The organism is Verrucomicrobiia bacterium (assembly GCA_035946615.1).
Classification (GTDB): domain Bacteria; phylum Verrucomicrobiota; class Verrucomicrobiia; order Limisphaerales; family UBA8199; genus DASYZB01.
Window position 1 is genome coordinate 1 of sequence record DASYZB010000113.1, and the last position, 42,389, is coordinate 42,389.

36 protein-coding genes are annotated in these 42,389 nt (G+C 58.5%); 10 read left to right on the forward strand and 26 right to left on the reverse strand.

Going from position 1 to position 42,389, the window contains the following annotated elements; genetic code table 11:
- Window positions 1–97: 97 nt before the first annotated feature.
- From mutT to VG146_16140, 3 genes are all read right to left on the reverse strand, one after another.
- Window positions 98–493: an 8-oxo-dGTP diphosphatase MutT gene (gene mutT / locus VG146_16130; protein HEV2393881.1), complete on the reverse strand. Its 396-nt coding sequence runs from the start codon at window positions 491–493 to the stop codon at window positions 98–100.
- A gap of 126 nt (window positions 494–619) precedes the next feature.
- Window positions 620–1,909 carry a UDP-glucose/GDP-mannose dehydrogenase family protein gene (locus VG146_16135; GenBank protein HEV2393882.1) on the reverse strand — a complete coding sequence of 430 codons (1,290 nt, stop codon included), beginning with the start codon at window positions 1,907–1,909 and terminating at the stop codon, window positions 620–622.
- Window positions 1,910–1,912: 3 nt separating this feature from the next.
- Window positions 1,913–2,659 carry a tetratricopeptide repeat protein gene (locus VG146_16140; GenBank protein ID HEV2393883.1) on the reverse strand — a complete coding sequence of 249 codons (747 nt, stop codon included), beginning with the start codon at window positions 2,657–2,659 and terminating at the stop codon, window positions 1,913–1,915.
- Window positions 2,660–2,816: 157 nt separating this feature from the next.
- On the opposite strand from VG146_16140, the gene VG146_16145 reads away from it, so the two are divergent.
- Window positions 2,817–3,476 carry an NAD(P)-binding domain-containing protein gene (locus tag VG146_16145; GenBank protein ID HEV2393884.1) on the forward strand — a complete coding sequence of 220 codons (660 nt, stop codon included), beginning with the start codon at window positions 2,817–2,819 and terminating at the stop codon, window positions 3,474–3,476.
- A gap of 161 nt (window positions 3,477–3,637) precedes the next feature.
- Window positions 3,638–4,336, forward strand: a complete 699-nt coding sequence (locus VG146_16150) for a hypothetical protein (protein ID HEV2393885.1) — start codon at window positions 3,638–3,640, stop codon at window positions 4,334–4,336.
- A gap of 156 nt (window positions 4,337–4,492) precedes the next feature.
- On the opposite strand, the gene argJ is transcribed toward VG146_16150, so the two are convergent.
- The 3 genes from argJ to VG146_16165 are packed head-to-tail and all read right to left on the reverse strand — an operon-like array spanning window position 4,493 to window position 7,535.
- A complete protein-coding gene (gene argJ, locus VG146_16155) occupies window positions 4,493–5,836 on the reverse strand; it encodes a bifunctional glutamate N-acetyltransferase/amino-acid acetyltransferase ArgJ (protein ID HEV2393886.1) in 1,344 nt (447 codons plus the stop codon).
- Between the two features lie 19 nt (window positions 5,837–5,855).
- Window positions 5,856–6,962 (reverse strand): aminoglycoside phosphotransferase family protein, encoded by a 1,107-nt coding sequence (locus VG146_16160; GenBank protein HEV2393887.1) that lies wholly within the window; start codon window positions 6,960–6,962, stop codon window positions 5,856–5,858.
- 9 nt (window positions 6,963–6,971) lie between these two features.
- Window positions 6,972–7,535, reverse strand: a complete 564-nt coding sequence (locus tag VG146_16165; protein ID HEV2393888.1) for an SIS domain-containing protein — start codon at window positions 7,533–7,535, stop codon at window positions 6,972–6,974.
- Window positions 7,536–7,674: 139 nt separating this feature from the next.
- On the opposite strand from VG146_16165, the gene VG146_16170 reads away from it, so the two are divergent.
- The gene (locus tag VG146_16170; protein ID HEV2393889.1) at window positions 7,675–9,264 is read left to right on the forward strand and encodes an excinuclease ABC subunit UvrC; all 1,590 of its coding nucleotides are present in this window, start codon (window positions 7,675–7,677) and stop codon (window positions 9,262–9,264) included.
- Window positions 9,265–9,440: 176 nt separating this feature from the next.
- On the opposite strand, the gene VG146_16175 is transcribed toward VG146_16170, so the two are convergent.
- Both VG146_16175 and lepB read right to left on the reverse strand, forming a co-directional pair.
- Window positions 9,441–9,941 carry a hypothetical protein gene (locus VG146_16175; GenBank protein ID HEV2393890.1) on the reverse strand — a complete coding sequence of 167 codons (501 nt, stop codon included), beginning with the start codon at window positions 9,939–9,941 and terminating at the stop codon, window positions 9,441–9,443.
- The gene (gene lepB / locus VG146_16180) at window positions 9,938–10,459 is read right to left on the reverse strand and encodes a signal peptidase I (protein HEV2393891.1); all 522 of its coding nucleotides are present in this window, start codon (window positions 10,457–10,459) and stop codon (window positions 9,938–9,940) included. The genes VG146_16175 and lepB overlap by 4 nt, the downstream gene beginning before the upstream one ends.
- Before the next feature lie 251 nt (window positions 10,460–10,710).
- On the opposite strand from lepB, the gene VG146_16185 reads away from it, so the two are divergent.
- Window positions 10,711–11,613, forward strand: coding sequence for a DUF4190 domain-containing protein (locus VG146_16185; protein ID HEV2393892.1), 903 nt, complete (start codon window positions 10,711–10,713; stop codon window positions 11,611–11,613).
- Window positions 11,614–11,619: 6 nt separating this feature from the next.
- On the opposite strand, the gene VG146_16190 is transcribed toward VG146_16185, so the two are convergent.
- The 7 genes from VG146_16190 to VG146_16220 form a co-directional block, all read right to left on the reverse strand.
- The gene (locus VG146_16190; GenBank protein ID HEV2393893.1) at window positions 11,620–12,546 is read right to left on the reverse strand and encodes a hypothetical protein; all 927 of its coding nucleotides are present in this window, start codon (window positions 12,544–12,546) and stop codon (window positions 11,620–11,622) included.
- Window positions 12,547–12,637: 91 nt separating this feature from the next.
- Window positions 12,638–13,792 carry an iron-containing alcohol dehydrogenase gene (locus VG146_16195; protein HEV2393894.1) on the reverse strand — a complete coding sequence of 385 codons (1,155 nt, stop codon included), beginning with the start codon at window positions 13,790–13,792 and terminating at the stop codon, window positions 12,638–12,640.
- A 31-nt stretch (window positions 13,793–13,823) separates the two neighbouring features.
- Window positions 13,824–14,129, reverse strand: coding sequence for an antibiotic biosynthesis monooxygenase (locus VG146_16200; protein HEV2393895.1), 306 nt, complete (start codon window positions 14,127–14,129; stop codon window positions 13,824–13,826).
- 6 nt (window positions 14,130–14,135) lie between these two features.
- Window positions 14,136–14,765, reverse strand: a complete 630-nt coding sequence (msrB, locus tag VG146_16205) for a peptide-methionine (R)-S-oxide reductase MsrB (protein ID HEV2393896.1) — start codon at window positions 14,763–14,765, stop codon at window positions 14,136–14,138.
- A 133-nt stretch (window positions 14,766–14,898) separates the two neighbouring features.
- Window positions 14,899–15,279, reverse strand: a complete 381-nt coding sequence (acpS, locus tag VG146_16210) for a holo-ACP synthase (protein HEV2393897.1) — start codon at window positions 15,277–15,279, stop codon at window positions 14,899–14,901.
- Window positions 15,280–15,309: 30 nt separating this feature from the next.
- Window positions 15,310–16,050 carry a pyridoxine 5'-phosphate synthase gene (locus VG146_16215; protein ID HEV2393898.1) on the reverse strand — a complete coding sequence of 247 codons (741 nt, stop codon included), beginning with the start codon at window positions 16,048–16,050 and terminating at the stop codon, window positions 15,310–15,312.
- A 271-nt stretch (window positions 16,051–16,321) separates the two neighbouring features.
- Window positions 16,322–17,146: a ParA family protein gene (locus tag VG146_16220; GenBank protein ID HEV2393899.1), complete on the reverse strand. Its 825-nt coding sequence runs from the start codon at window positions 17,144–17,146 to the stop codon at window positions 16,322–16,324.
- 90 nt (window positions 17,147–17,236) lie between these two features.
- Here VG146_16220 and raiA point away from each other — a divergent pair, with 90 nt between their 5' ends.
- The 4 genes from raiA to VG146_16240 all read left to right on the forward strand — a co-directional run bounded on the left by raiA (window position 17,237) and on the right by VG146_16240 (window position 21,746).
- Window positions 17,237–17,590: a ribosome-associated translation inhibitor RaiA gene (gene raiA / locus VG146_16225; GenBank protein HEV2393900.1), complete on the forward strand. Its 354-nt coding sequence runs from the start codon at window positions 17,237–17,239 to the stop codon at window positions 17,588–17,590.
- Window positions 17,591–17,669: 79 nt separating this feature from the next.
- The gene (locus VG146_16230; GenBank protein ID HEV2393901.1) at window positions 17,670–18,977 is read left to right on the forward strand and encodes an amidohydrolase family protein; all 1,308 of its coding nucleotides are present in this window, start codon (window positions 17,670–17,672) and stop codon (window positions 18,975–18,977) included.
- Window positions 18,974–20,230, forward strand: a complete 1,257-nt coding sequence (locus tag VG146_16235; GenBank protein HEV2393902.1) for an 8-amino-7-oxononanoate synthase — start codon at window positions 18,974–18,976, stop codon at window positions 20,228–20,230. Before VG146_16230 ends, VG146_16235 begins: the two co-directional genes overlap by 4 nt.
- Complete coding sequence (locus VG146_16240) at window positions 20,214–21,746, forward strand: aminotransferase class III-fold pyridoxal phosphate-dependent enzyme (GenBank protein HEV2393903.1); 1,533 nt, start codon at window positions 20,214–20,216, stop codon at window positions 21,744–21,746. Before VG146_16235 ends, VG146_16240 begins: the two co-directional genes overlap by 17 nt.
- Here VG146_16240 and VG146_16245 read toward each other — a convergent pair.
- The gene (locus tag VG146_16245; protein ID HEV2393904.1) at window positions 21,730–22,404 is read right to left on the reverse strand and encodes an HAD family phosphatase; all 675 of its coding nucleotides are present in this window, start codon (window positions 22,402–22,404) and stop codon (window positions 21,730–21,732) included. The two genes, VG146_16240 and VG146_16245, sit on opposite strands and share 17 nt — an antisense overlap.
- A gap of 11 nt (window positions 22,405–22,415) precedes the next feature.
- Complete coding sequence (locus tag VG146_16250) at window positions 22,416–22,817, reverse strand: EVE domain-containing protein (GenBank protein HEV2393905.1); 402 nt, start codon at window positions 22,815–22,817, stop codon at window positions 22,416–22,418.
- A gap of 64 nt (window positions 22,818–22,881) precedes the next feature.
- Here VG146_16250 and VG146_16255 point away from each other — a divergent pair, with 64 nt between their 5' ends.
- Window positions 22,882–23,562: a YggS family pyridoxal phosphate-dependent enzyme gene (locus tag VG146_16255; GenBank protein ID HEV2393906.1), complete on the forward strand. Its 681-nt coding sequence runs from the start codon at window positions 22,882–22,884 to the stop codon at window positions 23,560–23,562.
- A 179-nt stretch (window positions 23,563–23,741) separates the two neighbouring features.
- On the opposite strand, the gene VG146_16260 is transcribed toward VG146_16255, so the two are convergent.
- From VG146_16260 to VG146_16275, 4 genes are all read right to left on the reverse strand, one after another.
- Window positions 23,742–24,461 carry an HNH endonuclease gene (locus VG146_16260; GenBank protein ID HEV2393907.1) on the reverse strand — a complete coding sequence of 240 codons (720 nt, stop codon included), beginning with the start codon at window positions 24,459–24,461 and terminating at the stop codon, window positions 23,742–23,744.
- Window positions 24,427–25,485, reverse strand: coding sequence for a Dam family site-specific DNA-(adenine-N6)-methyltransferase (locus VG146_16265; GenBank protein ID HEV2393908.1), 1,059 nt, complete (start codon window positions 25,483–25,485; stop codon window positions 24,427–24,429). The genes VG146_16260 and VG146_16265 overlap by 35 nt, the downstream gene beginning before the upstream one ends.
- Before the next feature lie 612 nt (window positions 25,486–26,097).
- Complete coding sequence (gene rpoN / locus VG146_16270; protein ID HEV2393909.1) at window positions 26,098–27,591, reverse strand: RNA polymerase factor sigma-54; 1,494 nt, start codon at window positions 27,589–27,591, stop codon at window positions 26,098–26,100.
- A gap of 123 nt (window positions 27,592–27,714) precedes the next feature.
- Window positions 27,715–29,643 (reverse strand): response regulator, encoded by a 1,929-nt coding sequence (locus VG146_16275; GenBank protein HEV2393910.1) that lies wholly within the window; start codon window positions 29,641–29,643, stop codon window positions 27,715–27,717.
- Window positions 29,644–30,243: 600 nt separating this feature from the next.
- Between VG146_16275 and VG146_16280 the strand changes: the two genes are divergently transcribed.
- Window positions 30,244–30,588 carry a hypothetical protein gene (locus tag VG146_16280; protein HEV2393911.1) on the forward strand — a complete coding sequence of 115 codons (345 nt, stop codon included), beginning with the start codon at window positions 30,244–30,246 and terminating at the stop codon, window positions 30,586–30,588.
- 209 nt (window positions 30,589–30,797) lie between these two features.
- Here VG146_16280 and rpsT read toward each other — a convergent pair whose 3' ends face one another.
- The 5 genes from rpsT to VG146_16305 form a co-directional block, all read right to left on the reverse strand.
- Window positions 30,798–31,061, reverse strand: a complete 264-nt coding sequence (rpsT, locus tag VG146_16285; GenBank protein ID HEV2393912.1) for a 30S ribosomal protein S20 — start codon at window positions 31,059–31,061, stop codon at window positions 30,798–30,800.
- 285 nt (window positions 31,062–31,346) lie between these two features.
- A complete protein-coding gene (locus VG146_16290) occupies window positions 31,347–37,388 on the reverse strand; it encodes a PA domain-containing protein (GenBank protein ID HEV2393913.1) in 6,042 nt (2,013 codons plus the stop codon).
- 105 nt (window positions 37,389–37,493) lie between these two features.
- Window positions 37,494–38,582, reverse strand: a complete 1,089-nt coding sequence (locus VG146_16295) for an autotransporter-associated beta strand repeat-containing protein (protein HEV2393914.1) — start codon at window positions 38,580–38,582, stop codon at window positions 37,494–37,496.
- A 441-nt stretch (window positions 38,583–39,023) separates the two neighbouring features.
- Window positions 39,024–39,593 carry a hypothetical protein gene (locus tag VG146_16300; protein HEV2393915.1) on the reverse strand — a complete coding sequence of 190 codons (570 nt, stop codon included), beginning with the start codon at window positions 39,591–39,593 and terminating at the stop codon, window positions 39,024–39,026.
- Between the two features lie 184 nt (window positions 39,594–39,777).
- A complete protein-coding gene (locus tag VG146_16305) occupies window positions 39,778–42,222 on the reverse strand; it encodes a hypothetical protein (protein ID HEV2393916.1) in 2,445 nt (814 codons plus the stop codon).
- Window positions 42,223–42,389 lie beyond the last annotated feature (167 nt).

Genomic DNA, 42,389 nt, shown 5'->3' on the forward strand with positions numbered 1-42,389 from the left:
GCAATGATGGCATTTTCCAAGAAAGGTCCGTTCAATTACCAAAGATTAGCGGTTGGCTTCTCACCGTCCCTTTCCCCCATGAACGCGGATGTCCTCGTCACTTCCAGAGCCCCATATCCTGCCTTAGCTTTTCCAGCAAACGGCCATCGGCTGCAGGAAATCTGTAGTCGGCGAATTCGGCTGCACGAATCCACTTCATCGCCTGGCAGCCAAGGGGCTGCGGCTCCTGCCCCCGCAACGCACAGCAATAAAAGCGCAGGCGCACCGTCTTTTCAGCATACGCATGCATAATGTCCTCGACCAATCTGCCCACTGCCACCTCGATGCCCAGCTCCTCACGCAGCTCGCGCACCAAACAATCCTCGAAACTTTCTCCCGGCTCTCGCTTGCCGCCCGGAAACTCCCACAGGTCCCCCAGGTGAGCCCCGGAAAAACGCTGGGTAATCAAAAGGCGGCTTTCGTGAAAGATTAAACCGGCTGCAACGTCAATCATGCAAATCACAGCGGATGCCGGCTCTTTTGGAGTGCGCCGGCAAAGGGCAGCATCGACGGTGCTTTTGCCGGCACGCGGCCAGTTCCAAAGCGGCGTCGCGCTTCGCTTGCCGCCGCACTCCAAAGTTCAGCGTCCGATGCTCTTATAGATAAACCCAAGGCGCTCCATTTCCGCAGGGTCGAACAGATTGCGACCATCGAACATAATGGGATGTGTGAGGGCCTTGCGGGCATGGTCCAGGTCCAGCTTTTTGAATTCCTCCCATTCGGTGGCCACCACCAGGGCATCACAGCCATCGGCCACCTCGTTCATGTCTTGGACAAAGGCCACGTCCTTAAGGAGCAGCCTGGCTTTGTCCATAGCCTTGGGATCATGGACGCGCAGGAGGGCGCCTTCCTTTTGGAGCCGTTGGCATAACTCAATGGCGGGCGACATCCGCACGTCGTCGGTGTTTTGCTTAAAAGCCAGGCCGAGCACGCCAATCCGCTTATCTTTCAGCACCCAAAGTGTATCGCTGATCTTTTTAATGAACCGGTTCATCTGCTCGGCGTTAATCGTCTGGACCTCTTTGAGCAGCCCGAAATTGTAGCCGACCTGCTCGGCGATTTTAACAAAGGCGCTCAGGTCCTTGGGAAAACAGCTCCCGCCGAACCCAAGGGACGCATTCAAGAACCGCCGCCCGATGCGGTCGTCCATGCCCATGCCATTGGCGACCTCCTGAACGTTGGCCCCCGTGGCTTCACAGAGGACTGAAATGGCGTTGATGTACGAAATCTTCAGGGCCAGGAACGAATTGGAGGCATGCTTGATGAGTTCGGCGGAGTTGATGTCCGTCACAATCACTGGCGCTTTAAAGGGCGCGTAAATCTCCCTCATTGCTGGGACAGGCCGCTGGGAGCGAACCCCAACGACGATCCGGTCCGGCTTCATCAGGTCCTCGACGGCAAAACCTTCCCGCAGAAACTCGGGGTTGCTGACCACATCGAAATCGACCTTGGCCTTGCAATAGCGCTTGATGGTTTCAGCCACCTTGTCGCCGGTTTGAACCGGCACCGTGCTTTTATCCACGACGATCTTATAGCCGGTCATCGAAGCGGCTATTTCGCGCGCCACTTTCTCAATGAAACTCAAATCGACAGACCCGTCCGCCTGGGGCGGTGTTGGGACTGCGATGAAGATGACGTCCGAGCTATCAACGCCATCGGACGTGCTGTTGGTAAAGGTCAAACGCCCGCAACCGGCATTGCGAGCCACTAATTCCTTAAGACCCGGCTCGTAGATGGGAATGCCCCCGGCCTGAAGGACCTGAACTTTGGCCGCATCGTTATCGACACAGATGACCCGATGACCCACCTCTGCAAAGCAGGCGCCGGTCACCAGACCGACGTAGCCAGTCCCGATGATGGTCAACTTCATCAATTATTTGGTCTCCGAGCGCGCGGGAACGTTTGAACCCGATATGGGCGGAATGCCAACCGCAGGCGACACGGGGGCAGTCAAGCTGGCCGCAGGTGAAGCGGCTTTGGGGAATTTCGCATTGATCTCCTCGATTCGCATGCCGGCTTCGGGGCCGTAAAAGGGGTCTGTCCGCTCGACTTCTTCCAGGAGGTCGCGGGCCTGGTCGGGTTTATTCTGCGCCATGTACAGGCGTGCCAGGGAGAACTTAGCCTGCGGAATAAAGGCCTCCCCCGTGTGCCGCGCGATAAGGTCCTTGTAGGCCGCGATGGCCGGGTCGGTTTTGCCTTCAGCGTCAAGGCAAGTCGCCACCCCTAATTGCGCCTCACCCAACAAAGGGTTGTCGTGATAATCCCGGATAAAACGCTCGAACTCTGCCTGCGCTTCAGAATAGTTGCCCGCGACGAAGAAGCTCCCGGCGGCCAACAGCGAGGCGCGCGCAGCAGCGGAAGAATTGGGATAAGTGGCCTCGACTTTCAAGTAGGCCTGGGCCATATCGGAACGCTGCGCCTGGCCAAGCTGCCCGGAGGCCACCCGCGATAGGGCCTCACTGGCGGCTAATTCCTTTTGTTCATGTTGCCAGTTAAAAAAACCAATCACCAGCCCAGCCAAAATGATCGCTGCCCCACCCCAAAGGGCTGCTTTCTTATTCGTTTCGAACCACCCCAATAACCTGTCCGAGAGTGGCAATTGTGCTGCTTTTGCTTGCATAAATAGGACGTGCAATGTCCGGGGCGTTGCGGCAAAAGGCAAGCCTGAAATGAGAGCAAATGGGCTCGGGGGGCTTGTGAAATGTGGTTGCCTAAACGAGCTTTTCCGAAGGTTGGTGGTTCATTTGTTGTGAAGGGTAACAGGTATGAATGAAAAAGTGAAAATTGGAATCATTGGAGCGGGGAACATTGGCAGGGCTCTCATCCGTCATTTCACCCGTTTGGGACACGATGTGGTAATGGCCAACTCGCGAGGCCCTGCAACCCTTGCCGATTTTGCAAAGGAGACCGGCGCTAAAGCTGTGACGGTCGATGAGGCGCCACGCGGGCGCGACTTGGTGGTCGTCACCATTCCGGAAGGCAGAATTCCGGACCTCCCGCGGGGACTGTTCAAAGACGCGCCTGCCAACCTGATTGTTATTGATACCGGCAATTACTACCCGCGACAACGGGATAGGAAAATCGAGGGCATTGAGAATGGATTAGTTGAAAGCCGCTGGGTGGAACAACAACTGGGCCGCCCGGTCATTAAGGTGTTCAATAATATTTACGCCGAACACCTGGCGAATCGAGGCAAACCTCCAGGAACTCCGGGTCGAATTGCCCTGCCTGTCGCTGGCGACGATGCCAAAGCCAAAGAAACAGTGATGAAGCTGGTCAACGACATCGGCTTTGACCCCGTGGACGCAGGTGGACTGGACGAATCCTGGCGTCAGCAACCGGGAACGCCCGTTTACGCGGCAGATTTTGATGCTGAGGGTGTCCGCCGGGCCTTGGCCCAGGCAAAGCCAGAACGCAAGCCCGAGTGGCGCGCCTAAAACCTCAGCTAAAGAACCCTTGAACCGGGGAATGCAGGCAGGGACCCCGTCCTACGGGCTTTTCCTCTTGCCAGGGGCCAGGGTTCATGGTTAGCCTTTATGCGTCTGTAACGGTTATCCGTTTAGCATACCTTCAATAAACGAAGACAAACCCCACCTTTATGAAAACATGCATACTTATCAGCTCATTGGCCTTGGTCGCCAGCTCTCTCATGGCCGCTGAACCCAAGGACGACGTCACCAACGCAGCTAAAAAGCTCGCAGACCAGGACAACTATAGCTGGAAACAAACGATGGAGAATGCCAATGGCGGCGGCTTCGGCCCTGCCTCAGCGGAGGGCAAAATTGAGAAGGGCGGCGCCGTCTGGATGTCCATGACGATGCGGGACAATACCATCGAGGCGGTTAAAACGGGGAACAAAGGCGCCATTAAAACCGAGGACGGCTGGGTGTCGATGGCCGACGCAGCGGGCGGAGACCGCGGCCCGGCAATGTTCATGGCGCGGCGTTTGCAAAATTTCAAAGGACCGGCCACCCAAGTCCAGGACCTGCTGGCCAACACCACCGACCTGAAACAGGACGGCGACGTTTATTCGGGAGACCTGAACGAAGAGGGCGCTAAATCACAATTGCGCTTCGGCGGACGCGGCGGAAATGGGCCCGAGATTAGCGGCGCCAAAGGGACAGCGAAATTCTGGGTCAAGGATGGTTTGCTCTCGAAGTACGCCGTGCATGTGAAGGGAACGGTCAGTTTCAATGGCAATGACCGCGACGTGGACCGCACGACTACAGTTGAAATTAAAAATGTCGGTTCCACAAAAGTCGAGGTGCCCGAGGAAGCAAAGAAGAAGATGGGATGAGGTTCGAAAGATGATTCCCCGGTGAAACCCCGGCCTGATTTCCAGGTCTGCACTGGATTGCACCAGCCACGGCAGCGTGTAAAGCTAACACCGTAGTTTAGAGCCTTTCTGTTTTAGGCGCAGTCTCCGCTGACTGCGCCTTGCTTTTTGTCCCCATCACCCGCCCAACGAGGCCGGGTCATTGACGTCGCCTTTATTGAATTCGACGTATTCCTCGGTCAGGTCGGCGGCGTACATGAGGGCGCCAGCCGGCCCGATATTGAGGTTTATGTGCAGGTCAAATTCCTTCCCAGCCACAGCGGCGCAAAGGGCTTCAAAGCTCGTCCGGGTGGGCTGGCCTTGTTTGAGGCTCCAAACAATCCGGGGCGCTCCCGGGGCGCTGTAGCCGATATCGACTTTCTCCTCGATGACTTTGGCGCGGCTATAGCCGAGGGCGTCGATGATGCGCCCCCAGTTCGGGTCGCCTCCATGCCAGCTTGTCTTTACCAGGGCGCTATTGGCCACCGCTCGCGCCGCCGCGTCCGCCTCGGCTGCGCTCCGGGCGCCACGGACGCGCACGGTGACGAACCGCGAAACGCCTTCGCCATCGCGCACGATCATCTTGGCCAATTCGAGACAAACCTGGTTGAGCGCAGCCTGAAACAGGGACCGCGCGGGCCCCGGCGCTTTGGCTCGCCCTTTTGCGTTGATTCTGACGGGCGGATTTCCTGCCAGGCCATTTGCAAGCACGAGCACCGTGTCATTGGTGCTCATGTCTCCATCGACTGTAATGCGATTGAAGCTCAATGCCACCGCCTCGCGCAATGTGGCTCGCAACGCGGCGGATTGGATGGCCGCATCGGTTGTTAAGAAGCAAAGCATGGTGGCATGCAGCGGGCGGGCCGCAGGCCGCGCCGCGTTGGCGCTCATCCCCGGCTGGATCATACCGGCCCCTTTGCAAATGCCCCCAAGGCGGACGGTCCGGCCCGACAATTTGAACTCGACTGCGATTTGTTTGGCCCGCGTATCGCTGGTCATGATGGCTTCGGCAGCCTGCGCCGCGTGAGCCGCAGAGGAGCCCAGTTCAACGGCGGCTTCGATAATCCCAGCCCGCACATTGTCCATCGGCAATGGCACACCAATTCGGCCCGTGGAACCGACCAATGCCGAACCGCGCGGCAAGTCCAGGGCTTGTTCAGCAAAGGCGGCCATATCGAGGGCGTCTTGCATTCCCTGCTTGCCGGTGCAGGCATTGGCATTGCCGGAGTTGACGACGATGGCGCGGGCGCGGCCTTGGCCGATGCGCGCCAGGCACAGCTTGACCGGGGCGGCGCAGACCTGGTTGGTGGTGAACATGCCGGCGAGGGCGGCGGGCGCCTCCGAAACAATGAGGGCGAGGTCCCGCTTGTGTCCTTTGTCTGAGCCTTTCCCGGTGCCCAGGCGCTTGATATCGCAAAATACGCCGGAGGCCATGAACCCTTTCGGAGTCGTTACCGAACCGGGAACGATTTTAATTTTCATTCAGGTGCCCCAATCGCGCTTAAAGCCGGTCCGCGTAATTTTGCATTGCCTCTTCGTGCCGTTCGATCGACTCAACCAGTTTGAATTGCGTCCGGCAGCGGTCGAGATTGTGGGCTGGCCGATGGATGCGGAAATAAGTGTCCCCGCTGAGGAAATCCGTCAGGAACCGCAAACCAATCTCGAAGGTGATCAGCTTGCCGGAAAACGCGATGTGCGATTTCTCGGCCTTGGTGAGGAATTGGCCGGCGGTTGAGAGATAGCCCTCAGCCAGCTTCTTGAACATCGGCATTTGCATTTTGACCTTCGACAGGTCCAGTTCGTCTTCGAGAGTTGGGCTGGTGGTCGTGCGGACCATGTCGCCAAAATCATACAAAGCGCATCCAGGCATGACGGTATCCAGGTCCACGATGCACATGGCCTCGCCGGTCAACACGTCGAGCATCACATTGTTGAACTTGGTGTCATTATGCGTAATCCGCTCCGGGATGCGCCCCTTGGCCATGGCGTTTAAAATCACATCGACCACCGGTTCGTGGTTCAGCGCAAACCGGATTTCTGCCTGGGCGTCTTTGGCGCGGTTGTAGTGGTCGTTTTGGATGGCTTGCTGGAGCGCGCCGAAGCGCTTGCGGGTATGGTGGAAATTGGGGATCGTCTCAAACAGCCGTTCCCCGGGCAAATCGACCAGCGAATGCTGAAACTCGCCGAAGGCCCGGCCCGCCTGGTAAGCCTGCTGAGGCGACTGCACCGCTTCGTATGTCTCAACCCCTTCCACAAAAACAAACGTCCGCCACACCTCGCTCCCGCCGTTCTGGAAAAAGGACTTCCCATCCCGGGTGGGGATAACCACCAACGAGCGCCGGGTGAGATCGCGCGCGTTGCGGCTTTCCAGCTTCTTGCGCAGATGCGTGGTGACCCGCATCACATTCTTCATCACCGATGCCGGGTTTTTGAACACACTCTTGTTAATCTTCTGATGAATGTAACGCACCCGCGTGCCGCCCTGATCGTATGTGGCGGTGTACGTCTCGTTAATGTGCCCAATCTTCAACGTTTCGGCGTGGAGGATTTCGCCGTAGATTTGGAACTTTTTCGAAATCTCCTGCAGTTGTTTTTCCTGGTAAGCCATAATGAAAGGTCACGAAGGCAGACTCTGCTCGACCCTCTCGCAGAGCACGTGGAAAAGGAGCTTGTGCGCTTCCTGAATCCGGGCGGTGGAAGCGCCGGGGGCCACGAGGTCGAGAGTGGCCATCCCTTTGGTGAACCCGCCGTCGCGCCCGAGAAAACAGATGCTTTCCAGCCCCATGCGCCGGGCCTCCTCAATCGCGCGCGCCACATTCCGTGATTTGCCGCTGGTTGAAAAGGCAACGAGCAGGTCGCCTTTCTGGCCCAGGCCCCAGACCTGCCGGGCGAAGATTTCGCTGGCATCATAATCATTGCACACGGCTGTCATGTACTCGCCATTGGCCGTCAGCGACACGGCGGGATAGGGGCGGCGGTCCTCGCGATAACGGCACAGGAACTCCGTGGCCAGATGTGTGGCGTCTGAAGCGCTCCCCCCGTTGCCGCAGACCAGCAGCTTGTGCCCCGTCGTCAGGCAGCGCGCCACCATGTCCGCCGCCCGCCCTAACGGTTCTTCCAGGACAGTCAGCGCTTTGAGAGTGCCCACCGCTTCATCAATCGCCTGCTCCAGTAAAGTCATGGGCGCAAAGGTACAGATATTTCACAAAATGAAAACCTGATTTCCTGGTTCCTGTTCGGTTCATTCCTTCATCCCTCATCCTTCCTCCTTCCCCGCCCCCTTGCCACCCACGCAGGTTGGCCTGTAGAATATAAATGGCATGTCAGTGGCCGACAACATCCGCAGCAAGGTGGGCACCCTCCCCCACAAACCGGGCATCTATCTCATGCGCGACCGGTTCGGCACCGTCATTTATGTCGGCAAGGCCAGGGACCTGCGCAAGCGCGTCAGCCAGTACTTTCATCCCTCGCGGCGGATGGGGTGGGACCTGAAATTCCAGGCGCTGGTGGAGGCCATTCAGGATTTTGATTTTCACGTGGTCCGCAGCGAACCCGAGGCGCTCCTGCTGGAAGGCAAGCTCATCAAGGAATTTCATCCACGCTACAACGTCAGTTTCCGCGATGATAAACGCTTTCTCCTGCTCAAAGTGAACCTCAACGACCCCATCCCTCGCTTCACCCTCACCCGGCTCAAGCAGGATGACGGCGCCCGCTACTTCGGTCCGTTCCCCAACTCCGGCGCGCTCCGCAGCACCCTCGCGCTGGTCCGCCGCCAATTCCATTTGCGCGGCTGCCGTCCCCTGACCCCCAACGAGCGGGACTACCGGCATTGCCTCTACGCGCATTTGAAGTACTGCACCGCTCCCTGCATTGGCAACGTCTCCCGCGATCAGTATCTCGAACAGGTGCGCGCGGCGTCCGATTTCCTCGAAGGCCAATGCCAGGAGATGCAACAACAACTCGAAGAGCAAATGAAAAAGGCCGCTGCGGCGCAGGATTACGAACGCGCCGCCGACCTGCGCGATCTCCTGCGCGATTTGCGCCGCACCACCGGCAAAGTCAACCGCTTCGCGCGCATCCCCTACAGCCTGCCCCTGGCCCTCGACGCGGATCGCGACCTGGCCCAACTCGCCCAGGCTCTCGGTTTGCCCTCGCCCCCGGTGCGCATCGAAGGCTTCGATATCTCCAATATCAGTGGTACCTTTAAAGTCGCCTCCTTGGTCAGCTTCCGGCTCGGCCGGCCAGACCGCGTCAATTACCGGCGGTTCCGGATCAAAACCGTCGAAGGCCAGGACGATTTCGCCTCCATCGCCGAGGTGGTCCGGCGCAGATACACCCGCATTTTAAAGGAGACATCCCCAAAACCAGAAGGCGCCCCCGACCAAACCGCATCGCAAGTCCTTGAGCCCTCGAAGCCGCCGGACACCTCAAAAACTGAAACCTCAAATGCCGCAACCAAACCGAAGCCCGCTTTGCCCGACCTCATCCTGATTGACGGCGGCAAAGGCCAGCTCAGCGCCGCGCTGGCCGAACTCGAAAGACTCGGTTTGACTCATATCCCCGTCATCGGGCTTGCCAAGGAATTCGAAGAAATCTATCGCCCAGGCCAGAAAGAGGCGCTTCGGCTTTCCCATGACAGCGGGGCGTTGAAACTGTTGCAGCGCGTGCGCGACGAATCCCATCGCTTCGCCAATACATACAACGCCGCGTTGCGCCTGAAAAAAATCTCCGAAAGTATCCTCGACGAGTTCCCCAATATCGGTCAACAACGCAAAGCCGCCCTCCTCAAGAAATTCGGTTCAGTTCAGCGCATTCGTTTGGCGACAGTCGAGCAGATTAGCCGAATCCCAGGTTTTGGCGGCAAAGCCGCAGCGGAACTCAAGGCCTTTTTGGATGCCCGGGCAGCGTAAATGTTGAACCTCAGGGCGCGTTGAAAATGATCGGTTCCCTCTTCTTCTCGTCCTCCCCTCGATTTTTCAGGACTTTCGAGGATGAGAACGAGGACGATGGGATGGCCGGCAATTCGATTTTGCTGACGAACCCCAAACATGAACTACTCCTTTAATCTGCCGCTTCCTGCGCGTTGTCAACGCAGTGTCCGCATGGTCTCGGCGCGGGTTACCAGCCAGTCACGGCCATTTTTCTTGAGTGCGATCTTGAGTTCCTGGATTTCGGGGGTGGTCTGTCCGGGGATGACGGCTTTGGCAGTAAGCTGCGCAATGGCCGATTGCTTATCGGGGGCGACCTCGACATTCACATCGAGAAATTCAACCGAAAGACTGGAGAGGGTGTTGCCCGCCGCCAAAGCCGCTGTGCGGACGTCGTCCAGACCGTCAAAAGTGCGCGGCGAGCTTCCGGGGATATCCACCTTGATTTGCACGTCTGGAGAAAAGAACCCGATCAGTTTCATGGCGTTGGCCGCCCGCGCGAAACGTGATTCATTGGGCGCGATGGAGGCCGTTTTTGCCAGCGCTGTCAACTGCCGGCGGATGGCATCTTGCGGCGTCGGGAAGAAGAAGTGGTAGCCCCAGACTCCCAGGAGAATCAGGAGGGCGAGCAGGCCGGCGCGCAGGAGCCAGCGCGTCATGGAACCACCTTGCCCACGATCTTGTGCCGGTCGGCCCGGCCCTGATCGTGTTGGAAGAAGTCCATGCTTCGATTATCGCCTACGACATAGTATTCGTCCGGCCCAATCAATTCGGACGGCTGTTCCCAGTTGCAGGGAAATTTCACATAGGGTTCGGAGAGCGGTTCCCCGTTGATCAGCACGCGGCCCTCGTGGAATGCGATGGTTTCGCCCGGCAAACCGATGATGCGCTTGCACAACATCACATGGCGCCCGGTAGTCTCAATGGCCACGATGTCGCCACGCTGCGGGGGATGGAACAGGTAAGCGCAACAGTTGATGAATTTAATCCCTTTGCTGGGGAAAGTCGGCAGCATGCTGATTCCCTGGACCCGAATGGGCACCAGAACGAATTTGGCGATAATGACCAGAACTACCACCCAGACAACCGCCCGGACCAGCGTATTTCGCGGGTTGCGTCCGACCAGCACCCGTTTTGCCAAGCTTGGCGGTGGCGGCTCTGAGGTTCCTGTTTCCATGCCTTTCTTACAAATAAACCTGCCGCAAGAGGTTAGTTTCAACTGGCCGGAAAAGCCAGTGAAACAGTTTTTTCAACAGGGTATGTGAATGTATTATATCCCCTTGATCGCTCCGCTCATTTTCGTGACTTCCTCCCATTTACCGACCTGATGGGTTTAATGGATTGGAGACGAGTCGCGTTAGACACTTTTGATTGACGGCTGGGGCGGGTTGGCGCTATTCTAATCCTCAAAAGCGGGAGAGGAGAACCATGTATAAAGTCATTGGAGCGGACGGGAAAGAATACGGGCCGATAGGGTTGGACCAATTGAAGGCCTGGGTGTCGCAAGGCCGGGTCAACGCCCAGAGCCGAGTCAGGGAAGAAGGCGGTGGAGAATGGATAACGGCCTGGGGGATTCCGGAACTTCAGACCATTTTTACTGCGAGTTCGGCGTCCGCGACGGTGGCTGGCGGGGCGCAAGCCCCTGCGGTTGGGCAAGCCTCGGGGCTTGCGATTACGAGCCTGATCCTTGGTATTCTTTCGCTGGTTTGTTTTGGTTTCGTCACAGGGATACCGGCCATTATCTGCGGCCATATCGCCTATTCTCGCGCGCGGCGTTCGCCCCAAACCTACGGGGGCTCCGGTTTGGCGGTCGCGGGATTCGTATTGGGCTACGTTGGGTTTTTTATGACGTTTATTCTGGTAGCTTTATTTCTGCCCGCCCTTTCACGAGCCAAAGAACGGGCGCAATCCATCCAGTGCGCCAACCAGATGAAACAAATCGGGCTGGCGTTCAAAACGTGGGCTTTGGACCATAACGGCCAGTATCCTTTCAATGTCAGTACGAATAGCGGGGGCACCTTGGAACTGTGCTCGCCTGGGCCGGATGGTTTCGACCGGAATGCCGCAGTGCATTTCTCGGTTCTTTCGAATGAATTAAGCAGCCCCTTTATATTGGTTTGCCCCGGGGATAGAACGAAGCAGCGGGCGTTTACCTGGCATAATTTGCAGTCGATCAACGTGAGTTACCAACTCAGGACTGGAAGCAATGTGAATGAAAGCCATCCGGACCAAGTCCTGGCTGTGTGCCCCATTCACGGCGGCGTCATTCATTGCGACGGCAGCGTGGAACAGAGGCCGCGCGCGCGCCGATCAGAGCCCGAGAACAGGTAGCGAGGATCAGGGCCTTGCGGAACTCGTCCCTCCGATAACGAGATGGGCCGGGTCGGCGGGGCTTACCGCCATCGACTCGCGCACTTCTTCCGTAGAGACCGCATCGGCGAAGCCGGCCTCGCAAAGCTTCCAATCGTTCTGCGGCTTGTAAAACATCAGTTTAAGGGGCAAACAACCCCACACATGCCTTTCCACATAAACGATATTCAGGAGGCTACGGCCAATGCGTTTGACGGACAGCCGCTCGAAGCTGCCCGGCAGTTGATTGCCAAGGTTCAACTCGGCCAGGGCGCGTTTACTGCGATAGGTTGAGGCAATTCGTTCAGCCGTTGAAGCTGCGTCCTGGGGTTTGGCCCAGTAGGTGAGCACGAGCGCGCTCCAGGCATTGCTTTCGTTGCCGCTGGTGAGTTCTTTCATAAAACTGTCTGCAATTTTCAGCGGCTGTTCGGCGTTCGTGGAGGCGTCCACGGCCATGGATAGGACGTCATCCTTGGCCAAGTCGCCTTCCTGAATGGCTGCGATCTTCCAGTCCTGACGCGCTTTGTAAAACGCGAAGGTCCACGGGATGATGTTGCGTTTGTATTTTTCGAGATAAACCAATTTGGCGGTGCTCAACCCGAGTCTTTTGGAACCCAGAAATTCGTAAGGAACAGCCAGGTGGTCGCCGTCGGTACGGTCCTGGGCCGTGGTGAGCTTCTGACGCTCGCTCTCGGTCTGGGTCGCGATGTCGTCGGCTTCCTCCGGTTTGTACCAACTGCCTTTGATTAATTGGGAAAGCAATCCGTTGGTGTAAGGACTGCACCAAAGGGAAATAAAGGTATCGGAAGCCTTTTTGGCCGTATCGAGGCCGTCCTCTTGGGCTTGAGCGGCGGCGGTGAACAGGCTGGCCAGGTGCAAGCCCAAGGCGATAGTCAGAATCGAAACAATTCTCATAAACTCAACGATCTCACCCGGTTTGGGGTCATGGATCAAGCCAATCCGATGGAAACTGCCGCGTCATCTCCCTACCTACAAAGAGGGGGATTCACAGTGCGTGTTCGAGCGCCTCGCTGAGTTCTTCCGGGGTGAGCACAAGGGGGTTGGCTTTCATGCTGCTGGCTTTGGCGGCTTTGGAGACCACCTCACTTGTGTGCGCCGGCGAGAGGCCATAGGCGCTCAGACCAGGTATTCGCAGGTCATTTACCAGTTCGCGCAGCCAATCGGAGCCTTGTTCGGCTTTGGCTGCGGGTTTTCCCGTCAAGAGCCGGGCGACGGTTTCGAATCGGTTGACTGCCTCGCAAGCGGGCTGTCGTTGACGCAATGCGCGGAGGTTCATTTCAAATACGTGAGGCAACAGCGCAGCGCAAACCGCCCCATGGGGCGCCGGGAACATGCCGCCGATTGGGCCCGCCAATCCATGAACAGCCCCCAGGCCGGCATTGGCGAGAGCTAAGCCGCCAAACAGGCTCGCAACCGCCATGTCATGGCGAGCGGCGGGATTGTGCCCGTCATTGAACGCGGGACGCAACGAACGCGCTACGCGGCCCATCCCCTCGACGCAGATGGGGTCCGTCAGCGGGTTGGCGCGACTTGAGACGTATGGCTCGATAAGTTGCGTGAGGGCATCCAGGCCGGTGCTGGCAGTCATTGCGGGTGGCAGACCGTGAGTGAGTTCGGGGTCCACTAACGCGAGACCGGGCAGCATCCATTGGCTGCGCATACTCACCTTGAGGCGATGTTCCGGCGCGCTGAGCACCGCGTTGCGGGTAACCTCCGAACCGGTCCCGGCTGTCGTTGGAATGGCCATGAACGGGGCCGAGGGGCGAGTCTGAGTTTGGCCTCGGCCAATCACTTCGAGATAATCGAGCAACTCGCCCTCATTGGTGAGCATCGCGGCCACGGCTTTGCCGGCATCAATCGCGCTGCCGCCGCCCATGCTGATGACCAGCTCGCATTCCGCCTCTTTGGCCTTGGATACTCCCATCTGGACCGTCGAGACTTTTGGTTCTCCCTCGATTGCAAATGGAACCGAGCTGACGCCGCTGTCTGCCAGCAGTGCCATCAAACGCTTGGCGCGAAGGGGATTTTGGCCGGTGACGATCAGCGCCCGGTGCCCCCAAGCTTTGGCAAACGAGCCGGCCTCCTCCAAGCGCCTTGCTCCGAAAACAATTCGCGCAGCGGTTGCGAATTCGAAGGACATATATGGCAAGCGGACCGTGCGAACCGGTCCGTCACCAGTCCGGGTCGGCCGGAAAAGTGTTTTGGTATTTCACGCTCGACCGCGGCTCGGCCATCATAGGGGCGACCGCATCGCGCCAGGCCTTGTAATGGGGAGTTTCTTTGTGGGCGGCAGGCGCGCCGGCATCGCGGTATGCCTCGATCAGAACAAACCGGGTCGGGTCCTCCTGTTGCTGCACGACATCAAAGCGAGCGATGCCCGGCTCCTTTACACTCTCGCGGGCATTGAGCATTGAAGCGTGCTTAAAGGCCTCGACCGTGTCCGGCTTGACACGGACTTGGACATGCACCACGAGCATGACTGGTTATTGTTTGGCTGTCTCGCTTGCCGGCTTTGCGGCCAGCTTGTAAAGCCCGGCTTTGATGAATGGCTCGAGAAAATCGCCGTAGCCCAGCTTTTCCATCTGGTCGAGTGGAATGAATCTCAGCGAGGCGGAGTTAATGCAGTAGCGCAGATGAGTCGGCCCTGGGCCATCTTCGAACACATGGCCCAGGTGTGAATCGGCGGTTTTGGAACGGACTTCAGTGCGCTGCACGCCGAGGGAGCTATCGTGGTGCTCGACGATTTCGTTCTGAGCCACCGGCTGGGTAAAGCTGGGCCAGCCGCACCCGGAATCAAATTTGTCCAGCGAGCTGAACAACGGTTTGCCCGACACAATATCCACATAGATGCCCGGTTTTTTATTGTCCCAGTATTCATTGCCAAACGGGGGTTCGGTGTGGGACTGCTGCGTGACCGCGTATTGCATCGGGGTGAGTTCCTTTTGCAGCTCCGTTTGAGACGGTTTTTGGAAATTAGTCATAACGGCATGGCTTGGCGGAATTGAAGCAATGGGCGCTGTGCTCGATGTAATAGGGCCTGCGCGCGAGCAACCGCTTAGCGCCAGAGAGGTGAGCAGCGCGCCTGCCAATCCCTTCATGTTGACATTGCTCATGCCAAAAGAATAGCACAGCTTGCCGGTATGTCTAAGCGTCTTAAAATTGCAGGAGTCCACGTGAGGAGGCTTAAATTTCAAATGGCTTCTCCATGAATCAGAGCCTCCTCACGTCGGCTCCTACAACAAAGCGCTAAAGGCCTTCCAGGATAGCTACGGCGGTGGCGTGGACCTGCGTGTGGCTGATGCTGATGAGCACTGCCTGGGCCCCGCGCGCCTGCAAGAGGGCCTGGCCGCCTTCGTGCAAGATGACAAATGGCTCGCCTGTCTGCTTGCGGGCTACTTCCATGTCCCGCCAGGCAAGCTGCGCCCCAATGCCGGTGCCGAAGGCCTTCGAGATGGCCTCCTTGGCGGCAAATCGTCCGGCGAGAAACGGCCCCGGCGCGCGGTGCGACAGGCAGTAACTGATTTCCTGAGGATGGAGGATTCGGTTGAGGAACCGCTCGCCGAATTTTTTGTAAGAGGCCTCGATACGGCTCACCTCAATGATGTCGATGCCTACGCCGAGGATCATGGGGTTTTTGGCCATTCTTGGCGTTGCGCCTCAAGCGGAGTATCCCTCCATGAGCCGCAACATTTCTCTCACAGCGGTTTCCAGCCCAACGAGGATAGAGCGGCTCACGATGCTATGGCCGATGTTCAGTTCGACCAAATGGGGGACGCGATGGAGCAAGGGAAGGTTTTGGTAATTCAGGCCATGGCCGGCATTCACCTTCAAGCCCAGAGCGCGGGCCTGTTGGGCGCCTTGGATGAGGCGCTGCAATTCCCGCTCGCGCTCAGGCTCCGTCTCGAAGGCCTCGGCAAAAGCCCCGGTATGCAGTTCGATGAACTGGCTGCCGGTCCGGGCGGCGGCTTCGATCTGGGGCGGGTCGGGCGCGATGAACAAGCTGACCTCAATGGCTCGGTCGTTCAATTTTTTGCGCGCCTCGCTCACGGCCGTCAGATTGCCGGCCACCTCCAGGCCGCCTTCGGTAGTGACTTCCTGGCGCCGCTCCGGCACCAGGCAAACGATATCCGGTTTGAGCCTCAAAGCGATTCCGAGGATTTCCTCTGAGATTGCCATTTCGAGGTTCAGCCGGGTTTTGATTATCTCACGGAGTTTCCAAATATCCCGGTCCTGGATGTGGCGCCGGTCCTCGCGCAAATGTGCGGTAATCCCGTGGGCACCCGCCGCTTCGCACGCCAGGGCCGCAGCCACTGGGTCGGGTTCCCCCCGGTCACTCCCGCGATAGCGGGCCTCGCGCACGGTGGCGACGTGATCGATATTGACTCCCAATCTCAGCATCCGGAAGCATTATGAATCAGAGGCCCCTTGCGCAACCCAGAAGCTTGAAGGCGGCGGGCGCATGAGAAAGCAGCGCCGGGGTTCTGACCGCGCGCGGAAGGCGTGCCGCCGCGCACTTAACCGGACGAAGGTATCTGTTTAGCCATGCAGATTGGGCCTGTTCGGTTCGGTCACAGGGAGATTTATCGCCCTCCAGCTCCGCGCGCCCGAAACCCCGGAGGTGTGTCCGATGCCCCTGGGTCGCTAACCACATACCGGGCGAGACGCCCGGTTACGAGGACTCCTGGGGTACGGGATTTGTCAATGACCCTGCTTGGGGCGCGCTGAAAAGACGGGCAAGGAATTCCTGGGCGAGCAACTCGTAAGCGGCTGAGCCGGCGCTGTACTTATCATAATGGATGATGGGTTTGCCGAAACTTGGCGCTTCGGCCAGGCGCGTGCTGCGGGGAATGAGCGTCTCGAAAACCCGCTCGCCGAAATGCTCGCGAACCTCGCTGACGACCTGTTGGGAAAGTTTGGTGCGCCCATCGTACATGGTCATGACGACGCCGGTGAGTTCGAGTCTTTGGTTCACCCCATTTTGGTGCAGTTGACTCATGATACGGTTGAGCATCGAGATGCCTTCCAAGGCGTAATACTCGCATTGCAAGGGGACCAGCACCCCGTCGGCGGCGGCAAAGGCGTTGAGCGTCAGGACACCCAGTGAAGGCGGGCAGTCCACCAGAACCACGTCGTGCTGACCGCTCTGGAGGACGGGCTGAATGGCCTGGGCCAGGCGCTGCAGATGGTTCTCGGCGCGAGCCAGTTCGAAATCCGCTCCGCATAGATCGACTTCGCTCGGGATTAACTCGAGTCCTTCGAAGGCGGTTTTGCGGATTTTCTCCTGAAGCGTCCCTTCGCCGAGCAGGACGCGATACGCGCTGCCGCCTTCAATTTTTTCGAAGCCGACGCCGCTGGTTGCGTTGGCTTGCGGATCGAGGTCAAAGAGCAACACCCGGCGTCCCAGGGCCGCGAGACACGCCGCCAGATTGACCGCTGTGGTGGTCTTGCCTACGCCGCCCTTTTGGTTGGCCACGGCGATAAGTTTAGTTGGCACGACCGCAGATGTAATGAAAAGAGAGCGGCGATTCAAGTTTTCCTAACAGTTTCACTGGATTTTACTCCGGTCCGGTTGCATCATAGGATCATGAACTTGATCCTCTCGACGCATAACGTGACTCTGACCAAAGCCATCGAAGATCACATTATCAATCGCATTACAAAACTGGAGCACCTGGACCGTTTTGCCATCAATGCGCGCGTCACCCTCCAGCACGATCAGACCAAAGCCCCGGAACGACAGTTTGCCTGCTCGATGCGCCTGGCGGTTCCCGGGCCGGACCTGTTTGCCGAGGATGTTGAGGGCGATTTGTATGCGGCCATCGACGTGGTGGCCAAAAAGATCGAGCAGCAAATCCGCAAACGGCAGAGCAAGTACAAGGCACGGAAACACAAGGTCGCCTCGCGCACCAAGCGGACGCGGCAGGAAAAGGGTTTTTGACCGTTGCGGCCTCTCCCAATTTGTTCAGCCGAATTCCCAACCAAGCTTTCCACATTTCGGCTGAGTTCATGATTCGACAATGATCCTGCGGGCTCGCACAGTCCTTCCCATCTCCGGGCCGGCCATACCGGACGGGGCCATTGCTGTCCGCTGGGGGCGGATTGCGTCTGTGGGGCGCTGGGCGGAGGTGCGTTCGAGCGGCAATGGCCGCTGCGTGGACCTGGGCGATGTTATCCTGTTGCCTGGCCTCATCAACGCGCACTGTCACTTGGATTATACGCAGATGGCCGGCCAGTTTCCGCCGCCGCGCTCCTTTACCGACTGGTTGAAGCTGATCATGACGACCAAGGCGGGCTGGAGCGTTTCTGAATTTACTGAGTCGTGGCTCGATGGGGCGCAAATGCTGGTGCGGACTGGCACGACCACCGTGGGGGATATCGAGGCATTCCCGGAACTGCTGCCTGAGGTGTGGACAGGCACGCCGCTGCGGGTCATCTCGTTCCTCGAGATGCTTGGCATCACAAACCGCCGGCAACCCGGCTCGATTTTGCAGGACACCCTGGATAAAATGAAGTCGCTCCCCCGAGGCCGATGTGAAGCGGCACTCTCGCCTCACGCCCCTTATTCCACCCTGCCGGAGTTGTTGCGTTTGACGGCCAAAGCGGCGCGGCGCCAGCGACGGCTGGTCTGCAGTCACGTGGCCGAATCGGCGCTGGAATTCTCGATGTTCGCTCACGGCGCGGGGGACATGTTTGAGTGGCTGCGTCGCAGTGGCCGAGACATGTCGGATTGCGGGCTGGGCTCGCCGGTGCAGCATCTGGAGCGCTGCGGCCTCTTGGGAAGCAATCTGCTGGCGGCGCACGTCAATTATCTCGCGCCGAAGGATGTTGCGCTGCTGCAACGGCGCGGAGTCAGCGTCGTGCATTGTCCTCGAAGCCATTTTTACTTTCGGCACGGCCTGTTCCCGCTCAAACGCCTGCTGCGGGCGGGTGTGAACATCTGCCTGGGGACCGACAGCCTGGCCAGTGTCTGCAAAAGGCGCAATCAAGCAGTCGAGCTGAATCTTTTTGACGAAATGCGGGTATTGTCCAATAGCGCGCCTTTCCTGCCGCCGCGAAAGATTCTGGAGATGGCGACGCGGAATGGGGCGCGCGCGCTGGGAAAGCCAGGCAAACTTGGTGAGCTAAGGCAGGGGGCTTTTGCGGATTGGATAGCCCTGCCGGTTTCGCGCGGGTCTTCAGACGTTTATGAAACGGTGCTGCAACACACGGGACCACTCATTGCGGCGATGATTGGGGGCCGGTGGACCATTGCACCCGCTGGAGTGAGCAAAGGGTTGGGCGGCCAGGCCGGCCAATCTGCCAATCGGCTTGCGAGCTTGCGATGAGCGCTCTTGACCAGGAACTCGGACGGCGACTGGCTGCGCTTCGAGGCAAGGGGCTGCACCGGGAATTGCGACGGATTACTTCGCCACAGTCAGCACGGGTCGAGAGCGAAGGAAAGACTCTGCTGAATTTTTCCTCGAATGATTACCTGGGGCTGGCCAATGAGCCGTCCATTGCGGATGCAGCGATTGAGGCGGTTCGTCGTTTTGGAGCCGGTGCAGGGGCTTCGCGGCTAATCTGCGGCTCGCTCACGCCGCATCATGAGCTGGAAGAGGCCCTGGCCCAATTCAAAGGCACCCAGGCTGCCCTGAGCTTCTCGACCGGCTATGCGGCGGCCATTGGAACAATTTGCGCCTTGCTCGGCAAAGAGGATGTCCTGGTCTTGGATAAGCTGGTCCACGCGTCGATTGTCGATGCCGCCAGGCTCTGTGGGGCCAAGCTCCGGATTTTTTCCCACAACGATTTGGGTTGTTTGGAGGATATCCTCAAGTGGGCGCGGAACCGTGGTGTGAACGCGACGGGCTCTGAAAAGGAGCCGGCGCGAATCCTTGTGGCAACTGAGAGTGTATTCAGCATGGAAGGCGATCATGCGCCTCTGGCTCAAATCATTGAGTTGAAAGACAAATACGGCGCATGGTTGATGGTGGACGAGGCCCATGCGACGGGCCTTTATGGGCCCAAGCGGCGCGGATTAGCTGAAGAATACGATGTGGCGGAGCGCATCGAGATTCAAATGGGGACATTGGGCAAAGCGATGGGCGCGGCGGGCGGCTATATCTGCGGGTCGCGAGTTTTGATTGATTATCTGATCAATCGGGCGCGGTCTTTCATTTTTTCCACGGCGCCGGCGCCGGCTGCGGCTGCAGCCGCCACCGCCGGAGTTCGTTTCGTTCAATCCGAGGCCGGCGAGCATCGGCGTCAGATTTTATGGAGGCGGGTGGCCGAGTTGGCAGCGGCGCGAGCCGTGGGAAAGCCGAATGTTGAAAGTTGCACAGACCGCAGCGCAATCGTGCCCATTATCATTGGCAGCGAATCAAGAGCGGTGGAAGTGGCCGCTTTGTCGCTTGATGCCGGGATTTTGATTCCGGCGATTCGCTATCCCACCGTGCCGCGAGGTTCAGCGCGTCTGCGCCTGACATTGACTGCCGCCCATACCAACGCAGACATCCACGTGCTGGCCGAGGTCCTTCGGGAGCTGCAATTGATTCCGAATTCCTTCCTGCTCGCACAACCTGTCGATGCATCCCCTGGCTAAGCTCGATCATCGTTTTATCTGGCATCCTTTTACCCAGATGCGGGACTGGCTCAAACGCGAGCCCATCCTCATCACAAAAGGCCGCGGGGCACTGCTCCAAGATGCGCATGGCCGCCAGTACCTGGATGCGAATAGTTCGATTTGGACAAACCTTCATGGGCACAATCATCCGAAAATCAATAAAGCCCTGGCGCAGCAGCTAAGGAACATCGCCCACAGCTCCGCCTTGGGCCTTGCCAACCAGCCGGCCTCGCTTTTAGCAGGGCGCTTGGTCCGGGCGGCCAACGCGAAGCAAGGGCCGTCGGGAAAGGGGAGACGGTACGCGGCGCCCGCGCCTCGAAGGCTAGCCAAGGTTTTCTTTTCCGATGATGGCTCGACGGCAATCGAGGTTGCCCTCAAGCTGGCTTATGAGATTGCCCGGCGCACCCACGGCAACAAGAACCCTCGATTCCTCTCCCTGGGAGGCGGGTACCACGGCGATACTATCGGAGCGGTTTCTTTGGGCCATATCGATCGGTTTCACAAGGCCTACTCGCGGCTTCTCTTTAAAACCGATTATACGATGGCGCCTTACTGCTATCGCTGCCCTTTTAATCGCGCCAAACCGGAGCGGGCCGACGCCCGGCTCTACCGCCAGTGCCATTGGGAATGTCTGGACCAACTCGAACGCAAGGTTGCCATCCGCAAAAAGAAAGGCGCACCCTACGCCGGTTTTGTGTTCGAGCCGCTCATGCAGGGGGCCGCCGGAATGATCCCCCAGCCGGAAGGCTGGTTGGGCCGCGCGGCGCAAATCGCCCGGAGCCATGGCGCATTGCTGATAGCCGACGAGGTGATGACCGGTTTTGGGCGCACCGGTTTTGGCGCCCAAACGCCGGCGACAGGAGGCAATCGGTCGGACCTGCAGCCGCATGGCATCAGGCCTGAATTGCGCCACCTTGCAAGCCGGCCAGAGCCTATTCTGTTTGCAACCTGCAAAGAGGGCGTGCGTCCAGATTTTCTCGCGATGGCCAAGGGCCTAACGGGAGGTTACCTGCCGATGGCCGCAACTCTAGCGACGCAGGGAGTGTTTGATGCGTTTCTGGGCGAGTATGAAGAATTTAAAACGTTCTTCCACGGGCACAGCTTTACCGGAAACCAACTCGGGGCGGCGGCGGCGCTGGCGAATCTCGACCTGCTTGAGAGCCCGGGTTGCGCCAGTTCGGCCATGCGGTTGGAACGTGCATTGGCCGAAGAACTCAAAGACCTCTGGGCGCTGCCCAATGTGGGTGACATTCGCCAGACAGGTCTGATTGCCGGTGTCGAGTTGGTTAAAGATTGGCGAACGCGGCAGCCGTTCCAGCCGGGTGAACGGGCGGCAATTCGCGTGTGCGAGACCATGGCGAAGCGAGGCGTCCTCACCCGGCCAGTGGGCGATGTGGTGGTCCTGATGCCCCCTTACTGTATGACGCGCGCACAACTGCAAAAAACGGTAGCTGCGCTCGCGGATGCGATCTCGATTTCTAAGCGCGCGTTGTAATCGCTTGTCGGGCCGGAACCAGCAAAAGCCGCTCAATCTCGGCATACGTCTTGACGACACAAGTGGCCTGGGCCAATTCAGCGGCTGGATGCGTATTGGTGATGGCAATGACCCGCATGCCGGCAGCTAAACCGGCACAGACGCCCGGTTTAGAATCCTCGATCACCCAGCAGTCACGGGGCGCGACAGCCAGCAACTCGGCGGCGCGCAGGAAAATATCGGGCGCAGGTTTGCCACGCTCAACCTCAGCGGACGTGATGATAGCGCCAAAGCAACGGCGCAGGTTTTTCAGGGCAAGGACCTCATCGACTACTGCACGGTCCGACCCGGAAGCGACGGCCAGACGGTATTTCCGCGAGAGCTGCTCGACCAGGGCCGGCAACCCCTCGAAGAGCGGTTGTTCCCGGCGGATGATCTCGACCACCAGCCGCCGTTTTCTGAGCAGCAGCTCTTCGAGACTGTGAGCGGGTTTATTCTTAGCGACAAAATCAATCCAAAGCTCCTGGTCCGACCTGCCCACATAATCGGTGAATCGTAAGCCGTGGTTGTCCCCGTAGCCGAGTTCCCGCACGACCTGCAGAAAAGCCTTCTCGTGGTGTGGTTCGCTGTTCACGATCACCCCGTCCATATCGAAGATGACCGCCTCGGGAGGTGTCATTTGACAGGCGCTTAGCCCAGCTCAACGATCCGCTCGAATTCAGCACGGGACAGCGGCATGACCGAGAGCCGCCCCTGGCGGACCAAAGGAATATCCCTGAGCCGCTTGTCGTTCTTTATCGTTGCAAGGGGAACGGGCTGGGACAGGCTCCTGACAGGCGCCAAATCCACACACGACCAATCCCCTTCCTTTGCGGTGGGATCGGGGTATGCCTCGGTTTCGACGCGGGCGATTCCCATAACCTGCTTATCGGTCACGCTGTGATAGAAAAGAACCTGATCGCCCTTTTTCATCGCGCGCAGGTGATTACGCGCCTGAAAATTGCGCACACCAGTCCAGGCCGCTCGCCTTTCTTTGACGAACATCGCCCAGGAGTAAGCCTCCGGCTCCTGTTTCACCATCCAATAATTCATGGCAGTAAAGCGTGAATGGGATATGCGATATTGTCTATCCAGGAATTCTCTTTATGGTGCCAGCATGGATTTGGCTGCAAACCTCAACGTTGTCAAGGAACGGATAGCCGCCGCCTGCGCCCGGGTGGGACGTTCTGCGGATTCAGTCTCCTTATTGGCCGTGACCAAGGGCCACTCACCCGACGCGGTTAACGAGGCGGCCCGGCTCGGCCTGTCTCTGTTTGGTGAGAATAAGGTCCAGGAAGCCAGGGCAAAGATTCCCCTGTGCCCCAGCCGATTGCGCTGGCACATGATTGGCCATTTGCAGACCAATAAGTGCCGAGACGCGGTGGGGCTGTTTGAGATGGTCCAGAGCGTGGACAGTTTGCATCTGGCGGAGGAACTCAATAAACGGGCGGAGCAGGCGGCGAAACGGTTGCCGATTTTGCTCGAAGTCAACATCGTCGGCGAGGCGAGCAAATTCGGCTACAAGCCCGCTCAGTTGCTCGAGGACTTCGACAAGCTCAACACCCTGCCACGCCTGGAACTTCATGGGTTGATGACCGTCCCTCCATGGGCAGCCAACCCGGACCGAGTGCGCCCGGTGTTTGGCAAGTTGCGCGGGTTAAAGGAGCAATGCGAGCAAATCCTGGGTGCTCCTTTGCCCCACTTGAGCATGGGGATGACGGGCGATTTTGAAGTGGCGATAGAAGAAGGGGCGACGATTATCCGGATAGGAACCGCATTGTTTGGTGAGAGGATTTAAAGCGCTAGGAACGCGCAGTGCCGCATCCATAAGGATGGCCACGCTCCTCCAGCCAAGCACGGGCTTTCGCCTGGAGCACAGAGATTAAATCCACTGCGTTGATATAGCTTTCGTATTCAGCGCGTCCAGCAGGGGACAGAGAACCCTCGTGAACGTTTTGGAAAAGTGATTTTCACCGTTCATTTCAGCGACTTCGCGAGAATCTCTTTGACGAACCGGGGAATTTCCAAACCGGATTCCGTGGCATCGTTTTTCAGCTTGTCATATTGCACAACTTCCTGGCCCTGCCACACAAGGTCAACTCGCCGGATTTGCCGCATGGCCACATGGGTGTATTCTTCAGGGTACGCCCAATAGCATGACAGACAAATGGTCCTGTCCTTGATTTGTTTCCAATTCTCGCAATGTTCGCACGACCATGATTTCGCACGATTGGCAGAGCCACAGAGCAACATGAAGTCTGCGGTCTTGAGTTCTTCATCTTCTCTGGCCACTTCGTACGGCACACGATGGTCAATTTGCAAGTCGGCTTCCGGCATGTGTTCGAGATAAATAAAACACTGACAGCCGTATTCCTTGATCAATTGCTCCTTAATCTTTTTCGAAAGACCAGTGCGGCCACAGAACCTCCTGAACGGTTTCTTCGTCGGGTCGGAAAAACGGTAGGCCGCGATCTTGCGTCCATTGGCGGCGACGACCCGAAAAGTTTCCAGTTGGATGCCTAATTCACGCACGTCGCGCGCCGCGCGCGGAGGATGATCGTAGCCATATTTGGTTTTCAACTGCTCCGTGGTGATGTGACCATATTTCAGAATGTGGTCGATCACTGTCTTCGGCCGTTTGCCAGTAACGGACGCGCAAAGTTCAAGAAACTCTTTTGGATATTTTGGCTTTGCCATAATGAGCGGCTGTTTCCATCAATTGCATTTGCTCGCCGTGACGGCGGCGGTGTATCGCGGGCTGAACTCCCAGGTCTACAGCCAGGTTGGATGAAAGATACAAAGATTCTATGGTCACTTCATCCCGCCCAAGCAACGTTGCCTGCGAAGATCGTCCAGCCTCAATTTCCACCAACGTCAAGTCCAATTTATCGGGCAACGGCTTGCCATAAGTGCGATTTCCCAACCGCCCGTCGTAGCTCACCAAATATCGAATGCTTTTCAGATTCAGCGCCGCCAGTTGCGCCACAAAAGCATCAAACGAAATCCCGGAGAAATATCGTGAATCACGCTCCCCGCAAACTCCTTGATACGGCGGGTCCATATAGACGACATCGTCGTCGCGCAAATTTGCCAGCACATTTTCGTAGCTCACTGACGTGACGATTGTTTTTCCGCGCAACAAGGTCGAAATAGCATTGAGGCTTGCCTTCATTGTTTCCGGCTGCGTTCCCAGCCGACGCTTATCGGGGCTTTGATTGAACAGTCCGTCAGAGTTGTAGCGCACCGCTCCCTTCACGCACCGCGCCAGCAGATACAAAAGCAACCGCGCATCCTGGGTCCTGTTAAAGGACTCGCGCACCTGATAATAATGTTCCAGCGCATCCGTGTGATCGGCGCGCCAGAGTTCAGTATAAAACTTCCCAAGCTCTCTTGGGCTGTTGACGATCAGAGACAGCAACCCCGCCAGCGGCGCGTTAAAATCGTTCAACCAGAACTCCTTCGCCCGTCCGCGCGCCGCCGTGGCAATGGAGAGCGCCGCAGACCCGCAGAACGGCTCAACCAGCCGCGTTGTTTCTTGGGGAAGATACTGGAGGATTAGCGCAGCCAACGCCCGCTTGCTACCCTGGTACTGGAATGGCTGCGGAACAATCATGGCTGCATTGATGACTTGAATTTCACGCCGGCATTCTGCGAACACGCCCACGCTCAGTCGAATCAAATATTGTAACCATTCAGCTCCGCTAGGGCAGCGCCGCAGCACCGCCCTACCACGTCACCTGAACAATTACCAAGTATTTCATTGGCCGTGTTGGGTAAAATTATGGTTTGCGGTGTTCGGACAGGACAATCGGCGCCAGGGAACTGCCTCGGTTGCTCTGAGCGCTCTGGCGTGGATTTGTTGATAATCATGCCGCGCACCCGCGAGCGTGGCGAGAGGATGTCGGTGCGCATACGACACCTCATTCCCCGTGACTTTCTCCAATTGCTTAATGCTTGCGTGGCAGTCGAACCTCTCTGGTCGGCTTACTCTAAATATGTGGATGACCTGACCGATTACGCTGTGGACTTTCGCTATCCGGGAGATAGCCCCGCCTTGCTTGAGGTGAAAGCGGCTTTGAGGCACTGCAGGACGCTACGGGCAGAGGCCCCGCTACGCATTGGGGCTCAAAACCTAGTTATGGTTTGCCGTAGAGAAGGTTTTTCGGCCGGCTCTGAGAAGCGCAGGCATCTTAAATCCTTTGGCTGCTCGGCCCTTACATGAAATCCTGCTTCAGCTCCATGTGCAGCGGACGCAGGAGCGTCTTCAACTTCTTTAACCGGGCAGCATGGAATCCGAGCGCCACCTATCAATGAAAAAACAATGGGCGTTCGTTTAATACACCTTCCGCAGGTTGGAAGGCAGGATGTTCAGCTCGGTGCGGTATTTGGCGACGGTGCGCCGGGCGATGACGATGCCTTTGTCCTTGAGCATGCGCACGACCTCTTGATCGGAAAGGGGTTTGCCGGTGTTTTCGCTCTTGAAGATGTCGGCAATCATATCCTTGACGCTGGTGTTGGACAAACCGTCACCATTGGCGGTCTGGATGCCGGCAGTGAAGAAGTACTTCATCTCAAAGATGCCCTGGGGTGTCTGCATGTACTTGCCTGAGACCGCGCGGCTGACGGTGGTTTCATGCACGCCAACGACCTGGGCAATTTGAATCATCGTCAACGGTTTCAAAAACGCCACTCCCTTTTCCATGAACTCGTGCTGGCGATGAACGATTTCCTTGGCGATGTTGAGGATGGTCTGCTGCCGCTGGTGCAGGCTCTTTATCAGGAATTTCCCGGCGCGAATTTTTTCGCGGATATAATTGCGAACCTCGGGCGAGTTTTGGCCCTGGGCCATTAAATCCTTGTAGGTATTGCTGATTCGCAGGTGGGGGATGTGTTCATTATTGGTGGTGACGGTGAAATCGTGTCCGGAGCGCTGAACAAAGACCTCGGGCAGAATGTATTGGTCATTGTCCGGCAGATAGGCCCGTCCTGGACGCGGTTCGAGTCGGGCGATGTTCTCCATGGCGTCCTGGACCTCATCGACTTCGGTGCCGGTGCCCCGGGCGATTTCGGGGATACGGCGTTTCCCCAGCGCCTCCATGAAATCGCTGATAATCCGGTACTCGAGAGTGGATTGCTGGCCTGAACGTTCCAACTGGAGCAGCAAACATTCGCGCAGGTCGCGCGCCCCAACCCCGGCAGGCTCGAAGCTCTGAATGACCTTCAACACATTTAGAATCGTCTCGGCAGGCATCCCCGTTGAATGGGCGAGTTCTTCGACTGTGGCCTTCAAGTAGCCGTATTCATCGATGTTGCCGATGAGCAACTCGGCCACCGGCCATTGGTCCTCGGGCAGGGAGGATTCGCGGACCTGTTCGAGCAGGATTTCCTGGAGCGAGGTGGCGGCCACCAGCGAATCAAACATGAACTGGCGCTTCTCCTCATCTTCAGCCGATGCGCGAAGAGGGATATTGGTCTGGGAAAAGTGATCACGCCATTCCTGGTCGAGTTGGACCAGGCGCTCGAATTCAGCCTGGAAATCGTCCACCGGTTCAGGGGTGTTTTTTTCTGAGGCCGGATCGAAAGACAGGTCGGCAGGGGGCTCCGTTGGGTCAGCCGCCTCGGCCTGTTCGGCGTCGCGGGTTTCTTTGTCTTGCGGCTCGGATTCTGCCGCGGCTTCCTCCAGGACCGGGTTTTGCTGCAGCTCCTGCTCGACGAGGGCCTTGAGTTCAAGGGTGGGGGCTTGCAGCAGCGCCAGCGATTGCTGCAGTTGCGGTGCCAGGACCAGCGACTGCGTTAAACGCTGCGACAACTGTAAGCCTTGTGCCATGGGATTATTGTAAACGTCTTTCCGCCTATGACAAGAGGGATTTGGCACGGAAACGGCTTCCGTACTGGTCCCCAAAGAGGCCTGTCTTCGAATGAGACAGCTTTTGCCCTGAACCAGGGGCAATCAATTCACCCCGTCCAGGCAATCCCGGATTGCATGGGCGAGTTGGTGGGGTTCATATGGCTTTTGAAGATAATTGAGGCCGCGGCGCAGGACAAAATCCTTCCCCACAACCTCGGCGCTATAGCCGCTGGTAAAGATAACCTTCAGCCCAGGCCGCTCGGTCCAGAGCTTCTCGGCTAGCTCGCGTCCGTTCATCCGGTCGGGCATGACCAGGTCGGTCAGAAGCAAATCCACCTTCTGTTGGCAATGAGCCCAGGCCTCGAGGGCTTTGACGCCGGAGTTTGCCTGGACAATTTTATAGCCGTAGCCGGCCAGGAGATTGCAAACCAGCTCACGCACCGGGCCCTCATCTTCCACGATCAGGATGGTTTCGTTGCCGCCGCGCACGGGCTTTTCAGCGACCGGTTTATGGTTCGCCTCGGGCGCTTGGGCGCTTGCCGGCAAAAAGACTGTAAAGGTGGTGCCGGCGCCCACCTGGCTTTCCACTTCAATCCGGCCTTGATGCTGCTTGACGATGCCATACACCGTCGCCAACCCAAGCCCGGTGCCTTTGCCCATTTCCTTGGTTGTGAAGAAGGGTTCGAAAATGCGGCGCTGAAACTCGGGCGCAATACCGCAGCCGGTGTCGCTGACCGTCAGGCGCACCCACTTGAGAGGGTCGCCCGTGCCATTTTTGGCAGCGCTGCCGTTGGAAGCGCCCGGGGCGATTTTAATGGCCAGCACTCCGCCTTGGGGCATCGCATCGCGGGAGTTGACCGCCAGATTCATCAAGACCTGCTCGAGCATGCCCGAATCGGCATGGACCACGGCCGGCCGGGTGGCGTACTCCAAATCCAACTGAATGTCTTCGCCCAGGATGCGCGCGAGCATTTTGCTCATGTTCCGCACAGTCTCGTTGAGGTCTAACGGACGGGGCTGCATCACTTGGCGGCGGCTGAAGGCCAGCAGTTGCCGCGTTAAGGCGGAGGCCCGTTCAGCGGCTTGCTTGATTTGCTGGGCTGAACGGGCGGCGGGGCCACTCAGCCGTCCGCCCATCTCAAGAAGAGCGGCATGCCCTTGAATGACAGTCAAGATATTATTGAAATCGTGGGCCACACCCCCGGCGAGCTGGCCGATGGCTTCCATCTTCTGGGCCTGGCGCAACTGCTCTTCGAGGGTCTTTCTATCGCTGATGTCACGAGAGTTTATAACGATTCCCCCTATCTCGGGATCGCTCAGCCGGTTTTGCCCGACCACTTCGAGAAAACGCCACGAGCCGTCCTGGTGACGAAAACGGAATTCGCGCCGCAGGGTGCGGTCGGGGTAGGAAAGGGCTTCTTGAAAGATGTCCTGGACACCGGCCAGGTCATCCGGATGGACGAGTGAAAAGGCGCTGCGCCCGGCCAGTTCCTTGGGTTCATAGCCCAGCACTCGTTTCAACGATGGGCTGTTATAAATGTAAATGCCTTCGCGGTTGAGAATCGTCAGAATATCCAGACAGTTCTCCGTCAGCGCGCGGAAGTATTTCTCCCGCCGGAACAATTCGGTTTGAGCTTGTTTGCGTTCGCGCCGCTCGCAGGTTTCCCGCACTGCGCGGCGCACCGCCGGTATCAACCGTTCAGGCCACAGCTTCAAAACGTAATCAGTGGCGCCGGTTTTCAGGCTCTCGATTGCGGCCTGCTCGCCGATGGTGCCGGAGACGAGCAGAAAGGGGGTTTCGGGACAAAGCTTTTTGGCGGTCCGCAAGGCATCGAGGCCGTTGTATTCGGGCAGGAGGTAATCAGCCAGGATAATATCATAACCATCCCGCATCAAAGCGGCTTCGAACTGGACGCGATTGACCGCCAGCACCAGCTCCACTTCGTACCCCTCTTTTTGGAGCATAGTCCCGACTAAATCGGAATAATCCGGATCATCTTCCAGATGCAAGACGCGCAGTAAGCTGCCCATAAACAGATTCTGTCTGATTTTCCTGCAATAATAACAAGTAATCGATTAGTGACGGCGGGCGCTGCCGCCTAAAGGCGGCGTTCCGCGCGTCCGGAACGCTGGCTTCAGCCGGCAGCCCCGTCGTCTTCTGAGAGGCCTTACAGTAGCAAGCCGGGTGCCACTTTTCAGGACAGGACGCGCCCCGCGACGTAGCGCAGGCGTCCTCGCCGGCGAGTTGAGGCGGTCTCTCGCCGCCATTCCTGAGGCCTGGGACCAACTTCATCGTGTGCCTTGCCGCTTGGCCTGGGTTCAATCGGTTAGTGACGGCAGGCGCTTGCCGCCTAACTGCTGGGAGGACGGTGGGATGGACTACACACAGAGGGACCCCTCTCCCCGACTCTCTCCCCTTCGGAAGGGGGAGAGGGAGAAGCATTGGCAGATTAAAGATGTAGTTCATGCTAAGGACTCCTCAGTAAAGGCGGCGTTCCGCGCGTCCGAAACGCCGGCTTCAGCCGTCAGGCCCATCGTCACCGAGGCATTACTCGCCGGGCCAAAAAGTCGCATTGACAGAAGCGGCGGGGTGGTCGAGGTTATGCTTAGGAGCGCAGCGAAAGGATAAGAATGAAGACATGGTTCATCCTGATTGCCCTCATCGCGGGATGTGCGGCCCACGCCCAAGACACCAATGCTAGGCCGGCCAAAGTGCAGGCCCAGATGCAAAAGCCGGCGCCAATCATCCAGAAACCAACCGCCACCTTGATCCTCCAACAACCCAAGGCAAATCAAATCATCAAAGGCAAGATCACCTATAGCGGCGCGGTGGTCGAGGCCATCAAAACCCGCCGGCCACTCGAGTTGTTCAATCCATTCGCGCCGCCCGAGTATGGGTCACCCGAAGACAACGTGGAGCGCGACTCCATCAACAGGCGCGTTTCTGGTCTCAAGCTCTTTGCGATTCACTTCTAACGAGGCGCAGGCTCAGACTTTTCTGGCGTTGTTGCTCTACGGAAGTTTTGCGTGCCGATGGGCGTCTGGGGTTGAAGGCGCCTCGTTAGATATGCGCTTCGCGCGATTTGGAGGGAACGGCGTAAACTCAGATGAGTCCGGTTGGGCTGCGCGGCACCCGAGGGCGCCGGTCTGTCGCGTTTGCGGTTACATCCGACCAACTCGAAAAGCTATTTTGCATGGGCCAGCCGCAGGGCCAGGCGGGATTTTTTGCGGTTAGCGGTCGCCCGATGAACCACGCCTCCCTTGGCCGCTTTGTCGAAGGCCGACGTGATCGCCTGCAGCGATTTGGCCGCGTCTTCCCTTTTCCCGGCGCCCAGGAGTTCCAAGAAATTCTTTTCGAGGGTGTGCAAACGGGACTTCACGCTGTGATTGCGCGCTTGTTTGCGAGCGTTATTGCGCATGCGCCGCTCGGCTGACTTGGTATTCGGCATAAATAGAAACCCGATCAATAAAGGCCGGCCACAATAGCTGATCAGCCGCCGTTGTCAACCGATTCGTTTGGGTTGGGGCCCAGAGGAGCCAGCTGCGTGGGGAGTCGCAGAGCGCCGCAAAGGAATAAAGACAGTCAGCCGCAAAAGAACGCAGAGAAAAGCTGAATAGGAACCGTTTCCACATCTTCACCCCTTCATAATTCATCCTTCATCCTTGCAAAGAAAGGCCGGGTGCCTAGACACCCGGCCCTTTGAAAACGGCTTAGCCGTGAAGGGCTGCAGCCCTTACTGAACCGACCGGAAGAACAGGTTGCCGGTTGTCGAGCTGATTGGGATGACGACCGGGCTCGGGCTTGAATCCGGGGTCCAAACGACCGGTTTGGTGCTCAGGTCGGTGGTGGTCTGGAGAGTGCCGGTGTAGGTGATGGTCAGGTTCACCCCGTCGCTCCTGATGCTGAGCTGAGGCGTGGTCGAGACCAGGCTGTAGTAGGCCGCCAAACCCAGGCCGGAGCTTGGGTTGCTCAGGTCGTTGACGAGCTTGCGAGTACCGTTGGTGCCGGTCAGTGAATAAAACTCGACGTTCACGCCGCCGCCACCGTTCCAGTACACCAGGCGCAATGGATATGCCTGAGGCGCGTTGGTGACGGTGACCTGGAAGTTGCAATCACTGTTGCCTTTACCGGCCGATGTCTGGCCCAGAACGCGGTCATCGGTCGGGTTGAGCATATCGTAGGAAGGCGTGATAGTGACGTTGACCGTATTGGTCTGCATGGCGGCGACCAGAGCATTGCCATCGGTCTCTTCGATCATCACCATGGGGATCGGCTGCATCGGGCTGACGCCCAGTTCCTCAGCCAAAAGACCATCGGTTGTCGGCCGATGCTTCTGGATGAGGACGACCGCTTGGGCGCCGGCCAAAGCGGCATTCTGGACCTGCTGCAGGGCGCCGCAGTTAGCGCTGCGATACATCAGGGCTATCTTGCCAACTAATTGCGACGGATTGAACAGGACGCAACCTTCGCCATTGGAGACGCTCCCGAACCCGATACCATCCGGCATCACCAGATCGCCGGTGATGAAGTTGGTGACAGGCTGCGACGAGACCGGCTGCTCGCAGGAGTTCATCGCGGCGGCTTTAAAGCCGGCGACACCCGAAGGGCTGTTGACGAGCAAGGCCCCGTTATTGGTCGGCGTATCCCAGCCCTGCAATAGGCGGAACCCATCATCGCTGCTGACCCCCAGTGTATAAGTGCCGTTGGTCGGGAAATCGACGTAAGCGAGGATTTCCAGGGCCACGCTATTGCTCCTGTCGTTATTCTGCGTTGTGGGGCCAAGGCCGGGCAAGCCGGGCATGGGTTGGTCGGGGAAACCGCCCGAGGCCTGGAAGTCGCCGGCATTGGCTGGGTATTGGGCGTTGAGGTTGACTACTCCATTGCTCGGGCCACCACCGGTCAGGTCGAAGTAACCGTTATCAATCGCGCCGGCGTTCGTGACAGGGCCCGGGTAGGTGGCCGGGCCGAGGTTGGCCTGGTTGGGCCCCCAGATGCCGGCCAGGAGTTGCTCGGAGATCGGCACCCGATTCGGTATCGTCAGACCGCCAGTTGTGACCGCGCCCTCATTGACCCCACGATCGTCAATAGCCGGATCAACCTGATAGGTGCGCACTTTGAACCCAGGTTTGGTTGTATCGAGCTTGGATTCAGCCACCCCGCCCACATGGAGCGTAGCGCCGCCAAATGGCGTTTCCATATAGGCAACGAAGTTGGTGTGCCAGGCGCTGGTATTGTCCTGGTAATAGACCATCAGCGGGCCGTAACTGCCGGAAGGCCAGTAGCCGTTGGTGGCCGAACGGAGGAGGGCTGTGATGCCGTTGCCGTTCGTCACGGTGATCGGTTGCGTGGCGCCATTGAAGGACAAGATCGCGCTCGTCGGATTGATGGTGGTCGTATTGCCATCCTGGAGGAACACCCAAACATCCTGACTGTTGGGTACGGTTTGCGTGGTGCCGGTGCCACCCAAAGTCAGACCGGGCTGACCGGACTGAGCGTTATTGAGCCCATTGGTCGGGGGATTTCCGCTGCCGATGGATGCCGTAACAGCCAACACTTCTGGCGGTACGGTCTGCAGGGTTTGATATACCTTGACCGCATCCGGCACATTGGGATCGCCAACGATGACGCGCTCGACTGAACCGTCAGACATGGGTTGGATCAGGGTCCATTCTACACTGAGCCCGCCGGTGCCGTTGTACCACAGCAGGCGAATCGGGTAGGCCCCAGCCTGCGGGATGTTGAAGACAAAGGGAGTGACCGAGCCACGGAACGGATTGGCCGCACCGCCGGTAGTATTGCCGCGGCCGCCGTCAGCGAAGCCGAGGATGATTCCTGCCTCGCTGAAGGGATTGCCGCCAAGCGGGGTTGTCACTTTAAAGCCATCATCGCTGTTGACGGTCATGCCGTAGAGGCCGGCCTTCGGGAAATTCATCCAACCGGCGAAGATCATGGTGTTGTAATTAACCGCGTTGCCACCGCCTTGGAGTTGGAAGCCGAAGTTGGTGTTCATGCCCCAATTGTAACGGTACTCACCGTTTGAGCCATTGGCGCCGACATTCTCGACGAAATCCATTTGGTAGGGCCAGACGAAGAAGCCGGGTCCATTGGTGAAGCTCTGGTCGGCGATATTCGGCCCCCACATGCCGAGGAACTGGGCTTCGGCAAAGGCGATGTTCGGTCCTGAATTGGTCGCCGTCGTCTGGTAGGATTTCACGCGGAACCCAGGCTGCGTTTGATCGACCAGGGAGGGGTCGACGCGCTGGCTGGCGGGCACCTGGACGATGCTCAAGCCAGGGCCAACCGCCGTGAACGGCCAGATATTCGTGTACGAGTTGCCAAGCGTATCCTTGTAGGTCAGCACGTTGGTATGCGCGCCATTGGACCAGAAGAAGCCTTCAGTCAACTGCTGGGCAACCCGGGTAACGCCAGCCGAGGGGTGGGAGGTGGTGATGGTCTGGGCCAAGCCGTCGCTGGTCAACTGGATGCTGGTCGCATCGACTGTCTTCCCAGTTGCGCCATCGGCCAGATCGACCACAGTCGGTTCCCAGAAGTTGACATCCGGCTCGTTATACACCGGGTCAAGGCGCTGCACATAGGGAGCGGTTGGCTCACCGGTTGTGAGGGCCTGGTAGGCCTTGACGCCATCGGCTTTATTCGGGTCATTGACGGCCATCTTCAGCACCGAACCATCGGCTCGCCGCTGATAAACGGACCACTCGATGCCGCCGTCGCCGCCGCCATTGTAGTAAAGGAGCCGGAATGGGTAGGCGCCGGCCGTTGGGATATTGAACTGGAAGTAGGACCCGCCGGTTTGCGCAAAGGAGTTGGGCCCAGCCATGCCGCGGCCAACGTCGGCTGCGAAGATATAGGTGCCGAGTTTCCCGCCGGGGGTGCCTTGTGGGACCATGACGCGGAAGCCGTCGTCGGTGTTCACGAACATGATGTAGTTGCCCGGTTGATTGAAGACCAGCCACGACGCATACTCAATGGCACTTTCCTCAGTCAAGGTATCGCTCGGGGTGTTGTTGAAGCGGTAGGCGGGCGCAATAGCACCGACGCCGAACCCGGTGAAATCGCCGAGGTCGTAAGTCCACTCACCCTGGGCACCGTTCCCGCTGGAATAGCGGAAATCGACGAGGTTGTTCCAGGTGAAGTAGCCGGTGCCGCCGGTGCCTGTTTGGTCAGCGACGTTGAAGCCGTGTTCGCCGAGCAGTTCGGCTTCGGTGAAGCCGCTATGACCCTGGCCGGCTTCCATCGGGGTTTGATAGGAGCGGACGCGGAATCCAGGTTTGGAGGAATCCACCGCGCTGGCGCTGACGCCGGCGGAGGCTGGGATGCTGATGATGGCGGTGCTGTTGGTCGAATCGGCCGAGGCCACCCCTAAGACTCCACCCAGGACGTTGAACGTCCATGTGTAGGTATAATTGGTGCCAAGATTATCCGCGAAGGTCAGCAGGTTGGTATGGCTGCCGCTGGACCAAAAACCGGTCAGGGTCTGGGCGACATGGAACCCGTTGCCTGTGGCCGTAGTGGTCACCGTCTGGGGCGCGCCATCGACGCTCAAGGCAATGGTGCTTTGGTTGACGGTCTTGCTCCCCGTGCCGTTGGCCAGATCGACCGTGACGGGCTGATAATAGACAACGTCAAAATCGCCCCGAACCGGGTCGGCCTTGGTGATGTAAGGTCCGACATCCACGGTGCCATTCAAGGCGCGGAAGGTCTTAAGGACGATGCCGCCGGATTGGTTTACGGTATTGTTATCATTGACAAGGAACGTATCGATTCCAGGCGACCCGACAGGAGGGGTGATGGTGTACCATTCCAAGGCGGCTCCGCCACCACCGTTTTCATAGACGAGGCGGATAGGATAGACACCGGCTTGATCGATGATGACCTGGTGGATATCGGCGCCAACAAGAGGGGGCGACGAAGCAGTAGGCACACGCGCCCCGCTACTGGTCCAGAGCACTTGGCCCATGCGGTCCTGAGGGTTTTGCGAGACGCTGAGTTGGAAGTTGTCATCGGTGCCGACGACCATGTTATAGACGCCGCTGGTCGGGAAATAGATGTAGCCGAAGAATTCCAGGGCCGAGTTGTCATAAATATCATAGCGGGCCGCGCCATACTGGGTATCCTGGGGGTAATTTGCGCCAATACCAAAGCTGGTTAAATCGGCGTCATTGGCGAAGAAGGTGGCGCTGACGGCGCGTCCGGAGGGATTATAGAAGCCCAACGGACCACTCCAGACATCAAAGCCATTTTCCTGGCTGACAGTGCCGGCGCCCACGGCATTCGTGCCGTGATAACCCATTACCTGTTCATCCGCCCACCAAATCGCGTTCGGATCAGCCTCACGGCTCTGGTACGGGCTGACATAAAAGCCGGGTTTGGTCTGGTCCACGGCGCTCAGCGGGAGGACGTAATTGGTCGGGAAAGCGGCATAATTGGGAACCGCGAAGAGGCCTTCGGCGGTCTGAGTGACGCTAAAGCTATCGACAAAGGTGACGGAAACCGTGTGAACCGAGCCGGGTGCAAATCGGGCGGCCTGGGAATAGGCGCCGGTGGTGATGGGGGCGCTGTAGGTGGTGGGGGTCTGGGCGGTGACATCAGTGCCATCCAGTAGAACGCTTGATACGCTGGTGACCGTGGAGGCGCCGTTATCCGAGAGATGGAATGTGAAGCTGGTCAGGCCGCCTTGGACATCGACCAGGTAAGCGTTGGTGCTGACGGTGGTATCGACAACGAGGTTATCGATATGGACGTTTTGGTTGTTGCCGCCGCAACGGCCAGCCAGGACCAGGCGCCCGACGGTGGGCGAAAAGACTGCGAGGTTTGTGTTCACAACGGTAACACCCTTCCAGCTCACGGTGAGGTTGTTGGTCACGATGGTGGCCACGGAGCTGATATTGGTGAGGCGCACCATCAGGTGCTGCCAAAAGAGATTGGTAAACGAGCCGGAGGACTCGCTATTGCCGTAGGTTGCAGTGCACGTGAGGAAATTGGCGGTGACCAATGCATTGGTGCCGGTCTGTTCGCTCAGCCCCTTGGCGTCATTGCTCAGTCCAGTTTGAGGGGAGGGGATGCAGTCCTTCTCATTACGGTTATTCTGCAGGTTGAGTTGGACGAGGGTGTGGTCATCGACGCGCACCGCAATGCCTTCGCGGTCGTTGCTGCCGCCGGTGTTATTGATGGGCTGTGTGTCGGGCAACCAATTGCCTTGCCAGGCATCGAATACCACCGCCACGCCCGTCTTGGTGCCGTTCTCAACGTCGGTGCTGCCGAGGGGATTCTGCGCGTTCGCGATGCTGCCGTCGCCGCCCGCGAACCCGCCCACAATGCCGTTGGTGGCGTTTTGCAGGGCAATGTCACCGTTTCTGGCGAAGCTGATGCTGAAGCCGTCGGCGGGCCGGCCATTGGCGGCATTGGGATTGCCCACGCGCATGTCCATGTCGATTTGAAACGCCTTGACCGGCAACCCGCTGTCCACGTCTGGAAAGACAAAGACCAGGTTGTTATTGCCGTTGGTGGCGTCGCAGAGCGACAGGTAACCGCCGGTCTTGGGGTTGCCGTTGATGCCGACACCCGCGCCGCTGGACCAGATTTGTTCTCCGGTGGCGCTATAGTAATTGTGGGTGCCGAGAATGAGGGCCTGGCTGAGGGCCGGGTCCGACCCGGGGTCGTTGTCGAAGTTAAAAACCTGGTGACCGGCGAAGACCGTGCCCGAGCAGGCGGCGCCCAGAAGGGCGGCGCCGATGAGTTTGACTGTTCTTTTCATGGGGGAGTTGAGTTCTGTGTTTCTAGTTTAAAAGTTAAAGAGGAGTAATAAAAGATTTGACCCAAGTATGTAAAAAATCAGCCCGCATTCGGGAACGTTCGTGATTCAGGATTTGCGCCGGCGCGACGTGATGGCCAGGGTCAAGCCGAAGCCGCCGACGATGCAAAAGGCCAAAGTGGAGGGTTCAGGAACGGGGGTAATAAAGCCGGTGGCGGGGTCTATCGACGCCTGGGTGTCACCTGTAATATTAAAATAGATTTGTGAAAGCTGGCCAGCGGTCAGAGCCGAACCGCTGCTGCCGAACCGCAAGGTATCGCCGCTGGTCCAGCCGTCGATGGTTAGGACAGCGCCGCTAGCCCAATTGATCGAGTGGCTGTCGGAAAAGGTGAGAGAATTGGTGCCGGTTGGTGACAGGTCCAACGTCGCGTTGCCTTGAAGATTTAAGGTGCCGAAAGACTGATTATAGTCGCCGGTGTTGACGGTGCCGCCGTTCAAGAGGAGCTGGCCCGTGCCGAAGGCATTGACTTTGCCGGCTTGGATTGTCCCGGCGTTGACAGTAGTGGTGCCGGTATACGCATTGGCGTGCGTGCCGCCCAGGGTCAATGTGCCGATGCCGTTCTTGATTAAGCTCCCATTGGCGATATCGCCACGGCCAGTCCCTGTCCCAATAGTTGTATTAAAGCCGCCATCAATCGTTAGAGTACCGCCCTGGAGGTTGACGGTGGCCAAACCGGCATTATACGAACCACTGAACACCAGCGCGCCCGAGGCAGCATTCCAGGTTTGCGATGCACTGGAACCGGTGCCACCGCTTGAGCTGTACAATAATATAGGGGCGTTGATGGTTTGGGTGGCGGTTTCGTCGTTCTGGATTCCGTTAGGGGTGCCGCCCGCGCGCAGGTTGAGTTGCTGGCTTCCACTGCTAAAGATGGTGAAGCCGGTGCCGCCGGTGTAAGCCCCAAAAGTGAGGCCTTGGGCCTGCCCAGGAAATGAGCCACCAAGATCGACACTGGTGATAATGGTTGAGCTGTCCTGGAAAGCCACCGGCGTGGTTGCCGCAGGAACAACACCTGTGCTCCAGTTTCCCGAGGTCTGCCAAGCCGAAGTTATAGTGCTAATCCAAGTATCTGCGCCAAGGGCTGGTAAACTGAGAGCTGCAAGTAATGCGGGGGTTAGTAGGAGGGTTTTTCTCATAGGTGCAAATCATTGTGGTTTTTTGCTAGGGTGCTTTTTAATCAATATCGCAGTCCATTGTCAACACAAATAAGAAACTTTTTTAATATTTTTTTTCGCGGAATTCTTTGGGTCGTTTTTCTATTTTTGACCGCGAATAGGCGCGGGAGGGAGCGGGTTTCAGATTTCGGATTTCATGGCCTAAAGCGGCAGAGGACTGCCGCAGTCCAAAACGCTGACGCGCCGACGCAAAGCCGGGGACCTCAGTCCGCGCGAAGCGTCGTGGACTGCGCCAGTCCTCTGGCGCTTTTGGGACTAACCTTGGGCGAGAGGTTCCCCGCGCGGTTCAACTGGTATTTGAGCGGCGGGGATAGTGGGATGAGGAGGACATCCTAAAGCGGCAGAGGACTGCCGCAGTCCAAAACGCTGGCGCGCCGACCTAGCCGGGGGGTGGTTGCGGCCTTACCAGTCAGGGGCTACATCAAAATCGTCATCGACATGGACCTGGTTAATCTTGAAGCGATAGATGGATTTCACGATGGCGGACGAGGCAGACCGTTCGAACCAGGCTGCAGAACACCAGGGATATTGATTAGCCACCGGCACCAAGCCGTGTCTGACTGGATTTTGGTGAACATAATTGAGCCGAGCCAGATAGCTTCTTTGATAAGTCAACCGGGTCTCGCGGAAATTAAACCAGACCTGCCGTCCAGATGTCCGATCTAGCTTATTCAGCCAGCCGGAGGTTTTTGTGCGCAACATGCTGAGCATGTCCCGCAGGTTTGAGGCGTCAGGCGCTTTGGGAGGCGAGTGGCCAACAAAGTGATAATGGTTGGAGAACACGGCCCAGGCCTCGAGTTCCCAACCAAAGTCCCGCATAACTTTCAGAAGCCCGCGATGAAGGACGCGAAGACGGTCACGCCCTTTGAAATGATGCTCCTTCAGATAGGTGCTGGCCGTGACAAAGTAGGTGCCGCGCGTGCTGAGTTGGCGCAGAGGCGAATGAGGCCAAGGTGGCCGGCTCTCAAACATGAGCGCACAATGTCAGGATTGAGTGTCCTTGGCCAGAAAGAAATGTCATTTCTCTTTGGATGACCTTTCATTCTGAGCATGCCGAGGCGGTTTTATGCTTCTGGACGTGGAGGGGAAGCCCAACGCAAGACACCGCCCTAAAGCGCCAGAGACTGCTGCAGTCCATGACGCTGCGCGCGGACGGTTACGAGAAGGCGCGCCGCGCAAAGAGCGCAAACAGCGCAAGCAGGGCCGCCCCGAACAATGCCAGCCCCCATCTGAAACTCGCTGGCTCATAGCAGAACTCAAGCTTGCTCTCACCTGCCGGCGCTATTACGCCGCGCAACGCATGGTCCACGCGCAGCACTCGAACCGGTTTTCCATCCAGATAAGCGCGCCAGCCCTTGTCCCAGTTGTCCCCCAAAACAGCCAGGCCCGCAGTGTTCATCCGCAACCGGATGTCAATGCGCGTTGGGGTCTCGCTGGTGATCTCGCCCGTGCCTCTGCACTGCTCCGGCACAGCCGCCGGGGTCTCGACGCAGCCAACGGCACGCGGATCGAATCCGGGCAAATTCAGCCTCTCGAGGCGCGTGCTGGAATCGGTCACCACTTCGACCCGCTGCGGCACAAAGACCCGGGGCATAACAGCCGGGTTGATCGCCACCCAATAGTCCGGGCTCTGGTAAACCGCGCGCGTGCCTGGAGGGGGGTTGCCCCGGAACACGACGTAACGGACACCGAGCAAATCGAGCACCGGCGGGAGCTGGGCCAGGCCGTTGGTCGCGACGTTCACGCGCGGTGACAGCCATTGGGTCATCGCATAGGGATAGCCGCCAAACCAACCATCCGAGGCCAGCCGTTCGAGTTCGACCATGCGTTTGGGGTCCACCCCGTCATATCCGCGGATGTCGTTCAGCCCGGTTGCAGAGGCCAGCGATGCCGGCAGACAACGGTAACCGATGACACGCCCGGGCGCCGAGTCCGCTATGGCCGACAACGCCGGAATGCGCGGGTAATAAAGCGACGGCTCGCACTGCACCACACGGTCGTGTCCGAACCAAGCCAGGTCGGCGAGCATCCCCGCCGCCAGGCAAGCCAGCACCACGCCGCTCGACCTTGGACGCCATCGCAGCATCACCCACAGCGCCAGACCGGCGCCGGACAAACCCGCTGCAACCGCATGGTGAGTGACAAACCAATCCTGCGCCCGGCGGGCGCCGTCGAGGTCATGAACCACACCGACAGCGAGGCTTTGCCGCACCGATTGCTCGAGCCCGCTTGATACCGCCGCCGGAAGATGCAGGGCGCGATAGGCGCACCAGGCATACAGCCCCGCTGCAAACTCCTGTGTAAGGTTCTCAAGGCCCAGCGCCGCCAGCGACAGCACACCGAAAGCCGTGGCGAAGACCAGCCGGTTATGCGACATCATCCGCAACCCAGGCAGGCGCAGCACGCTGACCACTCCCGGTATATCCATCGACCACGCCAAGCCCAAGAGCGACAGCAGCACCCAAAAGCCGTTGCCGCGCCTGCCCCGGCCAGCCAACCCCAGCGGCGCTGCCACCAGCAACGCCAGGACGCCGCTGTACCCGGCCACCGGGGTCTCGGACTCGGCCAGTTCGCCTACCCGGATGCTCGGGCTGGTCGAGGCCCCGTATATCTGCGGCAACGCCAACTCCGGCAACGACCTTAGACCCAGGGGCGGGCGGTCTTCTTCCCCCGCGTTGCGCCGTTCCATCCGCATCCCGCTCCGCGCATACTCGACGGCCGGCAAAATATACGGCCCGGCAAGCAGCAGGCCCACACCGAACCCCGCGCCCAAAACTCCGGCTCGGCGCCAAGCCGCGCGCGTCAGCCCGCCGCGGCTCTGCCACAAAACCCAGAGACCGTAAAGGCCGCCCACCAGCAACACCTGCCCGGCTACATCCAAATGCCCGCTCACCAGGGTCAGGCAGGTCACCACGCTCAGCCATACCACATCCATCGGCGCCTTTCCCTGCATCGCTCTGTCAATCGCCACAAACAGCCACGGCAGCCACACGACCGATAAAGCCGTGGGATAGCCTTGCCACAATACGAAAAATGCCGTCAGCGGATAACACCACGCCGCCACCGTCCCTGGCCAAAAGCTCACTCCCAGGACCTTGCGGCAAAAAACATACATCCCCAGGCCCGCCACCAGCGCTTCGAGTAATTGCCCCCAGGCCAAAATCAGCGGCGACCCCGTGGAGCATTCAAATAACAAAAACGGCGAGAACTTCGGCCAGATGAACGGGGCCCCGCCAAACTGGTATGGGGCCCATTGCGGAATCCGCCCTGAGCGCATCTCAGAGACCGCAAAACGGCGCGCCGGCTCGAAGAGCTCGACCAAATCTCCCAGCGTCAGGTTCTTGGGCTCGATTGGCCCCGCTTTTGCATCGAGCGGCAAATAGCGCCGCGGTTGCCCCAGCAAATCCAGCGGCAGCAATATCCGGCGCCCGGCCAGCGAGGGTCCATACAACATGACCTGCCCAAGAAGCAAGCCGGCTAACAGCACGATGATGCGGAACGGGGCCGGCGGTTCCGCTCTGCGAACCTGAGGGCTGGGGAGTCCCGGGCGCGCGGCGCGGCGCGCGCCTGTTCCTGAACCAGTCTCTTTGCCCAGCCGCATTGGGACCCATTATATCTGCGCAAAGCGTAGGGACGAGGCAGAAAAAACGTGCGTTTGTTTCTGCCTCATTTTAACTTCTCTCCACGATGTATCCACCCGTCGTCACTAAAGACCCTGCTGCTGTCGAGGTGGAGGTCCGGGCCGCTTTTTTATCCATGTTCCCCAAG

Coding starts and splice junctions, on each gene's coding strand:
- mutT (HEV2393881.1), bottom strand. CDS start 493: ATGATTGACGTTGCAGCCGGTTTAATCTTTCACGAAAGCCGCCTTTTG.
- VG146_16135 (HEV2393882.1), bottom strand. CDS start 1,909: ATGAAGTTGACCATCATCGGGACTGGCTACGTCGGTCTGGTGACCGGC.
- VG146_16140 (HEV2393883.1), bottom strand. CDS start 2,659: ATGCAAGCAAAAGCAGCACAATTGCCACTCTCGGACAGGTTATTGGGG.
- VG146_16150 (HEV2393885.1), top strand. CDS start 3,638: ATGAAAACATGCATACTTATCAGCTCATTGGCCTTGGTCGCCAGCTCT.
- argJ (HEV2393886.1), bottom strand. CDS start 5,836: ATGAAAATTAAAATCGTTCCCGGTTCGGTAACGACTCCGAAAGGGTTC.
- VG146_16160 (HEV2393887.1), bottom strand. CDS start 6,962: ATGGCTTACCAGGAAAAACAACTGCAGGAGATTTCGAAAAAGTTCCAA.
- VG146_16165 (HEV2393888.1), bottom strand. CDS start 7,535: ATGACTTTACTGGAGCAGGCGATTGATGAAGCGGTGGGCACTCTCAAA.
- VG146_16170 (HEV2393889.1), top strand. CDS start 7,675: ATGTCAGTGGCCGACAACATCCGCAGCAAGGTGGGCACCCTCCCCCAC.
- VG146_16175 (HEV2393890.1), bottom strand. CDS start 9,941: ATGACGCGCTGGCTCCTGCGCGCCGGCCTGCTCGCCCTCCTGATTCTC.
- lepB (HEV2393891.1), bottom strand. CDS start 10,459: ATGGAAACAGGAACCTCAGAGCCGCCACCGCCAAGCTTGGCAAAACGG.
- VG146_16185 (HEV2393892.1), top strand. CDS start 10,711: ATGTATAAAGTCATTGGAGCGGACGGGAAAGAATACGGGCCGATAGGG.
- VG146_16190 (HEV2393893.1), bottom strand. CDS start 12,546: ATGAGAATTGTTTCGATTCTGACTATCGCCTTGGGCTTGCACCTGGCC.
- VG146_16195 (HEV2393894.1), bottom strand. CDS start 13,792: ATGTCCTTCGAATTCGCAACCGCTGCGCGAATTGTTTTCGGAGCAAGG.
- VG146_16200 (HEV2393895.1), bottom strand. CDS start 14,129: ATGCTCGTGGTGCATGTCCAAGTCCGTGTCAAGCCGGACACGGTCGAG.
- msrB (HEV2393896.1), bottom strand. CDS start 14,765: ATGAGCAATGTCAACATGAAGGGATTGGCAGGCGCGCTGCTCACCTCT.
- acpS (HEV2393897.1), bottom strand. CDS start 15,279: ATGATCCTCGGCGTAGGCATCGACATCATTGAGGTGAGCCGTATCGAG.
- VG146_16215 (HEV2393898.1), bottom strand. CDS start 16,050: ATGCTGAGATTGGGAGTCAATATCGATCACGTCGCCACCGTGCGCGAG.
- raiA (HEV2393900.1), top strand. CDS start 17,237: ATGAACTTGATCCTCTCGACGCATAACGTGACTCTGACCAAAGCCATC.
- VG146_16230 (HEV2393901.1), top strand. CDS start 17,670: ATGATCCTGCGGGCTCGCACAGTCCTTCCCATCTCCGGGCCGGCCATA.
- VG146_16235 (HEV2393902.1), top strand. CDS start 18,974: ATGAGCGCTCTTGACCAGGAACTCGGACGGCGACTGGCTGCGCTTCGA.
- VG146_16240 (HEV2393903.1), top strand. CDS start 20,214: ATGCATCCCCTGGCTAAGCTCGATCATCGTTTTATCTGGCATCCTTTT.
- VG146_16245 (HEV2393904.1), bottom strand. CDS start 22,404: ATGACACCTCCCGAGGCGGTCATCTTCGATATGGACGGGGTGATCGTG.
- VG146_16250 (HEV2393905.1), bottom strand. CDS start 22,817: ATGAATTATTGGATGGTGAAACAGGAGCCGGAGGCTTACTCCTGGGCG.
- VG146_16255 (HEV2393906.1), top strand. CDS start 22,882: ATGGATTTGGCTGCAAACCTCAACGTTGTCAAGGAACGGATAGCCGCC.
- VG146_16260 (HEV2393907.1), bottom strand. CDS start 24,461: ATGGCAAAGCCAAAATATCCAAAAGAGTTTCTTGAACTTTGCGCGTCC.
- rpoN (HEV2393909.1), bottom strand. CDS start 27,591: ATGGCACAAGGCTTACAGTTGTCGCAGCGTTTAACGCAGTCGCTGGTC.
- VG146_16275 (HEV2393910.1), bottom strand. CDS start 29,643: ATGGGCAGCTTACTGCGCGTCTTGCATCTGGAAGATGATCCGGATTAT.
- VG146_16280 (HEV2393911.1), top strand. CDS start 30,244: ATGAAGACATGGTTCATCCTGATTGCCCTCATCGCGGGATGTGCGGCC.
- rpsT (HEV2393912.1), bottom strand. CDS start 31,061: ATGCCGAATACCAAGTCAGCCGAGCGGCGCATGCGCAATAACGCTCGC.
- VG146_16290 (HEV2393913.1), bottom strand. CDS start 37,388: ATGAAAAGAACAGTCAAACTCATCGGCGCCGCCCTTCTGGGCGCCGCC.
- VG146_16295 (HEV2393914.1), bottom strand. CDS start 38,582: ATGAGAAAAACCCTCCTACTAACCCCCGCATTACTTGCAGCTCTCAGT.
- VG146_16300 (HEV2393915.1), bottom strand. CDS start 39,593: ATGTTTGAGAGCCGGCCACCTTGGCCTCATTCGCCTCTGCGCCAACTC.
- VG146_16305 (HEV2393916.1), bottom strand. CDS start 42,222: ATGCGGCTGGGCAAAGAGACTGGTTCAGGAACAGGCGCGCGCCGCGCC.